The following is a 57671-nucleotide window of genomic DNA, read 5'->3' as shown; positions in this document are numbered from 1 at the left end:
GTAGGTCCCCGAACAGATGTGATGGACGGTTGTCCGAAGGCTGAGGGCATGATGATGATGCTTCGCTCCATGTCGCCCGATGTCCTGATTGTGGACGAGATCGGTCGTCCGGAGGATGCCGAGGCTGTGATGGAAGCCCTGCATGCAGGAGTCTCAGTGATTGCGACTGCGCATGGCCGTGACCTATCGGAGCTGTCGGCCAGACCCGCCCTCAGAACCTTAATTACGGAGCAGATGTTTCAACGTTATGTCCAGCTGCAACGGACGAGCCGGGGCATGACCTTTCGGCTGGCTGATGGCAAAATGCGTGGGTTGCAGCTGACCGGGGCAGGAGGTGAAGCCTTTGGTTAACATGTTTGGTGCGGTAATTATTCTGTTAGCCAGCACCCTCGCCGGATTTTACAAGGCCAGACAGTATGCATTAAGACCGAGACAGTTGCGAGAACTCATTGCAGCCCTCCAGCGACTAATGACGGAGATTAACTATGGGCTCACTCCACTTCCCGATGCCATGGGGAAGATGGGAGCACAGACCAAAGAACCTGTAAAGACGTTGTTTCTTCATGCAGCTACACAGATGGAACCTCCTCATGGACTCACTGCCCGGGAAAGTCTGCAGTCAGGCGTGGATCTGGCGTGGGGAAGATCGGCCATGAAGGCTGACGAGAAGGAAGTGATGCTGCAATTAAGCTTCAGCCTTGGCACAAGTGACCGTCAGGATCAGACCAAACATATATCGTTAGCCATTCAACAACTAATGCATGAGGAATCCCGCGCCCAGGCCGATCAAATGAAATATGAACGAATGAGCCGAAGCCTCGGGATGCTTGTCGGAGCGTTAATCGTCATTCTGATCTTCTGAAATAGCCGGGATAGTGAGGTGCCAAGGTCATGAATCTAGAAGTGAACGCAATCTTTCAAATTGCGGGTATCGGAATCATCATCGCCATGATTCACACGGTACTGAAACAAATGGGAAAGGAAGATATGGCTCACTGGGTGACCGTAATCGGATTTGTCGTTGTATTGTTCATGGTGGTCCGTATGCTGGACAGCCTGCTACAAGAGATCAAATCGATATTTCTTTTTCAATGAAAAACGGTCATGAAGCCGGATGGTGGTGACCTGTGGAAATTATCCAAGTTGTAGGTTTGGCGCTCATCGCAACAGTGCTCATTCTGGTCATTAAGGAACAGAAACCGATGTTTGCCTTTCTGATTGCTGCCGCGACCGGCATTGTCATCTTCATGTTGTTGATTGGCAAAATCGGAGCAGTCATCGAAGTGTTGAAGCGGCTTGCCGAGAATTCAGGCATGGAAAGTATTTATCTGAAAACGGTGCTGAAAATTATTGGCATAGCGTACATCGCTGAATTTGGCGCACAGATTGTCAGGGATGCAGGTCAAGAAAGCATTGCGTCCAAGATCGAATTGGCTGGTAAGGTACTGATCCTTGTACTTGCTATACCGATCATCAGCATTATTATCGAAACCGTCATGAAGCTGATGCCGGTGTAGAAAGGGCGTGCGGACTTCATATGAAATCAATGCATCTTAAGCCGCAGTGGCGCCTTACGGTTGTGCTGATGCTCTGTTTTCTGTTTGGTATCCTGGGACAGGTTACTGCAACCTCGCCTTCCGGTGAGTGGATGGAGCAGCAGGCCGATCACCTTCCCAAGGATCAGGTGGAGAAATACTGGGATCAACTGATGCAACAATACGGTGGTTTCTTCCCGGATGGGAAGACCCCTTCCTTCATGGATATGTTAATCCCCGGCAATGAAGGGTTCAGCCTGAAATCGGTGTTTGTAGCGATAGGAACCTTCATGCTGCATGAAATTTTATATAATGGCAAACTTCTGGTCACGATTGTGATGTTAAGTGTACTCAGCATGATTCTGGAGACACTTCAGACCGCATTTGAGAAAAATAATATTAGCAAAATCGCCTATTCCATCTGTTATATGGTCATCATCATTATTGCGATTAACAGCTTCAGTGTGGCGATTGGATACGCCAAGGATGCCATAACCGGCATGATCAACTTCATGATGGCCATGGTTCCCTTGTTATTCACACTGCTTGCGTCCATGGGTAATGTCATCACCGTCTCGGTGACACATCCACTCATCATTTTCATGATTCATCTGGTGAGTACGTTGATTCACTTGCTGGTATTCCCGTTACTCTTCTTCTCAGCTGTTCTGCATCTCGTCAGTTCATTGTCTGACAAGTACAAGCTGACACAGCTGGCAGACCTCCTGCGCAATATTAGTGTGGCACTGCTGGGTATCCTGCTGACGATGTTTTTGGGTGTAATCTCGGTTCAGGGAGCATCGGGCTCCGTAGCGGATGGAGTTAGCCTGAAGGCCGCCAAATACATCGCAGGCAACTTTGTCCCTGTCGTGGGCAGAACATTTGCGGATGCGACGGATACGGTAATTACAGCTTCTTTACTTGTCAAAAATGCAATTGGACTCACCGGAGTGATCATCATTTTGTTTCTATGTGCCTTTCCGGCACTCAAGATTCTGGCTCTTGCCTTGATATACAACGTAACTGGTGCCATTATGCAACCGCTAGGAGACACCCCGATTGTAGGATGCCTCCAGGCCATCGGCAAGAGCATGATCTACGTATTTGCGGCGCTGGCAGCCGTCGGGCTGATGTTTTTCCTGGCCATTACCATCTTGCTGACCGCGGGCAATCTGACTGTCATGATGCGCTGAATGTATGTTGGCAAGAAAGGGGGTGGAAAGGATGGGGTGGCTGAGCAACTGGCTCCAGGATTTGATTATGATCGTTCTGCTGGCGACTTTTGTGGATATGTTGTTGCCCAATCGATCCATGGAACGTTATGTCAAGCTTGTGCTGAGCCTTCTCATCCTGCTGACCCTTTTATCACCCATAACCAAGCTGCTCAAAAGTGATCCGGTTGGCGAACTGAAACGGGCAATGTCTGCAATGGATGCTCCATCGAATGGGAATGCGACACTCGAACAGATATTAGCTCAGGGCAAACGGCTACAATCCAATGAACAGGAACAATCCTTACAATGGACAGCCAAAGAACTGGCTAATGTCATGAAAGGTCAGATTGAAGAAACAACAGGAGCCAAGGTGCGGTCCGTAGAGGTACAGCTGACCATGAGTAAATTTGAAACGGAGATGGAAGCTGCCTCATCAGTCGAACTGCCTGTGATCCAGCGTGTGTTGGTCGAGATGGCCGGAGAGGGTGTAGAAGGAGAAGTGAAGGCAGGGCAGCAAGAAGTCGCTGCTAACACACAACCCATATTTGGAACAGACACAGAAGTCGAGAAGGATAAATCACATCAAATACAGCAGCCCATCCAGATCGGTCAGATTGAAGTGCCTGATGTTCAGATTGATGTGAGTAGAGGGCAACGTGATGGAAATGAAGCGTCTTCGGAGCCTGTTATACGTGATCAAGCAGATGAGACGAAGCAGCAAGGTGAGACATCCACAAGGTCCGAATATGCGGTGCAGATTATTACATTGTTGACTGAAAAGTGGGATGTTGATGCAAACAACGTTCAAGTGACAGAACCAAAAAGTGCTGAAGTGCTCTGAGAAGGAGGGTGTCCGATGAAACAATGGTTCAAAAAGATGGAAACCTGGATGGGTGGCGGAGAGGGTGGGGCAAGGCGAAGTCAAACCTTCCGCTGGCTGATTATCCTGGGTTTGATCGGGGTGGGAATCATGCTGTTCAATTCCTTCGTCAATGTCAAAAAAATTGATTCCGAAAATATCGGTCGGGAACCACCGGACCCGGCAACATCCATGGCATCCATACAGAGTGATCCGTCGGAACAGAATCCTTTTCAGGCGATCGAAATTGCATTTGAAGACAAAATCAAAGGTGTGCTGGAAAACATTGTTGGTGTGGGAACGGTTGATGTGATGGTTACCGTGGATTCCACAGAAGAATTGGTCGTTCAGCGGAACGTGAAGGATTCTCAGCAACTTACCGAAGAAACCGATGCTAGCGGGGGCAAACGGCATATGACGCAATATACCCGTGATGGCGAGATTATTACTTACGAAATAGCAGGGGATCAGACACCTATAGTGACCAAAAAGCTCAAACCGCAGATCCGTGGGGTGCTTGTGGTTGCGAGGGGTGCAGAGAACAAGGTTGTGAAGGACCTGATAACCGATGCTGTGGAAAAAGGACTGAATGTGGCAGCCTACCGGATTTCGGTTGTACCGCGCAAACAAGACTAATCTGATGTGTTGAATCACAAGATTCAATTCTCATAAGATTGAAGCCAATTTGAGGAGGAAGTTCTAATGAATAACAAACGTCAAACGGTATGGCTCGTTTCCATGCTGAGTCTGATGGTCATTTTGTCCGCGTATTATCTGTTCACTGAGGATTCCGGTCCAGTCAACGCGCCGGTGGCTGACAGTCAGCAAGTGGATGGAATCAAGCAGGGGGAAGCAAAGGAGACGGCAGGCATTCTTGATCCTACAGAAGGTTTGGTTGTAAATGAAGTGGTGAATAGCGGCGAAGTTGAAAGTGATCCAAGTGCGGTTGGCGCTGTGGAGGAACCATCGGCTACGGAAGGTAAAGAAGCTGGAAATACAGAGAAAACACCTGCTGTCGAACCAGGCGAAAATAAGGGTGAGACAGGTAAAGAAACCAACAAAGAGACCGACAAAGGCGCAACAACTACACCGGAGACAGACGGTCAGGCAGGCGGCACTGCAACCAAGACAGATGAGGAAGTCCTCAAGGAAATGGAAGAGCAGAATACGACAGCATCTGCGAGCAGCCAGTTCCAGAACTACCAGTGGCAACGTGAGGAAAGCAACAATCGTAAGTATGAGGAACTGATGACCGTGGCAGGTGATCTGAGCAAAACGCCAGAGGAGAATGCCAAAGCAACCGAGCAACTCCGTACACTGGAAGAAAAAGAAGCTAAAATCACTGGCATTGAGGAGACGCTCTCTCAACAGTACGCTAATGCGATCGTTCAAGAAGATTCCGACAAGTATAAGGTTGTGGTCCTCAGTGACAAACTGGATGTAAAACAGGCGGTATCCATTGTGGATCTGGTCATGAAAGAATTGGCGGTTTCACAGAACAAAATCAGCGTGCAATACGTCACAGAACAGTAATCCAAATCATGGAAATGCAGTCCCGGGAGCTGGTTGCACTCTCGGGCTCTTTCCATTTTTAATGATTATGATATAATACATAAAGCCATATGACCGTCCTAGTGAGACTGGCATGATGCCGAAGGAGTGAATAATGGAAATGTTTAAATTGAGTGAAATCAAAGAACTGATTAAACTGGTAGATGAAAGTTCCGTTCAAGAGTTGGAAATTGAAAATGAAGGATCACGGTTATCAATCCGCAAACCGGGCAAAACGGAGTATGTTCAAGCAACTGCTGTGCAACCGCAAATGATTGCTGCTCCGCAAGTACAGCCGGCAGCAGTGGTAAGTGAAGCTGCACCGCAGGTCGATACTACAAGTCATTTACATAAAATTGTATCTCCGATGGTAGGTACTTTTTACAGAGCTTCCTCGCCGGAAGCGGGTCCTTTTGTGAGCGCTGGTGATAAAGTTGTTGAGAAAACAACGGTATGTATCATCGAAGCTATGAAGCTGATGAACGAGCTTGATGCGGACATCAAGGGAGAAATCGTTGAAGTGCTGGTTGAGAACGGACAGCTGGTCGAGTATGGGCAGCCCCTTTTCCTGGTGAAACCGGAATAACCGTTATAGCTGGTTAACAGCTAACCGCATGAGCTTCGAAGGAGGACAAAACGAAATGAAATTTCAAAAAATACTGATTGCGAACCGTGGAGAGATTGCGGTACGTATTATTCGTGCCTGCCGTGAAATCGGTATCTCAACGGTAGCCGTCTACTCGGAAGCGGACAAGGATTCTCTGCATGTTCGTCTTGCAGATGAGGCTTATTGTATCGGACCGACACTGTCTAAGGACAGTTACCTCAACTTCACAAACCTGATGAGTGTAGCTACGCTGACGGAATGTGATGCAATCCACCCTGGATACGGTTTTTTGGCGGAGAATGCTGATTTTGCGGAAATTTGTGAGTCTTGCAATATTACATTCATCGGGCCTTCACCCGAAGCCATTACCAAAATGGGAGACAAGGCTGTTGCCAAACAGACGATGAAAGATGCAGGAGTACCTGTTATTCCTGGATCAGACGGCCTTGTTGAAAATATGGATGAAGCCATCATGATTGCTAGAGATATCGGATATCCTATTATTATCAAAGCTACTGCTGGTGGCGGAGGTAAGGGAATTCGTATTGCCGAAGATGAAGAAACGCTGATTAAGCAGATTACCGCTGCTCAGCAGGAAGCACAAAAGGCATTTGGCAATGCAGGTGTATATCTGGAGAAATTCCTGACAGGTATGAAACACGTGGAAATTCAGATCATTGCTGATAAACACGGAAATGCAGCACATTTGGGAGAGCGTGATTGTTCGGTTCAGCGTCGTCGCCAGAAATTGGTAGAAGAAGCTCCGTGTCCGATTCTCTCCGAAGATGTGCGCACACTGATGGGTGAAGCTGCGGTACGGGCTGCCCTTGCTGTGGATTACTCGGGAGCGGGTACATTGGAGTTCCTGCTCAGCCCGAATGGCGAGTTCTATTTCATGGAGATGAATACGCGTATTCAGGTAGAGCACCCGGTGACTGAGATGGTTACTGGCGTGGATCTGATCCGTGAGATGATCTCGGTAGCTGAAGGCAACCCACTCTCATTCCGTCAGGAAGACGTGGTTATCAATGGCTGGTCCATTGAATGTCGTATCAATGCAGAAGATCCGGACCGTAACTTTATGCCATCACCAGGCAAAATCGGATTCTACCTTGCACCGGGAGGACCTGGCGTTCGTGTAGATAGTGCTGCTTATCCGGGTTATACCATTTCACCTTTCTATGACTCCATGATCGCAAAATTGATCGTGTGGGGAGCGAATCGTGAAGAGGCGATTGCCAAGATGAAACGTGCGCTTGGGGAATTTGCGATTGAAGGCATATCTACAACTATTCCTTTCCATCAGAAATTGCTGGAGCACCCAACGTTCATTCGCGGTGACTTTGATATCAAATTTCTTGAGGAAAACGAGATTTAAAAGGTATATTGGGCTTGTTTGTCATAATGTAGCCCAAATGATATAGTATGAATAATAAGAGCGCATGTCTCCTGCAAAGGATAAGCCCGCACCTCGCGGATGTTTGCAGGAGTTCCGGTAAAGCCGGACCGGAAGGGTTCTGAAGGTTGATTAACCTGAGTCCAGCGCCCTGACGGATGGCCGCAAACTTATCTCGCGAAAGGTGTGTTGAACAGTTATGAGTACACTACCGACTGAATTTGAACGAACGGATATCGGTGAAATCCAGATCGCACCTGAAGTTATTGAAGTGATTGCTGGATTGGCGACCCTTGAAGTGAAAGGTGTTGCAGGCATGAGTGGCGGATTCGCTGGCGGATTTGCTGAATTGCTTGGTCGCAAAAACCTTTCCAAAGGCGTTAAAGTTGAAGTGGGCCAACGTGAAGCTGCAGTTGATGTTTCCGTAATTATCGAGTACGGATACCGTCTGCCACAAGTAGCTACGGAGATTCAACAGAACGTGAAACGTTCCATCGAGAACATGACAGGATTGAATGTGAATGAAGTGAATGTGCACATTCATGACGTTCAGTTCAAGAGCACCGAGAAAGTGGAAGAGATCGACCTGAACAGTCAGCGCGTAAAATAAAAGAAGACAGATTCCCCCGGCATCATCTGCCGGGGGTTATCCCGTCTTGGACAGGTCTTCATTATAGCGAAAGCTAGATGAGGATCTGATTTTTTGCTAGTGAACAGGTTAAGTAATGTTAGTGAGCAAGGGAGGCTGTGCAGTTCGTGGCTAAAATACTGGATCGGCTTCTGTTGTTTATATACAGCATAAGCGTTGGAGCAATATCGGCAGCCGTCATTCTTCTGATTAGCGGTGTGCTGCCTTACGAATTGAATTACCAGCAGGAACAAAACGTTATTGTTGCGTCGGTTATTGCAGCAGCGATTTTGTTTATCCTGAGTTTGCGATTTTTCTACATCTCGGTTCGGCGTGAGCGTGCATCGTTGCCGTCTGTAGATCAACGTACTGAGTTTGGTGATGTACAGATTTCGATGGAGACGATTGAGAATCTCTGTTTGAAGGCAACTTCCCGTTTCCGGGGAGTACGTGATGTCAAGGCACGCATACGTGTGGTTGAGTCAGGACTGGAGATTATGATCCGTGCAGTAGTGGATGGTGAGACACCTATTCCTGCGCTGACTTCTGATCTGCAAAAGGCGATACATGATCATGTACAAGAGATTACGGGCATCCCGGTTTCTTTTGTCACGGTGTATATCGCTAATGTAACCCAGTCGCCTAACTACAAGAGTCGAGTGGAATGAGGTGAGTTTCACTGATGCTGTGGAAAGAGATTTGGGATAGTCACAGAGGCCGAATTACCGGAATTATCGGCGGCATCTTTTTTGGATTTCTTTATGTATGGATCGGTTTTTGGGATATGTTGTTCTTTGCACTCTTGGTGTTCATCGGTTATACGTTAGGCAGACGAAGCGATTCGAAGCTGGGTTCGTCTATTCCCTGGAGGGAGTGGGGGCAATGGCTGGGCGATCGCTGGCGTCCGTTTAAGTGACCTACCTGAACCCTGCAATATGTTTCTTCCGAAAATAGAACTGTAGTTTAGGTTGCCCGTTTTTTGGAGGATACGTATTGCAGGTTTTTTTGTGAAAAGGGATAACAATAACAATACCGTGGAAGTCATCGATCAATCCAATACAGGATTTGATGAGATGGTTGCATGGATTATAAAATAAGCATGATGACGCTCCAGACGGAGCGCTGCAGGAGGCAGGACATGAAAAGACGTTTGGCAAGGGAAATTGCAGTACAAAGTCTGTATCAGATGGAAATGAATGAGGTAGGTGCAGCAGAAGCTGTGAACATGTTAATCAATGAAGCTGCTGAAGATAATGAAACCGAAGTAGTTATTCGCGATGCAGATGTAATGCGTACTTATGTTACTGAGATTGTACAAGGAGCCTGGAACAATAAGGAAGCCATTGACGGGCTGCTTGTGGATTATTTGAAAGGTTGGCAGATCAGCCGTCTATCACGTGTAGATCGCCAGATTCTACGACTGTCAACGTATGAAATGGTGTTTCGTGATGACATTCCGGCAAAGGTATCGGTCAATGAAGCGATTGAACTGTCCAAATATTTTGGTACAGAAGAATCCGGCAAGTTCGTCAATGGTGTACTTGGACGCATGATTCAGGAAGTTGACGCGATTAAAGCAAAATTATCTTAAGTTATGATTAATTATAGTGTGTGTTCAAAAAGACCGGTTTTCAGTATCCTTCGTAATCAAAAGCGGGCTTTTTGAACAACCTCTAAATTTATATTCACATAAGGGAGAGAGAGTACAATGACAGCATCTATTATTAACGGTAAAGAAGTATCCCAAGAGATCCGCGCAAGCATGACAACAGAAGTAAAACAGCTTAGCGAACAGGGGGTAGTACCTGGTCTGGCTGTTGTGCTCGTCGGGGAAGATCCGGCATCCCAAGTATATGTGCGTAATAAAGAAAAAGCATGTCACGACCTCGGTTTCTACTCCGAAGTGCATCGCTTGGATGCAGATACGTCCCAAGAAGATCTGCTTGCGCTGGTGGACAAGCTGAACAATCAACAATCCATTAACGGAATTTTGGTTCAACTTCCACTACCGAAACACATCGAAGAGAAAGCGGTCATTGATGCGATTGCCGTGGATAAAGACGTAGACGGATTCCATCCAGTCAATGTTGGTAATCTCGTAATTGGAGACGATAGTCTGCTTCCATGTACCCCAGCGGGTGTAATTGAACTGATCAAACGTACTGGACTGGAAATGTCCGGTAAACATGCAGTGGTTATCGGAAGAAGCAACATCGTTGGCAAACCGGTATCGCTGTTGCTCCAACGTGAGAATGCGACGGTAACCATGTGTCATTCCCGTACAGCCAACATGAAAGAAATTACACGTCAGGCGGACATTTTAGTTGTAGCCATCGGCCGTGCTAATTTTGTGGATGCTGATTTTGTGAAACCAGGTGCTGTTGTTATCGATGTCGGCATGAACCGTTTGGAGAATGGCAAACTGGCAGGAGACGTTGATTTCGAGAGTGTGAAAGAAGTTTCTGGTCCAATTACACCCGTTCCTGGCGGTGTTGGTCCGATGACAATCACAATGCTGATGCAAAATACATTGATCGCTGCCAAGCGCGCTCACGGATTGGCCTAGGGTTTTGTCTGTGGCAGATCAAAAGATCTACTCCATCAAAGACCTGAACCGATACATCCGGATGAAACTGGAATCGGATCAGGTCCTGTCGGACGTCTGGCTGCGCGGGGAGATTTCGAATTTCACACATCACTCCAGCGGCCATATGTATTTTACATTGAAGGACAAGGACAGCCGGATCAAGTCAATTATGTTTGCGTCCCATAACCAGCGATTACCCTTTGTACCGAAGGAGGGTGCAAGGGTTATTGCCCGTGGTAATGTCTCGGTGTATGAACGGGATGGGCAGTATCAATTCTATGCTACCCATATGCAGCCGGACGGAATTGGAAGTCTGTATCTGGCTTACGAACAGCTGAAGAAAAAGCTTGAGGATGAAGGGTTATTTTCACCTTCTCGAAAAAGACAGATCCCTCGTTATCCACAGACCATCGGGGTTGTAACTTCACCGACAGGAGCGGCGGTGCGAGACATTATGATCACACTCCAGCGCAGATACCCTTCTGCCAAAGTTGTTTTATATCCTGTTCTGGTTCAAGGGAAGGGTGCAGCACCTTCCATTGTCAAAGCGATTGGCAACCTGAACCGGATGGGAGAAGCCGATGTACTTATCGTTGGACGCGGAGGCGGTTCACTGGAGGAGTTGTGGGCCTTTAACGAGGAGATTGTGGCAAGAGCAATAATTGCTTCGGATATTCCTGTCATTTCTGCGGTTGGGCACGAAACGGACTTCACTATTGCTGATTTTGCAGCCGATTTGCGTGCGGCTACACCTACAGCAGCTGCTGAATTAGCTGTACCTAATAGAGCTGAGTTGCTTGATCAGATCGGACAACGTCAGCGCCAGTTACAGCACAGCTTACGTCAGCGTGCTGTACATAAACGTGAACGGCTCGCAAGATTACAGCGTTCGCCAGTGCTGGTGCATCCAAGACGTACCTTGATGCAGCACACGGAACGACTGGATATGATGCACCAACGTCTTTTGAGAACAGTCGATACACGTATGAAATGGACAGGAGAGAAGCAGGAGCGTCTGCGGGCAGCACTGCAACGATTCAATCCTCGTGAGCAGGTCAATGTAGCACGCCGTGAGAATGCGGCAGCACGCAGACAACTGGAACTTGCGATCAGGTCTATAGCCAGATCGAAGCAGCAACAGTGGAAATCATCTGTGCGGCATCTGGATGCGCTTAGCCCACTCAAAGTCATGTCACGGGGATACAGCCTTGTCTATGACGAGCAGGAACAGCGATTGATCAAGTCAACGAAAGATGTACAGCCTGGAGATTCAATTAAGATTAAATTAACAGACGGACAGCTGGACTGTCAGGTTTGGGGAATGAAGGAGGACGACAATACCCATGGCGAATGAACCGGAATTGAATTTTGAAGAGGCAATGGCGGCATTGGAAGACATCGTAGGTCAGCTGGAACATGGTGATGTTCCGTTGGAACAGGCCATCGATCTGTTTCAACGCGGGATGAAACTTTCGCAACTTTGCGGTCTTAAGCTGGAACAAGTGGAACGCAAGATCGAGATGATCGTAGAAGAAGATGGAGAGCTTCGCAAGAAGCCTTTCGGAACTGCTGACGATGAGAGCGGTGAAGTCCATGAGTAATCGTCCTTCGTTTCAAGTGTACCTCGAAGAGGTCACAGCTGCGGTGACAGAAGCGTTGAAACACACGCTTCCCGATCACTGGGATGTACCCCAATCGTTGACGGATGCGATGCAGTACTCACTCATGGCCGGAGGCAAACGCCTTCGTCCTCTTCTGGTCGTTGCTGCGGCGGAAGCCTTCGGTGCACAGCGTACAGCTGCAATGCCGGTAGCCTGCGCCGTGGAGATGGTTCATACGTATTCACTGATCCACGACGACCTGCCTGCTATGGATAATGATGATTACCGCAGGGGAAAATTAACGAATCATAAGGTATATGGTGAGGCAACAGCCATATTGGCAGGCGATGCGCTGTTAACCCATGCTTTTTATAGCATTGTTCAAGCTGGACGCCGTAGCGGTGTAGCGGCAGATGCGTTGCTGTCCATCGTAGAGGACATGTCCGAACTTGCTGGAGCAAGAGGTATGGTCGGCGGCCAAGTCGCGGATATGGAAGGCGAGCAAGGCATGACCGATCTTTCACAGCTCCAATATATCCATTTGCACAAAACGGGTGATCTGATTGTTTTCTCACTCATTGCTGGAGCACGAATTGGTGGAGCAACGGAAGGACAATTGGAAGCCTTACGTGTGTTTGGCCGTGATCTGGGGCTGGCATTTCAGATTCAGGATGATATTCTCGACCTGACGGGTGACGAGCAGAAGATGGGCAAGAAAACACAGAGCGATGTGAATCAACAGAAGGTAACATATCCTTATTTTATTGGCATGGAGGCTTCTGTAGATGAAGTGAAATCCCTTACCCAATCTGCAAAAGACGCACTTGAAAGAGCCGAGTTACCTGATGCATCCAGATTGTTGGAAATTGCAGATTACCTGATGAGTCGTGACCATTAGATTCTGACGGAGCGGTCTGTTTCAAAATCTATGTAACCGTGTAATGAATGTAATGTTCTTTTTCCGAGTGGATGGAAAAAGTCTGTCCCGAGTGGATGCGTGAATACATATGGAGAAGAATTTTAAATAACTTGCTGGCGAGAATGCTCGTTATCGGGAGTATAGTGCAGTAAATTATGATTCTTGTTCTTTTATGTTATAATGATTTAATGTCATTTGATTCATAATGTATATATCGATTTACAACAATAACTAAACAATCTAGGAAAGCGGGGAGATTCTCGTGCTGCTTCCACAAATTAAACAACCCAGTGATCTAAAGTCGATGTCTCAGGATGATCTTGCCCTTTTGTCGGCAGAGATCCGGCAGTTTCTGATTGAGAAACTGTCTGTTACAGGTGGGCATCTCGCACCCAACTTAGGCGTGGTTGAGCTCACGGTAGCCCTGCATTACTGTTATAACAGTCCAGCAGACAAAATGATTTTTGATGTAGGGCATCAGGCTTATGTGCATAAAGTCCTGACAGGACGTATGGATCGCTTTGATACATTGCGTCAACATAACGGTCTGTGCGGGTTTGTCAAACGCAACGAAAGTGAACATGATGTATGGGAAGCTGGACACAGCAGTACTTCATTGTCCGCTGCGATGGGGATGGCCCTTGCACGTGATCTGAAAGGTGAGGACAACCAAGTCATCGCGATGATTGGTGATGGAGCGCTTACAGGTGGTATGGCTTTTGAGGCTCTCAATCATATTGGTCATGAGCAGAGAAAACTGATGGTTATTCTGAATGATAATGAAATGTCCATTGCTCCAAACGTTGGGGCCATGCATAAATATTTGAGCAAGATTCGTTCGGATCGTCATTATCTGAAAGCAAAAGATGATGTCGAGGGGATGCTTAAAAAAATTCCAGCTATTGGGGACCGTTTGGCCAAATCGGCAAGCTGGATCAAAGATAGTGTCAAATATATGATGGTACCAGGTGTTCTTTTCGAAGAACTGGGCTTCACGTATTTGGGACCGATTGATGGGCACGATATTCCCAAATTGATCGAAACCTTCAAACAGGCAGATAACGTTGATGGTCCTGTACTCGTTCACGTGCTCACGACCAAAGGCAAAGGTTATCAGCCAGCAGAAGCCGATTCGCACAAGTGGCACGGGATTTCTCCGTACAAAATTGAATCCGGTCAAGTGCTGAAGGCAGTCGGAAAACCGATGTACACGGAAGTGTTTGGTCAAACGTTAATTGATCTTGCGAAGCAGGATAAGCGGGTCGTAGCGGTAACGCCAGCAATGCCTACAGGATCAGGTCTTATTCCGTTCAGTAAGGAATTTCCCGATCGCATGATTGACGTAGGTATTGCAGAACAGCACGCGGCGACCATGTGTGCTGCACTGGCTATGGAAGGTTTGAAGCCGGTCTTTGCCGTGTATTCTACGTTTATGCAACGTGCTTATGATCAGATTGTACATGATATTTGCCGTCATAACGCCAACGTGATGTTTGCTATTGACCGTGCGGGGTTTGTTGGTCCGGATGGGGAAACACATCAAGGGGTATACGATGTGGCATTTATGCGCCATATTCCAAATATCGTTCTGATGATGCCAAAAGACGAAAATGAATTGCGTCATATGATGAAAACGGCGCTTGATTATAATGAAGGTCCAATTGCTTACCGTTATCCACGAAACAATGTGGTCGGTGTACCTTTGGATGATGTACTTGTTCCGATTCCAATCGGATCATGGGAGCAACTGCGTCCATCCGAGGGATATGCTGTCATCGCTTCAGGTTCGATGGTGCAGCTTGCAGAAGAAGCAGCAGAGATGGTGAAGCGGGAAGGTATCACAGCAGGCGTAATCAACGCTCGCTTCCTGAAACCTCTTGACGAGCAAATGTTGCGTGATTTAGCTGTTCGAGGCACCAAATTGATTGTACTTGAAGAAACATCTCAAGCAGGTAGCATGGGTAGTGCAGTTCTGGAGTTTTATGCAGAGCAGGGACTGCATGATGTTCATGTACAATTGATGGGGATTCCGGATCGCTTCATCGAGCATGGCAGTATTAAGGAACAACGTGAGGAAGTGGGTCTTACCGTTGAAAATGTATGTGCTGAACTGCGCAAGATGGCTGTTCAATCATCTTACGGCATACCCAAAACACGTTTTCCTTCGTAAATTTACATGATAGGAGACAGACATGTCACTCCCGAAAGAACGAATTGATGTTCTGCTGGTTGAGCAGGGCTATTATGAAAGTCGTGAGAAGGCAAAAGCTGCAATCATGGCTGGACTGGTATATGCCAATAATGAGCCGATCGAAAAGGCGGGCATGAAAATTCCAAGGGAAGCCGAGCTGAAAGTTAAAGGCTCGGTACATCCCTACGTCGGCAGAGGCGGATTGAAGCTCGAAAAAGCGATCCGTCATTTCGACCTTGATATGAATGGACTTGTCATGCTCGACATTGGTTCATCCACCGGTGGATTTACGGATTGTGCACTTCAGCATGGCGCATCTCACGTCTACGCTATTGATGTGGGCTATAATCAGCTCGACTGGTCTTTGCGTAATGATGAGCGAGTTACTGTTATGGAACGAACTAATTTCCGCTATGTGACTCCTGAAGATCTGACGGGACCCGTGCCGAACTTTGCGAGCATTGATGTGTCGTTCATTTCACTGCGAATCATATTGCCGCCACTTCTGGCTCTTTTGAAACAACCTGCAGATATCGTTGCATTGATTAAACCTCAATTTGAGGCAGGGCGTGAAAAAGTAGGCAAGTCCGGTGTGGTACGTGATACGAAGGTACACAAGGATGTATTGCAGACAATGCTTCATTTCTCCAGTCAACTTGGTTTACATCTGCAGAGTTTAACTTTTTCACCGATAACCGGTGGAGAAGGTAATATAGAATTTCTCGCACATTGGCGTCTGGAAGCACCAGAGGCAACACAACCAGAGATCGATCCAGCTTCACTTGACGCACTTGCGGAGCAAGTTGCAAAGGAAGCAGCTCATACATTTACGGGAAACTCATCATAAGATGGGTTTCTTTTCGCTGGAAAGGTGATTGACGTAAAGGGAAATCATTACTGAACCTCGAATATGTCTTCGAGGTGAGCGATAATGGATGGTCAATATGACACAATCTTTATAGGTGTACTTGCTGTCTGTTTGATCTTGTGGCTGTTCTTTGGCTTGCGTAATTGGGTGAACCGACCGACGCCGGTAAGCTTGTCTGGAATGCAACTGAACGTGAAGATTCAAGATTCCCCGGCCTTGGATTTGCTTGAAGCACAGGGCTACGAAGTTATCGGTGGCAAAATGAAAGTCCCTCTGGCTTTTGAGGCCAATGAATCCGTTTATTACAGCAGATTATTCATTGATTATGTTGCAGAACGTGAGGATCTCAGATACCTCGTGAAAACGTCTCGTCGCAGACAGCCAATCGATATGACCGGCCCTGCGCTAAGGGATCGCTTCCTCAATTATCTGTTGTTATATCCTGGCTGTGAAGGATTGCTGTATGTTGACGTGGAGGATTCCGATATTAAGTTAATCAGGCTCATGGACTATCAGGAAGATGTGTATGACGGGGATGATCTGGACTAATATAAAAGAATGAACATTGCAGGGCAAAGTCTGCGGCGAATTACAAATGCTGCTTTATTGCAATACATCTAACTGGAGGCATATATGAAAGGACAAAGGCACATCAAGATTCGTGAAATCATTAGTCAAAATGAAATTGAGACCCAGGATGATCTGGTTGAAGCACTGCGCAAATCAGGTTTTCAGGTGACTCAAGCGACGGTATCTCGGGATATCAAGGAACTTCTGTTAATCAAGATTCCGATGGATGACGGAAGATACAAGTACTCTTTACCGACAGATCAACGATATAATCCGATTCAAAAGTTGAAGCGTGCACTCGTTGACAACTTCTTGCACATTGATCACACAAACAATCTGGTTGTGATGAAATGTTTGCCCGGAACAGCCAACTCCATTGCAGCTTTGCTTGATAATATTGAGTGGAATGAAGTCATGGGCACGATCTGTGGAGATGACACCATTCTGATTATCTGCCGGACTGAAGGTAACAGTGTGACCGTTATTGAGCGAATCATGGGTTATATTGCTTAAAGTGCGTGTTCAAAAAGATTGGTTTTCAGTACCGAGAAGATGGGATGAAGCTAGAAATGGAGTAGCGGGGCGTAGGGAAACTACGTGAGCAACTGCAATGTTTCCGAAGGAAACATACTTCGTAAGCATCCCACTTATTTCGGCTGAATTCCATATTCGATGCTGATGATGCCACCAGGCATCCTTCGTAATCAAAAGCGGACTTTTTGAACAACCTCTTGAATCAATGGTTCAAAAACATAATATCTGAGTTAGTCATCCGGAGGTGTTTTTGCAGATGTTAGTTACGTTATCGATTCGTAATCTGGCTGTGGTGGAAGAAGTGGACGTTGTATTCCATCCGGGATTCCATGTACTTTCAGGGGAAACGGGTGCAGGTAAGTCGATTATTATAGATGCACTTGGCTTAATTGCTGGTGGACGAAGTTCAGCTGATTTGATCCGGTACGGTTGTGATAAGGCAGAGATGGAAGCCTTGTTCGAGATGGAGCAGAGTCATCCGGTATGGCAGACATTAGAGAAGCTGGGTATCCATTGTGAGCCTGAAGAGCATCTGGTTATTCGACGTGAACTGAACACGCAGGGGAAAAGTACGTCCCGCATTAATGGGCAATTGGTCAATCTGACCATGCTACGGGAAGTAGGCGAGAAGCTGATCAATATTCATGGACAACATGAACATCAGAGTTTGCTACGCGCTGAGAGCCATCTGGGGCTTCTCGATACTTATGGCTCGGAAGTCATCGGACCGATCAAAGCAAAGTACCAGGAGCGCTACAGCAAGTTTATCACGGCGGAAAAAGAACTGCGTGCCCTTCAGGAGTCCAGTCAGCGGGCATATCAACTCTTGGACATGTATCGCTTTCAGCTTGAGGAGATCGCAGCAGCAAGCCTTACACAAGGCGAGGATGAATTACTCGGGGAAGAACGGGTCAAACTATCCCATAGTGAGAAAATGATGGACAGTGTTGCTGGTGCATATGATCTGCTCAGTGGTCAACGCGGACTTGAAGCTGTGAGCATTGCTCTTTCAAGAATTGAAGACATTTCTGGATATGATAGCAAAGGACTGCAACCAATCGTAGAACAGCTACAATCTGCATTTTATCAATTGGAAGATGCGACATTTCAGTTAAGGGATTACCGGGAGAAGATTGAATTTAATCCGGCAAGGCTGGAAGAAGTGGAGCAAAGGCTGAATCTGATTTCTGGCCTCAGACGGAAATACGGGGACAGTGTTGAACTTATTCTGAGTTATTATGATCAGATTAGCCATGAAACCGACCAACTGGAGAACAAGGACGAACGGCTGGAGAAATTGCGAGCTGAACGTGACAAAATGCTTAACCTTGTGATGGAGTCTGCTGAAGAGCTCAGCAAGGTTCGCAAACAATGCGCCGAGGAACTTGCTGCACAGGTGGAAAGCGAACTCAAGGATCTGCAAATGGAGCGGACTACACTGCGTGTTCAAATTACTCCTTTCGAAGATCCAAAGGGGATTGAATGGAATGGACGTCGTATTCGTCTGAATCGTCATGGTGCGGACAATGCGGAATTCCTAATCTCACCAAACCCGGGCGAGCCATTACGACCACTTGGCAAAATTGCTTCAGGTGGTGAGTTGTCGAGAATGATGCTGGCGATGAAGAGTATCTTTGCGCGACATGACCGGATACCTGTGTTGATTTTTGATGAAGTTGATACCGGAGTTAGCGGTAGAGCAGCTCAATCCATTGCGGAAAAACTGTTCCGTTTGTCTTCGACTTGTCAGGTTTTCTCAATAACTCACTTACCACAAGTGGCTTGTATGGCAGATCATCAGTATCTCATTGAGAAACATGTCTACGATGGACGGACAATGACGCAGGTGGAATCGCTGTCAGACGAAGGCAGAGTGAAGGAATTGGCACGTATGCTGGGCGGCGTGGAAATTACAGAAAAAACGCTGCATCACGCACAGGAAATGCTGAATTTGGCGGAAGCCAAAAAAGGGTGAAACGGACGGCTGGCGTAATGATTGACAGTAATAAAAGCCTGGGGGCGAGGTTATCTTATAGGTACGCAATTGGCGACCACCTTTCGTCAAGCGAAAGAAGCAAAGGGAGTGTGACAGCCATTGAATTCCCCCCTCAGGAAGAAATTGCTAGGTCTTTTATTTGCCTTCTTTCTTTGTGTGATTAGCCAGGCCATTCAGCCTGTGCAAAGTTATGCTTCACTGCCGGATGAATTGCAGGTGTTTGCTGGCAGGCAAGCGGATGTCCGGCTCGCTGTACCTGCTGCTTCAAGCGCCGTTGTAGATCGTCCTGATATCGTTGGTTTGGATGATCAGGCAGCGATGCATGTTACCAGGCAACAACCTTTGCATCTTCACCCTCAACAGACGGGACATGCCAAATTAACGTTGAAGTTGTGGGGTAAAATTCCGGTCAAAACAGTCCATGTGAATGTGATACCGGATTTGCGTGTTGTACCCGGGGGACAAACGATTGGCGTCAAGGTTAAATCGGCAGGCATTCTGGTGGTTGGACATCATCTGGTCCGTTCCGGTCAGGATGAGCGTGTATCGCCCGGAGAAACAGCGGGCATTAAGCTCGGAGATCTGATTACGCATATGGATGGAAAACGTCTGGATGGCGTAGCAGGTGTCTCTGAAGCCGTTGAACTTGCAGGGAAAAGTAAAAAAGGTATTGATGTTGTGTTAAAACGTGGTAAGGAAACGGTGAAGACACGATTAACTCCGGCGTATGACTCCGAGGATCAAGCGTGGAGGCTTGGATTGTACATTCGTGATTCTGCAGCCGGTGTTGGCACACTTACCTTCTATGCTCCCGATCAGGGCGTATATGGCGCACTGGGCCATGTCATTACAGATATGAACACACAGACATCTATTGTTGTGGGTAGTGGTCAGATTGTTCAGTCCAATGTAACGTCAATTTCGAAGAGCGAGACCGGTGATCCGGGTGAAAAACGTGCTCATTTCCTCAAGGAAAGCAAAATTTTGGGCAATATTGAACGTAATACGGCTTTTGGTATCTTTGGTAAAATGTCTGGAAATCCTGAGCACAGTTTGTATTCGAAAGGCATTCCCGTCGCTTTTTCTCATGAAGTAAAGGAAGGACCGGCCGAAATACTTACCGTGGTTGACGGTCAACAAGTTGAACGCTTCTCCATTGACATTGTTCATGTGGCAGATCAAACTGAACCAGCAACAAAAGGTCTGGTACTTCGAATTACGGACCCGAAACTGCTGGATAAGACCGGAGGTATCGTTCAAGGGATGAGTGGCAGCCCCATTGTACAAAATGGTAAATTGATCGGTGCAGTTACTCATGTATTCGTGAATGATCCAAAATCGGGTTACGGTTGCTTCATTGAATGGATGTTACAAGATGCTGGCGTTATGATGAAAAAGGAAAACGATAAGAACCTCAAGGCTGGCTAAACAGCCCTGAGGTTCTTTTTTGTCGAAAGCAAACATAATATATCGGATAATGAAATAAATTATTTATTATATAGGATCAAGAAAAAAAAATAAAGAAAAATAATTTTCGACAGGAGGAATTTAACTGGCTGTGTCGAAAATTAAACGTGTAAGGAAATGTACGAAACGATGTTTAATTTAAAGGAGGATACCGTTTTGCAAAAAATTGAGGTATTGCTGGCCGATGATAATCGTGAATTTACGAATTTGCTTGCCGAATATATATCTGAGCAGGAAGATATGGAAGTAACCGGTATTGCATACAATGGAGAAGAAGTACTGCAATTGCTGGAGCAAACTCGGGATGTGCCGGATGTATTGATTCTGGATATTATCATGCCTCACCTGGACGGACTGGGTGTGCTTGAGCGCTTGCGCGACCTGAACCTGTCTCCACAGCCTAAAGTCATTATGCTTACGGCATTCGGACAAGAGAATATCACACAGCGTGCCGTGCAACTCGGAGCTTCTTATTATATTCTTAAGCCGTTTGACATGGAAGTGCTTGCGAATCGTGTGCGTCAACTGGTGGGAACACAGACGGCGATGTCCACAAGCAGCGGATCATCCATGTTCATGAAATCATCCAATGTTGTGCCAATGGGCAAACACAAAAATCTGGATGCAAATATTACGTCCATCATACATGAAATCGGCGTTCCTGCGCATATTAAAGGATATCAGTATTTGCGCGAAGCGATTACGATGGTGTATAACAATATCGAAATTTTGGGAGCCATCACAAAAACACTGTATCCGGCGATTGCCGAAAAATTCAAAACCACGCCGTCCCGCGTCGAACGTGCCATCCGTCATGCCATTGAAGTGGCATGGACTCGCGGTAACATCGACAGCATCAGCCACTTGTTTGGTTATACGATCAACATCAGCAAGTCTAAACCGACGAACTCCGAGTTCATCGCGATGGTTGCTGACAAGCTGAGAATTGAGCATAAGGTAAGCTGAAAGGGTCAGGAGTAGTGAGCTGGCAAGTATAGTTTGGATTCAAATTTGATTCTAGCCAAATGGATTTTTGGCGGCCTATATCTGAATTCGTTCATTTCATGCCGATAAACTTCTGTAATATATGCCAACGAATACCGTCATTTATTGGATTAAAGATATCCAGTAAATGACGGTATTTTTGCATAACGAAATAACACAGAACATGATGATGAAATTTAGTGTTGCATGATTGCTTCAAAATTTTGAGATCAAGCATTAAAATAAGCTCACTATAGCAAAGTTTAGAAAAGGAAATATTTCATAAACTTTTACTCTCAGTTAACGCTTTTTCAAGTAGAAAGTGGTACGATGTGACCATTGACAAAGACCTACATATATATTTGAAAAGTTCGGATATGATGCTACGAACAGAGGAGTAGAATAGTATGTTTACGCAAATAGGCCAGATTGCTGAACCAATTCCTGTAGTACAATCTGATACAAAATGTGATATCGTCTATCATCTTTTCAAGTCCAATCCTAGTCTGGAAGGTATAGCTGTTATGGGGGAGAAGGATGTGTCATTAATGATGCGGCCCCGATTCTTTCAGCAGATTGGCACCCAGTATGGCTATAATCTGTATATGGGACGTCCTGTAGAACTGGTGATGAATACGCAGGCACTGGTCGTGGATTATTCGGAACAGATTACAGATGTCAGTGTTCTAGCCATGGATCGAGATGAAGGGGATATATATGATCTTGTGTTGGTCACGTCAGGAGAAAGTTTCTTTGGAGCTGTGAGTATTCGGCGTTTGCTACTCGCTGTTGCTGATGTACGGGCTGAAATGGCGATTTTTATGAACCCGCTGACTGGTCTTCCTGGTAATCATATCATAGATGAAAGGCTGTCTCAGGCTCTTCAGATGGACCAATTTAGCGTACTGTACGTTGATCTCGATCAATTCAAATCCTACAATGATAGCTACGGCTTCAAAATGGGGGATCAGCTTATTCAGGCGACAGCTAACTTGCTTCGCAAGCTATTTGTTCCCCCTGAAGCTTTTCTTGGACATATCGGTGGTGATGATTTTATTACGATCCTGAATCACCATGATTACAAATATATTAGTGAGGAAGTCATCTCAGGTTTTGAGGAAATGAAAAAGACATTTTACAACGAACATGATTGGCATCATCAATATGTTTTGGGGGAAGGACGTTCCGGGCTAAATCGGCTCATTCCTCTCGTGTCGGTATCCATCGCCGTTGTAACCAATAGCAAGCGAAAATATGAAAACATAGATCAGATAATTGATGAGGCCACACGCATCAAAAAAGGTTGTAAAGCGATTGCTGGAAGTATCATCTGTGCAAATGATACTGCCGGTACTTCGTGCTAGACATAAAATTACGAGAACGTAGAGGACAGAGAGAACCTGAAGATGTGGGTCTAAAAGCTTTCTGTAAGAAAGCTTCTTCGGAAGCTGAGGCTTCGCCTCTATACCCATAACGTTAAAATACAGAAAAACCGCTACTTATCAGGAGTTAGTCACCTGTAATAGCGGTTCTATCATTGGATGCGAGTCAAAGGTTGTGTAGCAAACGAGCCACTTTAATCTTTAAGCTCATTATGTATACATAAAATTATGTTTGATCAATGCGTACTCAGATTCGAATATCGACAGATGGATATGAAGCAGCAGGAGATGTAGAAGCCGTAGTTTGCGGACCATTTCCTGATTCCTGATCTGTGGTTCCGTCATCTGAAGGGTGCTCCTTATTTCCCGTTTTCTTTCCTTCATTTACTTCCTGATCTTCTTCTCCAGATGTTGCAGAGATAGGTGGTTGTACTCCTTTTATAGGTGCGGGCTGATGGATCTCTTCTACCAGTTCCCCAATCTTCTGATTGACCTTATTTAACTGGGAGTTGATGTCCTGGACGGTCTCTCGCTTTGCTTGAAAGACGGTGCGTTCTGAATTTTCCAACATCATTGATTTGCCTAGATCGAGATCATTTGCGGGAGGATTGATCTCGAGAACAAGTCGGTCAAAGCGGGTTTCTCCTTCGGTGGTCTGAATGTAGCCCTGCATGCGATCACGCAAACCGACCAGCTTACCCAATTGATCATAAGTCTGACTATGCTTGATCAGATGATCGAGTGAAGGGGCTTGTGCCTCGTCGGTTGGTTTGGGTTGTTGCTGTTGAGCCTTTTCGGGCTGTCTTAATTTGTTCTTTTCTTGCAATTCTTCAGCTTTAATTTGGGCAATCTGGCTGTCGATCTGGGAAATGGAGCTTGTTAAGGATTTTATTCGCTGAGCTTTGGTTTTGGTATCCAACTCGTCATTGGTTTTTACACCTTGCATTTCTTCATTGAGCCGGATTTTCTGCTGCATGAGTCCCTGAATTTCTTTATCCCGATTGGAGACTTGATTCCCGGGAGTGAAACTGCTTTTGGTTGCAGATGAGATTGAATTCATATCCTCTGTTCTCCTTCTACGCTTTATCATGGTTCTATTTACATATATCGGATGTTAAGAGAAGGATTTGAATAGCTCTTGTTTCCTCGCAATGTATTCATTTTGCGTCGGTTGTATTGCGTACTTCATCATAATAATTGATAATGGTTATCAATAAGCGAGTGGAAGTTCAGACACAATCTATGTAGACGGAGATGGGTTAGCAAAATGTGGAATGATTATTATATCCTCTGGAACTATGCTGCGGTGAGTATAACAGATATCCGTTACATGGAATTAGAGGCATATGAAGAGATGAAATACAAATTTCCGACAAGTACCTTTGTACTCACCATTCAGGGTGATGCTGGAGTGACGATTGACAATCAAACATATGAAGTGAGTCGCTTTTATATTTTCCATGGGGGAAAAGGGAGTAAGTTGGTGATTCAAGCAGGCGAATCCGGATTGCGCCTATATTACTTGATGTACAAAGCAAACCTGCCTAGTGGAGGGAGAAATGATCTGGGAAGGTTAATGGAGCGTATCAATCCGTTCCAAATGAACTATGGCTTTACCCCCGATATGCCAACCATTCTATATGAGCAATGGAAAAAGATGCACTTTTTGTGGGATCAAAAGAACCCTATTCAGCACTTTCAGGCCAAGAGTTTGTTCTATGCATTTGTGGAGCAGATCTCATCACAGATTCCTCGTGTATCCAATCGCTATCCAAGTATGTTGGATCAGGTCAGCAAAGTCATTGAAATTGTAGAGTCTTCGTACACCCAGCCACTTACACTTCATGTTTTGGCAGAAATGATTGGCACCAGCCCAAGAAGTTTGTCACGCAAGTTCAAGCAGTCGACTGGAACCAGTCCCATCGATTATCTGATTCAGTTTCGTTTGTTCAAAGCCAAAGAGATGTTGCTGCAAACGGACGCCACATTGGATGAGATCGCTGTAGGAATCGGTTATCCGGATGGATATTATTTGGGGCGTATGTTCAAGAAAAATACAGGTCTTTCTCCTTTGCAATTTAAAGAAAAGACCTCAGCACCCCTATATTGGCCTGATCTGACATCAGGTGTGGCGCGAAATGACATTTTCAGAGGTGGAAGTGGAAGGTATGTTTATACTGATGGTGATAATCATTATCAATATAAACACGGAGGGTCATTAAATATGAACAGACAGACAAGAACGGGAATGCTGCTTAGCATTTTACTAAGTCTTACGTTACTGCTAAGTGCCTGCTCAACAGGTGTTGCCAGTAATTCAAGCGGGGATGCATCCAGAAGCAATAGTACGTCAAGTTCCACGAAGACAGTAACAGCGGAGAATCAAAGCAAATCATCGGAACCCCGCACAGTCTCAACGGTTAAGGGAGACATTACAATCCCTGCTGAACCTAAACGGATTGTGGTTGACTTGTATCTGGGAAGTCTGATTGCCCTGGGGATCAAGCCTGTGGGTACACCCGAGATGAACCTGAAGAATCCTTATTTTATCAAATCACTTGAGGGTGTGCAGAATATTGGTGAATATGAAACCATTTCTCTCGAAAAGGTGTTGGAACTTGAACCGGATCTCATTGTGACAGGTAATCCTGATTTATTTGATTCCTTTAGCAAAATTGCACCTACCTTGGTTGTACCTTATGGTGAATTGAAAAATACCCACGAAGAAATTACCTATTTCGGTGAAGTGTTAAATAAAGAAAAAGAATCTGAGGCATGGTTAGCCGATTATGATGCAAGAATTGCAGATGCCAAGAAACGTGTTAGTGAGGCAATTGATCCGCAGGCCGAGGTGTCGGTCATGCAGTTCTATGATAAAGCACCGTTGGCCTTTGGTGATAATTTTGGTCGGGGAGGTCAGGCAGTCTACAGCGCGCTTGGTTTGAATCCTCCTGCAGATAAAAAAGAGATCTTAATGAAGGATCAACTGGTTGAAGTTTCATCGGAAGCGATTCCTGAATTTGCCGGAGACTATATCATTCTAACAGCAGATAATCTGACCCTGGAAGAGTTGAAATCGAAACCGGTCTGGAGTTCACTGGATGCGGTTAAAAATGATCGTGTGTTTATCTGGAGCCCGGATCGTTCATGGTACTTTGACCCGATTGCAACATTGGATCAAACAGAGGAATTGGCCGCGTGGTTTAAGGAGATCTCTGAACCAAATTAAGTCTAACAAGTGATTGATGAGATGAAATCCAATTCCATTCTAAATTTCAGTTGATAATGAAAATTATTATCATTTATAATAAAGGTACTTTAGTGAACCTCTGCTAGGCATATGTTATCGGATGTGTGGCAGAATGATGACCTTCTAAGGCTTTTGTTCCGGATGAGGTTGGGATTGGAGAGTATTCGATGCAATTAGACGAACAGATGAAATGCTGGAATCATGCCGCTGTTAAGGTTCTGGATATACGCCGAATCGTTATGGAGGCAGGGGCACAACTGAGTTCTTACACACTTCCGGCAAACGGTTTTATATATACGATTCGAGGATCAGCTGTGCTTCAGTTGGATGGACAAACATACAAGGCAGAGCGGTTCTACATGCTTCATGGGGCCAAAGGATCTTCACTGGATATCCAAACCAACGAAGATTTCGAATATATTCTGCTCTATTACAGAGCATTCCTTGCCTTTCCTGGTTATCGTAAAAAGTGGTTATTGGCACAGCCGGAAGTTGCACCGTTCTCTTTGCAATATGGATTTGCACCGAGTAATCCGCTGGGGTTGTTACGTTACCTTGATGAGCTTGAAGGTGCATGGAGTCAATCTGGCAGTCTGGATCTGCTTCATACAAAAAGTTTATTTTACCAGTTCATTCATGAAATGATGGTTCAATTGGCAGAGCAGGAGATCAAAACAGAGCTTGCTGACCCGGTGAAACAAACACTTCGTTATATACAGAATCATTATAGGGAACAGGTCACGCTTGATTTCCTGGCTGAACAATTCAACTACAGTTCCCGACATTTATCCATGCAATTCAAACGACAGACGGGTTACAGTCCCATTGATTATTTAATTCAGACTCGAATCGCCAAGGCTCGAAATCTGCTTGTACGATCTGATGCAACGCTGAGTGAAATTGCAGCAGAAGTGGGTTATTCGGATGTGTATTATTTTAGTCGTATCTTCAAAAAACATGTGGGGATCTCTCCGATTCAGTATCAAAGAAAGATAAGAGAAGAAGCGAGAGCAGAGGATCGTCCATTGGTAATCTCTGAATCGTCCATTGGCCGAAGATGGAAGTCGGGATATATTGATTATGAGAATCATTATCAATATATAGACGGAGGGTCTACACCAATGAAAAGAAGAAAAACAAGTTCCAGTATGATTATGGTTGCATTATTAAGCATAACGATGCTCCTCGCAGCCTGCTCTTCAGGTACAGCAACAACACCAGCAGCTGGCGAAGGAACGGGTGCCAGTTCCAATAACAGCAGTACGGCAGTATCATCAGACACAGGAAGCCAGACGAACAAAGACAATGAAACACGCACGGTCTCAACGGTTAAGGGCGACGTAGTTGTTCCAGCGAATCCGAAACGGGTTGTTGTACTATATCTCCAGGGAGACGTCGTTGCGCTTGGAATTAAGCCAATTGCTACATCTGAAGTATTCAACGGGGCTGCCTACAAGAGTGAGCTTGAAGGTGTAAATTCACTAGGTACCTGGTTCGAACCGAATCCTGAAGCTGTCATTGATCTTGATCCGGATCTGATCATTGTTCCTTCAGAAGAGACGTATACGTTGTTAAAAGATATCGCACCTACGGTATATATTCCATACGAGAAAATGACAACAGAAGAAAGACTCCAGAGTATAGCGAGTATTTTTGGCAAAGAACAGGAAGCTGAGACATTAATCAATAATCTCAATAGCAAAGTCGAAGAGAGTAAGCAAACACTAGCAGACGCAGGCATATTAGACAAAACGGTTTCCATTGTGGAGGGCGGTTTGAAAGGTATGGTCGTTGTAGAGAGCAAGCAATATGGCCGAGGATCTCAGGCATTATATGAATACTTGGGGATGAAAGCACCTGAAGTGGTACAAAAGAAAATTGATGTAGTTTCGGAAGCGGGAGGCTCCAATTTATCCATGGAAGTACTGCCTGAGTATATCGGGGACTACGTGTTTCGTTCGGTGTATGAAGGGGCAGATAACCTTACGGATGATCCAATATGGAGTAGCATCCCGGCTGTTAAAGAAGGTCGCCTAATTGAGATTGATTTTGATTTCTTCTACTATTCGGATATCTATTCAATTAATAAACAACTTGATTTTGTTGTTGAAAAGTTGTTGGCGGCTCCAAGAGCGCAATAGTAAAGCGCGGATTTGTTCGTAAAATTTTTGTACAAGAAATGTTTGTTTTTTAGCCATTGTATTTTGATAAGATTACCATTACACTAGGATTTAAGTGATAATGAGAATCGATATCAAATACTCGATGTTCTGGATCGAATTAACGGAGGTATTTTTAATATGAATCAGCAGTTGGAACTTTATGATGTAACCATTATCGGCGGTGGCCCTGCGGGCATGTACTCTGCCTTTTATAGCGGCATGCGAGATATGAAGACCAAGTTGATTGAGGCACGTGACAGATTGGGAGGTCGCATGCTCTTTTATCCGGAGAAAATGATCTGGGATGTCGGGGGTGTGACGCCAATTCTATGTGAAGATCTGATCAAACAATTGGAAGAACAGGCAAGAACTTTTGAGCCAACCCTCGTATTTGAACAACAGATCGAAGGATTCGAGCGTCAACCTGATGGCACAATTCTGTTAACTTCTGCAACAGGTGAGCAACACTGGACACGTACCGTCATTATGGCAATCGGATATGGTATATATAAAATGGCCAAACTGGAGCTTGAAGGTGCAGACCGTTACGAGGTTAGCAATCTCCACTATACCGTGCAAGAACTGGAGCCATTCCGTGGTAAACGTGTGTTGATCTCGGGTGGAGGCGACTCTGCTGTGGACTGGGCGAATGAACTGGAAGCCCTGGCAGAGCAAGTTACGGTTGTGCATCGTCGTGACCGCTTTGGCGGGTTGGAGCGTAATGTACTGCGTATGAGAGAATCCTCTGTAGATGTCCGTACACCATATGCGGTAGAGACACTGCATAGTATGAGTGGTGATGTGATTGAACAGGTGACCATCTCACACGTGGATACAGGTGAAACTGAACTGCTTGAAGTCGATGCTGTCATTGTAAACCATGGCATGAAGAGTGACTTTGGTCCAATCCGGGATTGGGGACTTGATCTTGGCGAATGGCATGTCACTACAACGGAGAGATTACAAACCAATGTTCCCGGCGTATTTGGCGCAGGTGATTTTGTAGATTATGGTAGCAAATTGTACCTGATTGCAGGTACTTTCACTGATGCAGCCCTAGCGGTAAACAGTGCGAAGCTTTACATGGACCCTGAAGCGGAGAAAGTGGCTTATGTTTCTTCCCATAACAGTCGCTTTAAGGAGAAAAATAAAGCACTTGGTGTTGTAGAAGAATAAAGGTCTGCATTTGCATACGTTAAGATGACTTCGGGTTAATTTAATCCCGAAGTCATCTTTTTTGCATAAAATGGTTAATAAGAAGGCATAATTTCACCAGACACAACGGCTAACGAATTGAATATACACTATCAAATGTCTATAATAAGCCTGAGAAACTGTAGAATAACATCAAGAAATAATAACTAGATCAGAGTGGAGTGCAGCGTATGAAAAAGGGATCACAGCCACAACGAGGTTTCGCCTTCATCCAGCGGTGGTTCAAACGATCTGATAAAAAAAAGATCAAATGGTCTGAAATGTATCTCGCACTGGCTGGCACGCTTCATCGCTTGTTGGTTGAAGGGCGGCGTGAACGTTCTGCAGCCAAACGGCTGCATCAGGACTTGCCAATTAACGTGTTGGGCGAGATGAAGCTAGAGCCAGGGGATATTGTGTACACGCCAAGCTCGGAATCGACGTATTACGCCGGGCATATGGGCATTATCGGTCTCGACGGCAAGGTGTATCATGTGCACCCTTATGGGCCTGTATTTGCTGATTCATTAGAGTGGTATCTGACGCGATTTTATGAAGGAGATCGTTTCATTGTATTCCGTTCCAGATTGAATGAGGCAGGAATGAAAGCAGCCGGGTGGGTACACGACCATTACAAGCAGGTAAAATTCTACCGTTTGCAGACCAATCTGCGCAGTATTGAGCGCAATTACTGCTCCAAGTTTATATATCAGGCCTATCAGTTCACATCGGGACTGGATCTGTGGAGCCGCAAATTTACCCGAATGAATCAGGGTTATATCTATCCATTTCGAATTGAGCGTTCATCAGAGCTGGACGTTCTGGGAACTTTTTATAAATAAGGCTGGAACCGACTAAAATACTGTTCTTCCGAAAAAAAGGAGAGCAGGTTCTGTCGGTTTTTTTTATATGTGTAGAGATTAAAAACAGGAAAAACGCTCAAAACGTCGAATAGATTATGAGATAGGCACGCACAACTTGGAATCGTATACATAAAAAAAGACGAGATGATTTTTAGCCCAGAGTAAAAAAATGACTACGAAGTAGACGAACAAGAAAGAGTGAAGCGAGATGAAATGGCCGGGTTTCTTACAACGATTCCGACCGAACAAAAACGTGGTTAAGCTATCGGACTATATCCCAAAAAAGGAAAGGAGGCACTACTGTTCCATATGCAAGAAAAACGTTAAATCGGTCGTGCATTATGCCGCGCCACAGGGAAATGTTTCAGGTGTATGCAGTTCTTGTAAGTCTTTAGCGGATGAACGTGGAATGTTTCCCATTTAATAAGAAGAGATGCGCTCAGGAAATAAGAATTTTTTGATTTATGCGCGTTTTTGTAGTACATTAGCAAATGTATTCGAAGGAGGATTCTAATGTACTCAGGTAGACAAGACGATACTTTATACATCATGACCTACACCTTAAACAGCGGTATCAAGGGTACGGTTCCACTGTCTAATAAGCAGATTATTGAGTGGCTGGATTGCTACAGAAATGAGAAGCGCTTCGTGACCGAAATCGGCAAGGAGTTTTTTGGATTGAATGCAGGATTGGTAGCAGACTTCAAGGTTCAAAATCATTTATCGGATTATCAGCAGACCATTATGCCTACACAGCAGCAGGATAACCTGGAACGCTTGTCCAGTGCTTATAAATCAACCGAGTTATTAATGAAGATTGATTGTAAATGTGGCACGGCTTATGTGACGGAATCCCCATACAAGCGCACAAAATGGTACTGTACAAAGTGTAAAGAAATTGTATTTTTGGATGCCAAAAAAGGAATGGTGGAAACGTCGCGTGGTGACGCTTACTACATGACCAACAAATATTTTGTTTCCCGGGACTAGCGGGAAGTGACTCTGGAAGCATCGCTGCGAAGCGGTGCTTTTTTGTACGAATGTTTGCTCTATAACAAAAAAAGCCCCAAGGGGCCTTTTTGGAAGATATCTAAGATCGATCTTTTAGGAATTATGATGAGCATTCAACTTTGTGAGGAGGAATGAAGCAGCAACGACAGCGTGGCTCGTAAGCTTCTGAATCGCCAATCATGACAACCGGACCCAAGGTAACAGGCTCCCCATTGACGATACGTTGCGTAAAGGCTGCATCTGGGCTGCCACATACCGCACAGAAAGCCGAGAGTTTCTCAATGTCATCTGCCATGGCAAGCAAACCACCGACATATCCGAATTCCTTACCACGGTAATCCATATTAAGTCCGTCCACAATGACATGTTTGCCACAATACGCTAACTCCGAGACAAGTTCCATAATGGCACTGCTGAAAAATTGTACTTCATCAAATGCAACAACATCAGCATCTATGGTTTGGTTCAAGATCATTTCTACGGATTCCGGGGTTAATTGCCGGGGAATGGAATGGGCAGGGAGTCGATAACCAATTCGGCTTACGATCTCGTCCTGGGCAAACCGATTATCCTCGGCTGGTTTGTAGGCCACAACCTTTTTACGGCCAAATTGTATTAATTTCTGACAACGGCGAATGAGTTCACCGGATTTTTCACTGAACATGGGTCCAGTAATTACGGTAATACGTCCTGTTTGCACGGTGCTGCTACTCCTCTCACATACGGGATTCAACAAAAAAAGCGACCTTTACAGAGTACCACAAAATCTTTGGAAAGAGCCAGAACTAATCTGCGCAGCTTTGTGTTACTATATGGAATGTTAAGGTATTGGTTACGGCAGCTAGTTAACAGGAGTTGTGAAAAGAGGTGTTTTAGTATGAGTGAAGCATTATCATCACTTCAAGAGCGATATGAAAGCCTGAAAGAACAGGGATCTCTAGATGAAGCGGCGCAGGCGTTATTTGCAGAACTGCTCGCAGAAGCGGAGAGACTGCAGGCAAGTAACCTTACCTTGCGTAGAACGATCTTGAAGTCTTCTTCCAAAGAATCACGTATGTCTACCAAACTGCGGGATGCCTTATACGAATGACCCGGAGATTACTCCGGGTCCTCTTCTGTCTTTAATTTGCGAGGGAATAGAATACCTGCTGTAATTCTGGCAATCATGGCAAAGGTGAGACCAATGCCTGCAAACATGTAGATTACGGTAAAGGCTTTGCTGAATCCGGTGGTTGGCACAAATTCAGGATGTCCCACCGTAGTCAGGGTAACCGCACAGAAGTATAACGCATCGATCCAGTGCAGACCTTCAACACGAGTGTAAAATAAAGTGCCTGATAGCAACGTTGCTGCCGTTAATGCGAACAGAGCCAGAAACTTAGGGTCTTTGAACGCATGGAAAATGCCTTTGAGCAATCGTTGTAACGTGATTAGAAATGATACCATGATGATCCATCCTGTCTATGTAAAGTAGGCGGTGTGTTGTATAAACACACAAAAAGCCCGGACTCATGGAGTCCTTCCGGGCGTCTCTGCTTTTTCGGGTACACTTTTGGACCGGAAACGGGGACCTACATAATTACGCTTGCGGTCACGGAACAAGATCCAGCCTCCCAGAAAACTCATACCTGCGGCAAAAAGGACAAGTCCACCGCCAAAGGAAAGCCACTGGAATCCTGGTGAAATCAGTTCGTTCCCGTGCTCGGCATAATATAGGAACAGGGCATCTTTCATCATCAGAAAACCCTTCATAGCCATTAACCCGGGGATGACCAGAACAACAATTGCCAAAAATCGCGCAAAGACCAATCTTGTATTCATGAGCATTATACCCTTTCTGCCAAAGTCGACATTAAATAAAGGTTACGCTTACAGATCATACCTGATTCCATCATAGCTTGGAATGCATAGGCTGTCCATGTGTGATTGGTTCAAACTTTGAGTTGACCGCTCAAGGAGAGTACAATGGCATATAGAGGGTATAAGCTAAACCATGATTTAAGCCATCATAAATTATATTGAAATTTGATTCATAGAGGAGAGCATGAGAGATGCCAATTACATGTGATGTTGCAATTCTTGGAGGAGGAACCGGTGGATATGTAGCCGCGATCCGGGCTGCACAGCTGGGAAAACAGGTTGTTATCATTGAGAAGGACAAGCTTGGCGGTACCTGTCTGCATCGTGGCTGTATTCCGAGTAAGGCTTTGCTGAAAAGTGCGGAAGTATACGCCGAAATCCAGGAGAGCGAGACGTATGGTATCGAGACAGCTGGAGCTACACTTGTATTTCCCAAAGTACAGGCGCGCAAGGATGCAATTGTCGAACAGCTCCACCAGGGCGTTCAGTATTTGATGAAAAAAAATAAAATCCAGGTTGTACACGCGAAAGGTCGCGTCATCGGACCATCCATCTTCTCACCGCAGAGCGGAGCAGTCGCTGTAGAGTTCGAAGATGGCGAGATGGATACGGTTGTACCAACCAATCTCATCATTGCCACTGGTTCGCGTCCTCGTGTGCTGCCGGGCCTGGAACCGGACGGCAAATTCATAATGAGCAGCGACGAAGCACTGCGTATGGATGAACTTCCTACATCACTCGTCATTGTCGGTGGGGGTGTGATTGGACTGGAGTGGGCATCCATGCTGAATGACTTTGGCGTAGACATCACAGTAGTAGAAGCAGCTGCTCACGTGTTGCCTGCCGAGGATGAGGATGTTGCCAGAGAAATGCAGCGATTGCTCGGCCAACGAGGTGTTCGTTTCCTGACAGGTGCCACTGTTCTAACGGAAACATATAACACGGATCAAGAGGGCATCCAGATTGATGTGCAGCTTGGTGACGATAAGCAGGAAACGCTGAGAGCGGAGAAAATGCTCGTGTCGGTTGGACGTCAAGCTAATGTCGAAAATATCGGACTCGAAAATACAGATATCAAATTGGAGCGTGGATTCATCGCTGTGAACAAACAGTTACAGACCGGTGAAGGTCACATCTACGCCATTGGTGACTGCATCGGCGGTTTGCAGCTTGCACATGCCGCAAGTCATGAAGGCATTCTCGCTGTCGATCATCTGGCAGGCGAAACGGTACATGCCGTAGAATCCCATCGCATCCCGCGGTGTGTGTATACACGTCCGGAAGCAGCAAGCATCGGATTCACCGAGCGAGAAGCCAAAGAACGTGGCTATGAACTTAAAACAGGCAAGTTCCCATTTTCGGCCATTGGCAAATCGCTCATTCACGGAAGTCGGGATGGATTCGTGAAGGTGATCGCAGATGCCAAGACGAATGATATATTGGGGGTACATATGATTGGCACCCATGTGACGGAATTAATCGCTGAGGCTTCTCTGGCTCAGATGCTGGATGCCACACCTTGGGAAGTTGGACAAACCATTCATCCGCACCCTTCTCTGTCAGAAATTATGGGTGAAGCCATGTTGGCGGTCGATGGAAAGGCCATTGGAATGTAAGCCAAACAAGCTTATGAGAAAGGTCCTTTCCTTTTTTGGGTAAAAGGGATTATAATAAGGTTAAGCCAAGTCTTAGTACCAGGTTATAAGATCGGGTAGTAAGAGTGGCACAGGTTCTGATTAAAAGGAGGTACCTCATATGAGTTCACAAGGTACTGCAGACGCGGTCCACCGGCATCAACAGCTGGGACTTAGCGATGGTGAAGTATTGGATATGTACAAATACATGCTGCTCGCGCGCAAGTTTGACGAGCGTTGCTTGCTCTTGCAACGGGCTGGCAAAATTAACTTTCACGTATCCGGTGTAGGACAGGAAGCTGCGCAAGTAGGCGCTGCTTTTGGTCTGGATCGGGATCACGATTATTATTTACCTTATTACCGCGATTACGGCTTTGTACTGGCGGTAGGCATGACTCCGCGTGAGTTGATGCTGTCTGCTTTTGCAAAAGCGGAAGATCCGAATAGTGGCGGTCGGCAAATGCCCGGTCACTTCGGTCACAAAAAGCTGAGGATTGTGACGGGTTCCAGCCCGGTTACAACACAGGTTCCGCACGCTGTTGGATTTGCACTGGCTGCCAAAATGAAGAAGCAAGAATTTGTTTCTTTTGTTACGTTTGGCGAAGGATCAAGCAATCAGGGTGACTTCCACGAGGGAGCCAACTTTGCAGGTGTGCATAAATTGCCTGTCATTATTATGTGTGAGAACAATCAATATGCAATTTCGGTACCGATTCACAAACAGTTAAGCGGCAAAATATCCGATCGAGCACAAGGATACGGGTTCCCCGGACTGCGTGTAGATGGTAACGATGCATTAGAAGTATATGCTGCAGTGAAGGAAGCGCGTCGCCGTGCCATAGCCGGGGAAGGCCCGACATTGATTGAAGCGATGATGTATCGGTTGTCACCTCACTCCACCTCCGATAATGATCTGGCTTACCGGACCAAAGAGGAAGTTGAGGAGAACTGGAAGAAAGATGGCGTTCCTCGCATGAAGAACTACTTGATCGATTGTGGCATCTGGGACGAAGCCCGGGATGCGGATCTGGCTTCCCAGCTTGCGCTGGAAATGAAAGAAGCAACTGAATATGCAGACAACGCGCCATATCCTAAACCTGAGGACACTCTGACGCACGTTTATGCGGACAGCGAAGAAGGGGGACGGTAAGTATGGCAGTGATGGAATATATTGATGCAATCCGTCTCGCAATGAAAGAAGAGATGGAACGGGATGAGAATGTTTTTATCCTTGGTGAAGACGTAGGTCTCAAAGGTGGTGTGTTTACCACAACTAAAGGGCTGCAAGATCAGTTTGGTGAAATGCGAGTGATGGACACACCTTTGTCTGAATCTGCTATTGCAGGTGTTGCCATTGGTGCAGCGATGTATGGCATGAAGCCGATTGCCGAGATGCAATATTCGGACTTCATGTTGCCGGCAACCAACCAGATCATTAGTGAAGCGGCGAAGATCCGCTATCGTTCCAACAATGACTGGAGTTGTCCGATTGTTATCCGTGCGCCGATTGGTGGCGGGATCTTCGGTGGGTTATATCACTCCCAATGTCCGGAATCGATTTTCTTTGGTACACCTGGTCTGAAAATTATAGCTCCCTACTCGGCATACGATGCTAAGGGACTGCTCAAGGCCGCTATTCGCGACCCGGACCCGGTACTCTTTTTTGAAAATAAAAAATGCTACAAACTTATCAAGGAAGATGTGCCTGAAGATGATTACATCGTTCCGATTGGTAAAGCCAACGTACTTCGTGAGGGTGCGGATATTACGGTGATCGGTTACAGTCAGCCGCTGCATTTTGTCATGCAGGCTGCTGAGGAGCTGGAGCGTGAAGAAGGCATTACAGCACACGTTCTGGATCTGCGCACATTGCAACCGTTGGATCGTGAAGCGATTATTGCTTCCGCTCGTCTGACAGGCAAAGTGTTGATCGTACACGAAGATAACAAAACGGGTGGCGTAGGCGCCGAAGTTGCAGCTATTATTAGTGAGGAATGTCTATTTGAACTGGATGCACCGATTCAGCGTCTCTGCGGACCTGATGTGCCGGCCATGCCAATTAGCCCAACATTGGAGAAATTCTACATGCTGAGCAAAGACAAAGCCAAAGCAGCAATGCGTACACTTGCCGAGTTTTAATTTCGTTTTTTGGATCGTTTAAAAGTAAAGTTTGGAGTGATAATCAAATGGCTGAACGTATGAAATGGATCGAGGTCATTATGCCGCAATTGGCGGAATCGCTGGTCTCGGCTACCATAGGCAAATGGTTGAAAAAACCGGGCGACCGTGTGGAACAGTACGAGCCGATCTGTGAAGTAATCACGGATAAAGTCAATGCCGAGATTCCATCCACTGTAGATGGAATTATGGGTGATCTTTTGGTGGAAGAGGGCACAACGATTGCTGTTGGTGAAGCAATCTGCCGCATGCAGGTCGCAGCTTCTGACGAAGAAGCGGCTGAGCAAGTAACACAAGTATCGCAGCAACAGGAGCAAGTGCAGCAACATGCGAGCCACACTCCTCTTGCCGCGTCAAATACAGCAGGACATGATCCTAACCATCCGATGCGTAATCGATATTCCCCGGCAGTGCAATCCTTGGCAGCAGAGCATGGCTTGAACTTGCAAAGCATCCAAGGCAGCGGTGCCGGTGGTCGTATTACCCGTAAAGATGTGCTGACATTTGTTGCACAGGGAGGTAACGCGGCTGGATCGTCTGCACCAGCAACATCTCCTGCAGCACAGCATACACCTTCTGGTGTGCCGTCTGCTTCACCATTCAGCGGAGTGAATCGTGGAAATGGTGAAATGGGTTTAACCGCTGGAGAAGCGATCTCAGCGTCCGATGCAGGTGTTCCTGTGAGACTTTCAGGCATTCATCTAACCGAAAGCCCGAAAATTCCACAGATCGAAGTGGAAGGTGGCGGCCAGGGAAGATCGGAGTATTTCATCGATGTTACGCCTGTGCGTAATGCCATTGCCCGGAATATGCGTCAAAGCGTATCGGAAATCCCGCATGCATGGACGATGATTGAAGTAGACGTAACGAATCTCGTGATGCTTCGCAATAAACTCAAGGATGAGTTCAAGCGTAAGGAAGGCATCAATCTGACATATCTGTCCTTCATGATGAAGGGAGTCGTTAACGCGATTAAAGACTACCCAATCATGAACTCGGTATGGGCAGTGGACAAAATTATCGTCAAACGGGACATCAACTTGTCCATGGCGGTAGGAACCGAAGATTCCGTACTGACACCGGTAATCAAACATGCCGATCAGCGAAATATCGCAGGTCTGGCCCGTGAAGTGGATGAGCTGGCTCGCAAAACACGTGAGGGTACGTTGAAGCTGGACCATATGCAGGGTGGTACGTTCACAGTGAACAACACAGGTTCATTCGGATCAATCCTGTCCCAGCCGATCATTAACTATCCGCAAGCAGCGATTCTTACATTTGAGTCGATTGTCAAGAAACCAGTGGTTATTAATGATATGATTGCTGTTCGCTCGATGGCTAACCTGTGTCTGTCGCTGGATCACCGAATCCTGGATGGCGTAATCAGCGGACGTTTCTTGCAACGTGTCAAAGAAAACCTTGAAGGATATACCATGGAGACCAAGGTGTATTAAGTAAATAGTTGTCGGGAAAGTGTATGTGCCGGAGGCCGTGCACTTTTCCTGCTGTCTACGGACAGGTGCTCAATTGTACACTGAACCTGAAGCAGAAGGGTGTGGGGAATCATGAGCAAGCCGCTGGATGTTGCATACATACCAATGCTTGATTATGAAGAGGCTTGGAACCGCCAGAAAGCGATTGTGCAGCGATTGGACGAGGGCGAGGGAGCGGAGCAGATGCTGCTCTTACAGCATCCGCCAACGTATACGATCGGTTCACAAAATCATCCGGAGCATCTGCTTCTCAGTCCGGAAGAGTTGCGAGAGCAAGGGATCTCTTTGTTTCAAATTGACCGCGGCGGTGATATTACTTATCATGGCCCGGGCCAGTTGGTAGGTTACCCGTTATTGATTCTTGGTCGGGATGAGGACCTGGATCTACACGGATATTTACGGAAACTTGAGCAGGTGCTTATGGATTATCTCGTAGACCAGGGTATCGAAGCTGGGCGTAAAGAGGGTTACACGGGTGTATGGATTGGCGATATGAAGATTGCTGCAATCGGAATCAAGTTTAATCGTTGCAAACACCGCCGTGGTTTCGTGACAAGTCACGGATTTGCTTTTAACATCACCTCAGGCATTCAACATGCTGGTTTTCAGGGGATTGTTCCTTGTGGGATTGAACAGTATGGCGTTACCTCACTGGAGGATATAACGGGCAAGTCTTATACAGTGGAGCAAGTAGCACGAGAGATTGTTCCGTACTTTAATCGCATTTTTCCATATCAAATCAATTGGATTAGCGAAAAAGAAGCCCTTCAACGTCTGTAAACAGGTCGTCGAAAGGCTTTAGGTTGCTATCCAAACAGCAACGGTTCGAGAGCTATGAAAAGGGTGGACCCGATCATGGCGATCAGCATGAGATAGATGATGATTTTGAACCATTTCTTTTTTTGCATGGATGAGAGAACTCCTTTCACCATAAAGTGTATGTTCAAAAAGACTGGTTTTCAGTACCAAGAAGATGGGATGAAGCTAGAAATGGAGTAGCGGAGCGTAGGGAAAACTATGTGAGCAACCACAATGTTTCCAAAGGAAACATACTTCGTAAGCCTCCCGCTTATTTCGGCTGAATTCCATATTCGATGCTGATGATGCCGCCAGGCATCCTTCATAATCAAAAGCAGACTTTTTGAACAACCTCATAAAATAAACAAGCCATAGTAATTGTATTGTACCGTATCTACGAGAGGGAGGAAAGTCCTATGATTAAACAACAACGTGTTATCGATCAGTTCATGGAACTGGTGCAGATTGATAGTGAAACGAAAAATGAACAGAACATCTCCAAGGTGTTAAAAGAACAGTTTACAGATCTCGGGCTTCATGTCTATGAGGATGATACCATGGAGGAAACCGGACATGGCGCCGGAAACCTCGTCATTACTTGGGAAGCTGAAGGAACTGAAGGGGTTGCACCGATCTTTTTCACATGTCATATGGACACCGTGACGCCGGGACAGGGAATCAAGCCTGAACTGGGTGAAGATGGCTGGATCCGCAGTGATGGAACAACGATCCTGGGAGCAGATGACAAAGCAGGGATTGCGGCATTGTTTGAAGCGATTCGTGTGATCCAGGAAAACAAGATTCCACATGGTAAAATTCAATTTGTCATTACGGTCGGCGAAGAGTCTGGCCTGGTGGGCGCACGTGCAATGAATCCGAAGGATATCGATGCCGAGTTCGGTTATGCCCTGGATTCTAATGGAGCTGTAGGCACGATCTGTGTTGCTGCACCAGCCAGAGCTGAAATTCAAATGAGCATCTATGGTAAGTCCGCACATGCGGGCGTGAACCCGGAAGACGGGATCAGCGCCATTCAGGTTGCCGCAAAAGCTATTGCTGCGATGACACTGGGCAGAATTGATGATGAGACGACAGCGAACATCGGTAAATTCCAAGGTGGATCAGCACTCAACGTGGTATGTGACTTTGTACAGCTTGAAGCGGAAGCTCGCAGTATTGTGCAGGAGAAAGTTGAATTGCAGGTTGCACAGATGCGTGACGCGTTGGAAACGACATGTCGCAAATACGGTGCAACAGCTGAATTCAGAAGTGAGATCCTTTACCCTGCATTTGGCTTCCATGATGAACACGAAGTTGTACAACTTGCACAGCGTGCCATCCGCAGTATTGGGCTGGAGACAAGTACGTTTGCTTCCGGTGGCGGCAGTGATGCCAATATCTTTAACGGATTCGACCTTCCGACAGTGAATCTGGCGGTAGGGTATGAAGATATTCATACAACCAAAGAACGTATTCGTGCCGAAGACATTGTGAAGTTATCCCAGGTAGTCGTAGCTATTATTCAGGAAACGGCAGCTGACAAGAAATAATATAGAGCACATGTTACCTCACATGTTGTTAGACAAAAGTCCGAACCCGGTTTGTACGGATTCGGACTTTTTGTGAATTCATGTTATATTTCAAGTGAGAAGACTCGTTAATTTAGGATCAATTTGAAATCAATGACTCATTCATTTGCGTCCAGCGAGGAGATCGATTAACTTGGCATCCGGGCCCCACTCGCGCAACCATTGTTTGAGTATGAGCTGTACTTGCCGGGCTTGTCCTACCACGTGTACGGATTGAGGCGTCAAATAACTTTTCATTGAAAGTCCCCCTGATTCGTTTATATTTGCTGTGAGAGTTCTATACGCTCACCATATGCCCAAAATCAGAGATATATACATTAACCGAATATAAAATCCAACGATATGGAGTTGAAGAACTAATGAAACCAAACCAATCTGCCCAATCCATCCACGCGGCGCAACCTGCCAATCCAAAACTAGATGAAGTGACCGTATCCACTAAGCCAATCTTCGAAGGCAAAGTGATTTCACTTCAAGTCGATACCGTTAAACTGCCGAACGGCCAGACGGCTACACGTGAGATAATCCGGCACCCTGGAGCGGTAGCTGTACTCGCTCTGAATGGGGATCGCATGCTTGTTGTGGATCAGTATCGTCAGGCAATGGGACGCACCGAAGTGGAGATTCCTGCGGGAAAACTGGACCCGGGAGAAGAGCCAGAAGTGGCAGCAGCACGTGAATTGCGAGAAGAGACGGGATATGTGGCGAAGTCGCTACGTCATTTGCGTTCGTTTTACACGTCACCGGGGTTCGCAGATGAGATCATTCATCTTTACATCGCTGAAGAGTTGGAAGCAGGGGACATGGCGCTGGACGAAGATGAATTCCTTGAAGTTGCCGAAATAACTCTGGAGGAAGCTTATGCGCTTATGGACGAGAACCGGATTAGCGATGCCAAAACGATGATGGCCGTGTACGCGTGGGACCTTTACAGAACGACAGGACGGTTCTAAGGATGCAAGATCAACTGGAAACGTCCACGATGTGGGAGCCCTGTTATACAGACCTGCATATCCACATCGGACGAACCTCACGTGGGGAAGCCGTGAAAATCAGCGGCAGTCGTGATCTGACATTTGAGAATATTGCCCGGGAAGCATCGGATCGCAAAGGAATTCATTTGCTTGGTGTTATTGATTGTCATTCTCCGGTTGTACAGATGGATATCGAGCAATTGCTGGAGAGTGGCACCATGTCCGAGATTGAGGGCGGCGGTATTGCCTACCAGGACACCACCATTCTGCTGGGTACAGAGATTGAGTTGCGCGAGCCTGGAATGCGTGAGTTCCATATGCTGGCGTACTTCCGTGATTTGAAAACGATGAAGTCCTTCACGGACTGGATGAAACGTTATATGAAAAATGTGAACCTCAGTTCTCAGCGTGTCTACGTGCCCGCTCTAGAGATGCAGGCCGAGATTAAGGCACGTGGTGGGCTTATTGTGCCTGCACATGTGTTTACACCGCATAAAGGCATCTATGGCAGTACGGCGCCCCGTATGAGCGATGTACTGGATACCCGTCTCGTGGATGCGGTAGAGCTGGGTTTAAGCTCTGATTCATCCATGGCTAGTCATATTCGGGAATTGGATCATGTACCGTTTCTGACCAATTCGGATGCTCATTCACTCGGTAAGATTGGACGGGAGTATAACGAACTGCAAGTTGCTGCCCCTTCTTTTGATGAATTCCGTATGGCACTTCAAGGAGAAGCCGGCAGGAAAATTGCGGCCAATTATGGACTGAATCCAAGGCTGGGAAAATATCATCGTACCTACTGTGCAGCATGTGGCAGTATTATGGACGAGCAAGCGATGTCAGCAGAGCGTTGTCCGTACTGTGGCAGTCTGAAGTTGGTGCAGGGGGTGCTGGATCGCATCCTGGCGATCTCTGATCGGGAGAGTCCTCATGTTCCTGCAAACAGACCGGCGTATCATTATCAGGTGCCACTGGAGTTCATCCCCGGACTTGGCAAAGCCAAACTGCGCCAACTACTGGACCATTTTGGTACGGAAATGAACGTACTTCATTGCACCAGTGAGGAAGAACTTGCTGCGGTTGTTGGGCCTGTGCTGGCAGGCCTGATTGTGGCTGCACGAAACGGACAACTGGAGCTGTCCTCCGGAGGTGGCGGTACGTACGGAAAGGTTGCTGTTCAGGAAAAAGCTTCGGAGTGACCCGTGTAAATACTCCTAGGTTCAACTGATAAAGCTTCACTTCACGTAGAGCCAATCTGGACAAGAAGTCATACAGGTGCATTCCGGTTCATAAGAATGACTATGAGGATGTAAATGAGAATCCTTGCAGCATGATACCGGAAAGGGGACTCGTACCTGTATGCGCTCTTCCTACTTTACATTTAAAGGTCAGACTTCGTTATATGTATTCGTGGCCGTCTTGTTTCTGGTCGGCGTCATTTTTGGCGCGCTCATGGTGAACGCATTGTCTCTTGAGCAACGTCAGGATCTGGAGGGTTATCTCGGCAATTTCTTCATGACCGTGCAGCACAGCGCACAAGTGACTGAGACCGGGACATATTGGGACATTGCCATGCTTCATCTGAAATGGGTAGGTCTGATCTTTATTCTGGGTTTATCCGTCGTCGGACTGCCCGGTATACTGGTTCTGGATTTTTTGAAAGGTGTGCTCATTGGATTCACAGTGGGGTACCTTGTTGGACAGTATTCCTGGAAAGGGCTGCTGTTTGCACTGGTGTCCGTGGCACCGCATAATCTATTTGTTATTCCGATCCTCCTGATCTGCAGTGTAGCGGCGATGACGTTTTCGTTATACATCATTCGCAATCGTGTTTTGATGCAGCGAACACCGGGTCGACAAAGGCCGTTTGCTTCATATATAGTGTTAACTTTGGTTATGGCTGCATTGCTGCTCGGCGTGGCGTCTTTTGAAACATGGGTTACACCTGCAATGATGCGTTGGGTCACGCCAATGTTACTACCGGCCTAACGTGCACCGTATAGTGTAAAATGTTGACTTTAATTACGCACTCCCCCTATAATGAAAAGAGTGGGTTAAGTTGCAGTGTGCAGTGATTTCCTAGGGGGAGGGAGAAAATGGAAGCACGGATTGATAAAATTAAGCAGCAACTACAGTCCCAAGGATATAAATTAACGCCCCAGCGGGAAGCCACCTTAAGAGTACTTCTTGAGAATGAAGAAGATCATCTGAGTGCAGAAGATGTATTCATGCTCGTTAAAGAAAAGGCTCCCGAAATCGGTCTGGCAACCGTGTACCGTACCCTCGAACTGCTGAGTGAGCTGCATGTTGTAGAGAAAATCAACTTCGGCGACGGTGTAGCGCGTTATGATCTGCGCGGAGATACATCCAAGCATCACCATCATCACTTAATCTGTGTTCAATGCGGAAGTATGGATGAAATACGTGAAGACTGGCTTGGACCGCTTGAAGAGCGTTTGGAGCGGGAATTCAACTTTTCGGTAGTAGATCACCGACTGGACTTTCATGGAATTTGTTATCGTTGCAAAGCTAAAAATGAACAGAAACCCAAAGATGAAGAATAACATAGCATATCTTCAAGCTCTCACCGGCGGTTTTGACGGGAGAGCTTTTTTGGCACCGGACATGATCTGGAGTTTCGCCCAAATGGCATAAACCTGTGTTTATGGACATACCCTGATTCAAGGACAATACCGGATTCGAATCAGGAGGGGACGCGCCCATGATTATATCAGTGCGGAGAGGGCTCCGTTTTATTCGATTTATTATATTTTTTGCCGCATTAGTTTATCTGTTCTATCATGTTCTGGACCTGTTTAATGGCTGGATCTCACCTGTGGATCAGTATCAGATGCCAACTGGCAATGCAATCAAAGTATTTCAGGAAACGGATTGGCCGGGTAATGGAGAAGGACGTCCTACGATGGCAGAGCGTCTCCGTTTGTTCTATTGGTACGGGGAGTAGCTTCGAACAGCCAGGGATGCAAATACGGGAGCAGTCTGCCAGAGCGGCAGATCTGTCAGTTGAGGAGCGTTGTACATGAAACAGACGATACATGCCTATGCCTTATACTTGGAAGATGATAAAGGGATGTCGAGCAGCACGCTTGAATCGTATCTCCGAGACGTGGACAAGTTCATTGAATTTGCTGATAAGGAATATGGCATACGCGAAGCCGATCAGGTCAGACGCACACATGTCGTCCTGTTTGCAGGTCAGCTCAAACAGGCAGGACGTGCCAATGCAACCATTGCCCGCAGCATCGTATCTCTGCGCTCCTACTTTCATTTTTTGATGCGGCGGGGTGATATTATACAGGACCCTACGTTTGATGTGGAAGCTCCCAAGGCGGACAAGACGCCACCACAGGTGTTAAGTATCCAGGAGATCGAACAACTGCTGACAGCGCCTGATATTCGTTCACCGCAGGGTGTGAGAGATCGAGCGATGCTTGAACTGTTATACGCTACAGGCATTAGGGTCTCGGAACTGATTGCCCTTGACATTCGGGATGTACAGCCAGGCATGCGCTTTATACGATGCGGTGGGGCGGGCAAGGAACGTATCCTTCCCATCGGTGCACCAGCTGCAGATTGGGCAAGTGTATATGTGGAGGAATTCCGCAACAAGTTGCTCAAAACCGATTCGGACGAGCAGGCACTATTCGTGAATGTATCTGGTAGACGTTTAACCCGGCAGGGCTTCTGGAAGCTGCTCAAAAAAGCGGCGGTGGATGCAGGAATCTCGGAAGAAATTACGCCGCATACCCTTCGTCATTCGTTTGCAGCACACCTGATTGCCAATGGGGCGGATACACGTGCGGTTCAAGACATGCTGGGTCACGTGGAGCAGCCTGGACAACAATATGGCAATCATGGTCGCAAAACCATGAAAGAGATCTATGAAACCCATCATCCGAGGGCAAGATAGATTTTGACGCATGACATTCACAAATAAATGCGGAACATTGGGCCGATTTAGGATAAAATAAATTGAATACATCCAAACGCCGTTATACATAAGACGGATCGTTTCAACTCAAGGAGGAACATACATCGCATGACAGCATTAAACCAACAAATGATTTCGGAAGCAGCATCTTATATTCAAAGCAAAAGCTCCATCAAGCCGGAAGTCGGTTTGATTTTGGGTTCAGGTCTTGGCGTACTGGCAGAACTGATTGAAGATGGCGTAAGTATCGCTTATCAGGATATTCCGCATTTTCCAGTGTCCACAGTAGAAGGACATGAAGGTGAACTATTGGTCGGAACCATTAAAGGTCGTCCAGTCGTGATGATGAAAGGCCGTTTCCATATGTACGAAGGATATGGTCCGGAATTGACTGCTTTCCCGGTACGTGTTATGAAAGAACTGGGTGTAAGTAGCCTTCTTGTAACCAATGCTGCAGGCGGCGTGAATACGTCGTATGAAGCTGGAGACTTGATGCTGATCTCGGATCACTTGAATCTCACTGGCAAAAATCCACTGATCGGACCAAATGACGCTGCACTCGGCGTGCGTTTCCCGGATCTGTCCGAAGCATATAGTCGCCGTTTGCGCGCACTGGCGAAGGATACGGCTGCATCACAAGGTTTTAACTTACGTGAAGGGGTATACGCAGGTATGCTCGGTCCGAACTACGAGACACCGGCAGAGATCAAAATGCTGCGTACATTGGGCTCAGACGCAGTGGGCATGTCCACTGTATCTGAAGTAATTGTGGCACGCCATGCAGGCCTGGAAGTGCTCGGTATTTCCTGTATCAGCAACATGGCTGCCGGAATTCTGGACCAGCCGCTGTCACATGATGAGGTTATGGAGACGACGGAACGTGTGCGTGAGTCGTTCCTGGCGCTGGTAGTGGCAGTTATTCCACAAATGTAAGCAAGATTTGAGTAGATAAGGTTACCTCTTTGGATGAGAAATCATCGGGGGGTAACCTTTTTTTGTTGTGTTGAACGTACGGTTACTCATTCGTTGAGTGCAGTGCGTTTTTTTGGCTATGACCACATTTTCAATAAAAGTTCGGGAAATCATGCTTTACATGGAATAATTTACTGGAAACGGGCCGACAATGATTAGCAGTACATGCATGGAACATGCAGTAAGCAAGTCATTTGAGGAGGTAACCTTGTGAAGAAAAGAATAATGGCATCGTTCATGACCCTTTGTATCCTGCTGTCCCTTATGGCATCAACAGCATTGGCTGAAGAAACACCGAAGGCAGCGGGAGGAACTGATCTGGCCCCGTCGGCGCGCTCTGCGATCTTAATGGATGCAGACACGGGAACGGTCATTTATGAGAAAAACAGTCATGATCAGCTGCCTCCCGCGAGCATTACAAAGATTATGACCATGTTGCTTACGATCGAAGCGATCGACTCAGGCAAGCTGAAGCTGACGGACAAAGTAAGAACGAGCGAATATGCAGCTTCCATGGGCGGTTCGCAGATCTTTCTGGAGCCTGGGGAAGAAATGACGGTCGACGATATGTTAAAAGGGATCGCGATGGCTTCGGGCAATGATGCCTCGGTAGCTATGGCTGAGAAGATCGCTGGCTCGGAAGAAGCCTTTGTACAGCTGATGAATGAGCGTGCGAAGGAGCTTGGCATGAAGGATACTCATTTTGCCAACTGTAACGGCCTCCCGGTCGATAATCATTATTCTTCCGCCCATGACATTGCCGTCATGAGCCGTGAACTGCTGAAGCATTCCGGGATTACGAAGTACACCGGTGCATATCAGGATTACCTTCGCAAAGATACGGAAAAGCCATTCTGGCTGGTGAACACAAACAAGCTGGTTCGTTTTTATGAAGGGGCAGACGGTTTGAAAACAGGTTACACATCCGAAGCGAAATTCTGCTTGTCCGCAACAGCGTCCAAGGATGGACTGCGTGTCGTTTCCGTGGTACTCGGTGAACCAAATACCAAAACGCGGAACAGCGAAGTATCTTCGATGTTTGACTATGCGTTTAGTCAATATACGATGAAGGCTCTCTACAAGGCAGGGGATCTGCTGGGTAGTCTGAAGATCGAAAAAGGTGAAGTTGCCGAATTGCCTCTGAATGCCACGCAAAATTATAGTGTGCTGATGCGCAAAGGAGCCAAATCCAATGACATCCGGCATGAATTGTTGGTTGCCAAAGAATTGAAAGCTCCGATCAAGGCTGGACAAAGTATAGGTAAACTGGTGGTTTACCAAGGCAACGACGTCATTAAGGAGTTCGACATTCAGGCTCCGCAGGATGTGAATAAGGCTGGCTGGTGGAAGCTGTTCAAGCGGACAACGTCCAAACTTTTTGACTAAACGGCGATTTCCGCGAGGTGCACGCATCCTTCAAACATATTTTGTAGTTAAATAGGGGTTTTCTTCTAGTTTTGTCGGGGGGCAGGAAAAGCCTTCGGAAGCGTAGAAATCCTTGTTCTAAGACAGGGAGGAGAGTGAGCAAACGTGAACTTGCATGTGGAAATGGAACACCATCGCGGGATTCTGATTGTACGATTATCCGGGGAGCTGGATCACCATACAGCTGACATGGTACGGATGCAAATGGATGAAGCCATCCAGCGGAGACAAAGCGAGCATCTCGTACTCAGCCTGAAAGATCTGCAATTTATGGACAGTTCGGGTCTAGGTGTCATTTTGGGAAGATACAAGCTCATTAAGAATAAAGGTGGCAAGATGGTGGTCTGTGACGTCAATTCGCCAGTGTACCGTTTGCTGGAAATGTCGGGTCTGTTCAAGATTATGCCGATATACGAAAATGAGGGAACTGCTCTCTCAGGTCTGGAGGTCGTCTCATGAATGAAGGAACAGGGACAAATTTCATGAATCTGCAATTCGCGGCCAAGTCAGAGAATGAGTCGTTTGCACGGGTAACCGTTGCTGCGTTTATCTCCCAGCTTGATCCAACGATGGACGAGCTCAGTGACCTGAAGACGGTCATTTCGGAAGCCGTGACCAACAGCATCATCCACGGATACAACAACAACTCCGAGGGTGTGGTGTCCATTCAGGCGGAGATTCGGGAAGACATGATTACCATTATTGTGGAAGACCGCGGTGAAGGAATCGAAGATCTTGAACTGGCCAAGCAGCCGCTATATACGTCCAAACCCGAACTTGAGCGGTCGGGCATGGGCTTCACCATTATGGAAAACTTTATGGATGAATTCGAAGTCAGCAGTGAGCCCGGCAGAGGCACCTCCATCAAGATGAAAAAAAGGATTGAATCCAAGAAAGCATTGTATAATTAGGGGTTGGTGTTCTTATGGATGCTGAAGTGAAACCATCTTCACAGACCTATTTGGACGATGCCGAGGTCAAACGGCTGATTGCGCTCAGTCAGTCGGGTGACCATGTCTCACGGGATACGCTGGTGAACTGCAACATCAGACTCGTCTGGTCCGTCGTACAGCGTTTTATGAACAGGGGATATGATCCGGAAGATCTGTTCCAGATTGGTTGTATCGGTCTGCTCAAGTCAGTGGACAAATTCGATCTCAGTTATGACGTGAAGTTCTCAACCTACGCGGTACCGATGATCATCGGAGAAATCCAGCGATTCCTGCGGGATGACGGTACCCTTAAGGTCAGTCGTTCACTGAAAGAGATGGCGAATAAAGTCCGCAAAAAAAGGGACGAACTGTCCAAACATCTGGATCGTTTACCAACGATTAAGGAAGTTGCCGCAGAGCTGGGGGTAACCCCGGAGGAAGTCGTATTTGCCCAGGAAGCGAACAAACCACCGACCTCCATCCATGAGACGGTATTTGAGAATGACGGTGATCCCATTACGTTAATGGATCAGATTGCCGACGAGTCTCAGGAACGTTGGTTTGACAAGCTGGCCCTGAACGAAGCCATCGGTGGTCTCAGCGAGCGGGAGCGATTAATCGTTTATCTTCGGTATTACCGGGATCAGACCCAGTCCGAGGTTGCCAGCAGGTTGGGTATATCTCAGGTGCAGGTATCACGTCTGGAGAAAAAAATACTGCAATCCATCCGCGACCAGATCGCGCAGTGATTCTGGGATTGCAACAACAATATTGGCGCATATACACCAATATACGACAACTAACAACCTTCTATCGCGCAATATGGCGAGGGAGGTTATTTGTTGTTAATACGGGGAGATCTCAAACGATTGGACTGCATGACCAGCATCATGCCAAGAATACATGCCATACCAATCCATTGATAGAAGCCAAAAGGTTCATGGAGCCATATGACGGTTGTTCCAACAGCAGCAAGGGGCTCTGCGCTCCCGAGCAGGCTAGTTTCCTTGGGTGTAAGACTTTTGAGACTCGCAATGTAAAACCAAAAAGCAATCATGGTTCCAAAAAGGATCGTAAATATCAAATAACCGTAGGTTTCAAACGTGATGTTAGCAAAATTCATTTTCCAGGGTGGGTGAATAAAACTCATTCCCAAACCACCGATGATCATAGCCCAGCCGACCACAACAAGTGAATCGAACTTTTTAATCAGTTGCACGGCATACATCGTATAAAATGCAGCTGAAACCCCAGATAACAGCCCCCATATCACTGCAAGCGAGGAGACAGATAACTGCGTAAGCGAGCCATTCGTCAGCAGGAGAAAACACCCACTGAGAGCCAGAACGGCGCATGCAAGGTCATTGCGTGTGAGGACAGACTGCTTACGGAGTGCGATGTAAATCATGATCATGACAGGGGACAGGTACTGTAGGAGTGTAGCCACCGCTGAATTGCCGTGTTTAATGGATGCCATGTACGTATACTGAACGGCAAGCATGCCCACCAATCCAAAAATGATCATCTGCCCAGCGGTTTTTTTATTTCTCCATACATCAAAAATCTGAAATCGTCCATGTGTAAACGATTGAATAACCAGTAAAAGTAACCCGGCAATCAACAATCGTACAGTGACATACCAATTGACCTCAATTCCATCCAGTTGAAACAGTTTTTGAGATACCGTACCCCCAATGCCCCAGCAGATGGCTCCCGTCAGAACGAGTACGATGCCTGAAATTTTGGGTTTTGCAGAAGTTGTCATTCTTGTTCGCCTCACCTTAAATATAAGAATAGTGTTATATTAAGGAGAAACGCGATACATTTATATCAATATTACACTTAAAAATATAACTATATTGAGATGAGGGCCATGCAGAAGATCGAATTTATCATTGATCAACATTTGAAAGAAATGACGCAACACCGTACCGATACATTATCTATAGCTTGTTATGAGACAACCATTGTTCAAAATGTTCACAGACATATTCCTCTCCACTGGCATGATGAATTGCAGTTTGTTGCCGTTCTTCAGGGTACGGCGTTGTTTCATATCAACGATCAAAAGATGATTTTGTCCAAAGGTGACGGGATTTTTATCAACAGTGGAATAATGCATATGGCCGAAGATCACGGGATGAGCGAGAACTGCATTTATTTATGTCTGAATTTGTCCCCACACGTTATCATGCCTGCGGATTTGTATATAAAGTACGTAACAGCAACTAATTTGCCTTTTCTGTATATCGAAAGAGCTAACGCTTGGGGAGAACAGATCCTGGATGTTATTTCACGGATTAGAAAAGAGTTAGTGCACCAAGTTCCTTTTTACGAAGTGAATGTTGCTTCTGCGGTGCTTAATATGTGGAAACTGCTGATTATGAACGGATATTCTCTTGAACATGATACATCAGAGATGAGCAGAAACAACCGAATGAAAGACATGTTGCAATGGATTAATCTCAATTATGCCGATCCAATTAAGCTTGAAGATATTGCAAAGGCTGGACAGTTAAGTCGATCGGAGACATGCCGTTATTTCAAGCAAATCCTGAAAACCACACCCATGCAATATGTGATAGAGTACCGCATCCAAAGAAGCATTGAACTATTGCAATCCTCCAAGCGTAGCATCACCGAAATTGCCTATGAGGTCGGTTTTAACAGCACGAGTTATTACATTAACCAATTCCGGAAAACAATGAATTCAACCCCTTTACGATTTAGAAGGGAATTGAACAAAAGAGACAAAGAAAATAATTCTTGAATTATTGTTCATGATCCGTGAACCTATCTACCAATACCGAAGAGTCGCCCATACGGCGACTTTTTTTGATATGTAAAATAATGCTTCACACTCAGTTGCGCTTCAAATCCCCAAATTTCTAAAATTAATATCCAGAAGCTACCTTCACAAGTCATGGAATTTTGAGCAAAATAACCCCAAAAAGCTCATCTTTCAATTCCCTTCCTGCCACCTCCCCAGCATATTTATTTCAAACGTTTGGAAACGGGAGGACGAGGGGTAGCGGAGGGATGGAATCGGTCGAAAGGAGCGAAGCGTGAGGGTTCATCTAAGGATACATAAGCAACGCAGGCGGCAGATTAGACCTGAAGAAGCGAAGCGTGCGCCTTTGTCTCCAAATTTCTACACAACTGTAGTCTAGACGGTCCCAGAAGACAACTCCAAAGTCATAGAATTTGAGCAAAATAACCCCAAAAAGCTCATCTTTCAATTCCCTTCCTGCCACCTCCCCAGCATATTTATTTCAAACGTTTGGAAACGGGAGGACGATGGGCAGCGGAGGGATGGAATCGGTCAAAAGGAGCGAAGCGTTCGCCTTTAGCACCGGATTTCCTCCTTGAAAAGGAGAGTTCAAGAAATCCGGGGATAACAGCGACCAATGACCGATCCATCCCGCAGCGTCAACTAAACATTCCACCTTTTTTCCAACCAGTTTGTAATAAATTTGCACATTCTTCAAATACTAACCTAAATTACGCAGTAAAGGAGTGCTATGGATGTCCCAGACACCCACTCCAATGGTCTATATTCGTCTGCGCAGCCGTATTCGCATCCAGAGGGGCAGAGCAGTCAAGCTTGGAGATATTGCACATGTACTGACCTCTTCTGAAGACCAGGAGGGCAGGCTACTGGAGCTTGAACTGCTGCGCCCTGGACCGGAGGATGGCAATCTGATCCTCATTGATATATTGCAGATTATTCCCCGAATTCGGAACATCTTGCCGGAGGTAAGTGTGGAACTGATTGGATCAGGCCATACGTTGGTTGAAGTCATTGCAGGAAATGGTCAACCTTCCAAGTCTCTGTTCATATTGGTTTGGCTGCTGCTGTTCTTCGGATCAGCCTTAACCATTATGAATTTTCATGCCGATGTGAACATGCAGGAAGTACAGATTCGTATTGTGGAGATGCTTACTGGGCATCGGGACGAACATCCCTATCTGTTCCAAGTGGCGTATTCCATTGGCATTGGATTTGGAATGGCAGTATTTTTTAATCATTTGTTCAAGAAAAAGTGGAATGAGGAGCCTACTCCGCTGGAAGTGGAGATGTTCCTATACCAGCAAAATGTAGATAAATATGTGGTGATTGAAGAAAGCGAACGGATGCACGAGCAGGAACGCAGGGAGATGAATGCGGATGAGCGTTCTTAATGGAGCAATCAGCATTGTATTGGGTATTGCAGGGGGGATTGCCGTAGGGAGCGGCGTAATTGCGCTCATTCTGGTGCTCGATATGATTCCAAGGTTGGCTCAACTTACGCAATCGTATGACAAAACTCACTGGTACGAAGGGGCGCTAATTGGTGGTTCACTGCTCGGGACGGTGGCGGACTTCTGGCATTGGAAAATGCATGGGGTGCTGCTGCTCAGCCCGATCGTTGGTTTGTTCTGTGGCGTGTTCATCGGTCTGCTCGCCGCAGCGCTCACTGAGGTACTCAATGTACTGCCCGTGCTAGCCAAACGATTGGGCATGAAACCTTATTTGTTTGGATTACTGCTCGCCATGATTTTGGGCAAAATGACAGGTTCCCTGTTTGATTTTTTCATATATCAGCGGTAACTCGTGGCCATAGGAGGATGGAAGATGGATGAACGAACGGAGCACACAGGCCAGGAAAATAGTGAAGGTATAACGGAAGAGATGTTACACAAGTCTGCTTATGAGATTCAGAAGGAAGAAGAGGAGAAAGCGTACAATAAGAAAAAACAAAATGAGATGTCCGACAGCATTGAGGAATCCGTACAATATTGGCAGGAAAACGATGATATCTCCCCACGCATGAGTGAGAATAGATATACACTGCAACAGGTACTGGGGCTTGGAGAATCGTTCGACGTGAATATGAGGGAAATGGTCCTAGGTGGTAAGCACGTTGGATTGCTGATGATCACCGGCTTCGCCAAGGATGAGATTTTGCTTGAAGTCTTGAAAAGATTAACCTATCTCACGCCGGATGACGTCTCAGGACATGCACTCAAATCCTATTTTGAATGTTACATTCCCCACATTCAGGTGGAAAAAGTCGAGAAGATGAGTGCTGTCATCAACAAGGTCCTTACCGGTATGAGCGCAATGTTCGTTGAAGGAGATCGCTCGGTCTTAATTATGGATACCCGGAGTTACCCGGTTCGTTCACCAGAAGAACCTTCATTGGAAAGGGTGGTCCGCGGTTCCAGAGACGGCTTTACCGAAACGCTCTTGACCAACGTGACCTTAGTGCGTCGCAGAATACGCGACCCTGGACTGAAATTTGAGATCATGCAGGTGGGGCGGAGAACACAAACCGATGTCTGCGTGGTGTACATTGACGATATTGTGGATAAAGTGCAGGTGGATTCAGTCCGGGAAAAAATTCAACGAGTGGATATCGATGGTATTCCCGCCGCCGATAAACAGCTGGAAGAAGCGATTATCAACAAGGGATGGAATCCGTTCCCACTCGTTCGTTATTCGGAACGACCAGATGTTACAGCTTCTCATTTGCTGGAAGGACGAGTCGTCATTTTCGTAGACACTTCCCCCAGTGTGATGATTCTACCAACGACCTTTTTCGACCTATGTGAGCATGCGGAGGAGAACAGACAGACGGCCTTGATGGGAACATATTTACGATGGGTGCGTTTTGCAGGGATTCTCATCTCGTTGTTTTTATTACCGCTGTGGTTGCTCATGGTTATTGATCCTTCGATTAAACCGATGGGACTGGACTTCATTGGTCCACAGGAAAATGTAAAGCTACCGCTAATTCTACAGTTTCTCCTGATCGAACTTGGCGTCGATTTATTACGGATGGCAGCGGTTCATACGCCTACACCTCTGGCATCGGCCATGGGCTTAATCGCGGCCATTCTAGTCGGGGATATCGCGGTGAAAACAGGATACTTTGTTAATGAGGTTGTGCTCTATATGGCCATCGCAGCCATCGGAATGTTTGCCACGCCGAGTTACGAGCTGGGGCTCGCCAACAGGCTAGTCAGGTTGTTTCTGCTCATTGCAGTAGCGATATTTAAGGTTCCGGGGTTGGTCGTGGGCTGTACATTACTCATATTGGCACTCACCGTTCACCGGTCGTACAATTCTTCGTATCTCTGGCCTTTTATACCGTTTAATGCAAAGGCCTTGGGCAACTTTTTATTCCGGCTTCCGCTGCTGGAAAATAAAAAACGTCCATCATTCAATAAAACCCGTGACAACACCAAAATGTCCGATGATCCGGACGGGGAATTGCAAAAAAGTAAAAAACACAAATGATCTTCCGAAAAATCCATTCATCTCGCTGCCTAATTTGATATACTGGTGTAAAATCATTGGAATATCAATTGTTCCAGTATATAAAAAGTGAGGAATGCAGATTATGTATTTACATGGTACAAGTAAAATAAATGCGCAAGGACATCTGGAGATTGGCGGAGTTGATGCAACAGATCTGAAAGAACAATTTGGAACACCCCTGTACGTTGTGGACGAGCAATTGGTTCGCGAGCGTTGCAGAGAGTACATGGAAGCATTCCGTGCTTCCGGATTGGGCTTCCAGGTTGCTTACGCAAGTAAAGCATTCTGTGTAATGGCGATGTGTGCCCTTGCAGCTGAAGAAGGACTTTCCCTGGATGTTGTATCTGACGGTGAACTGTTTACTGCACTGCAAGCAGGATTCCCGGCTGAGCGCATTCACTTCCACGGTAACAACAAAACGCTGGAAGAGATCGAAATGGCTCTTGATGCAGAGATTGGATGTTTTGTTGTTGATAACTTCAATGAATTGCATCTGTTGCAGGCTGTAGCAGCGGACAAAAATCGTAAAGTAAACATTTTGCTTCGTGTGACGCCTGGTGTTGAGGCACATACGCATGAATATATTTCCACAGGTCAAACGGATTCCAAATTTGGATTTGATATCGGTAATGGTACAGCATTTGAAGCGATTGACTTGGCTTCCAAGCAGTCTAACCTGGTATTGCTCGGTGTGCATTCCCACATCGGTTCCCAGATCTTCGAAGTTGAAGGCTTCCAGATGGCTGTTCAACGTGTTGCTGAATTTGCAGCAAGCGTATATGAGCGTCTTAACGTTGCATTCAAAGTGGTTAACCTTGGTGGTGGATTCGGAATCCGTTATATCGATGGAGATACGCCACTTGAAGTTGCGCAATACGTAAAGGCTATTACAGATGCCGTTAAAAATCATTTTGCTCAAATCGGCTATGCCGTACCTGAGATCTGGGTTGAGCCAGGCCGCAGCATCGTGGGTGAAGCGGGAACAACGCTGTATACCGTTGGAACTAGCAAAGACATTCCAGGCGTGCGTAAATACGTTGCCGTTGATGGTGGTATGACCGATAACCCACGTCCTGCTTTGTATGAATCCAAGTATGAAGCTGTGCTTGCCAATCGTGCGAATGAGGCTGCTCAGGAAACAGTATCTGTTGCGGGTAAATGTTGCGAGAGTGGCGATATGTTGATCTGGGATCTGGACCTGCCAAAAGTGGAAAGTGGCGACCTACTCGCTGTAGCTTGCACAGGTGCGTATAACTACTCCATGGCGAGCAACTACAACCGGATTCGTCGTCCAGCCGTTGTCTTTGTCAAAGACGGTCAAGGGGATGTCGTGGTACGCCGTGAGACGTATCAAGATATCATCCAGAATGACCTGGTACCTGCGCGCATTGGAAAACAGCCAGTTACTCGCTAATTCGTCAAAAGATAATGCGTTTCTGCATTATTCAAGATATAGGGATTTTGCAGTTGAAGCAGATGAAAAAGGAACTTCCTTTTTCGTCTGCTTTTTGCGTATTGGAGCTAAATCATGAAAAAAGTTGCCGTTTTTTTTGCGATCCAGACATTTTCGGTGTACACTAAGAAAAGTGCTGTAATGCTTGGCCCAGGGTCATGCGTTCTGGCACCATTAACGATGGTCAATACGAAAGGAGTCATTTACATATGGCGAAACAAGCGAAAATTAAATTGGCAAACGGCGGAGAAGTTCTGATCGATCTGTTCGATCAAGAAGCTCCAAACACAGTAGCAAACTTTGAGAAACTGGCTAACTCCGGTTTCTACAATGGTCTTACTTTCCACCGCGTTATCCCGGGCTTTGTAGCTCAAGGCGGATGCCCTAACGGTTCCGGTGCAGGTGGCCCAGGTTACACAATCAACTGTGAAATTAACCCGAACAAACATGAGCGCGGAACACTTGCTATGGCACATGCTGGCCGTAACACAGGTGGAAGCCAGTTCTACATCTGCTACCAACCGCAACCACATTTGGATGGACAACATACTGTATTTGGTAAAGTAACTAAAGGTATGGAGTTCGTGGACGCTTTAGAAGGTAAAGACAAAATGGAAACTGTTGAAGTTGTAGAAGCTTAATACCTTCACCTTAACTGGGTCCAACATGAAGTGCTTCTTTTATAGAAGCACTTTTTTTATTTTTTTTACATACTTGAAATCGATAATTAGAAAG

Annotated in this window: 62 protein-coding genes (1 of these 62 running past the window's edge); 55 read left to right on the top strand and 7 right to left on the bottom strand. The window is 46.3% G+C overall.

Going from position 1 to position 57671, the window contains the following annotated elements; all coding sequences use genetic code 11:
• The 26 genes from spoIIIAA to MHI48_RS19900 form a co-directional block, all read left to right on the top strand.
• Positions 1-351, top strand: partial view of a stage III sporulation protein AA gene (gene spoIIIAA / locus MHI48_RS20025; RefSeq protein ID WP_036614390.1) — the 3' end only. It extends 654 nt beyond the left edge of the window; only the last 351 of its 1005 coding nucleotides appear in the window; its start codon lies off the left edge, out of view; it ends in the stop codon at positions 349-351.
• Positions 344-862 carry a stage III sporulation protein SpoIIIAB gene (spoIIIAB, locus tag MHI48_RS20020; protein WP_036614389.1) on the top strand — a complete coding sequence of 173 codons (519 nt, stop codon included), beginning with the start codon at positions 344-346 and terminating at the stop codon, positions 860-862. Before spoIIIAA ends, spoIIIAB begins: the two co-directional genes overlap by 8 nt.
• Before the next feature lie 29 nt (positions 863-891).
• Positions 892-1095, top strand: coding sequence for a stage III sporulation protein AC (gene spoIIIAC / locus MHI48_RS20015; RefSeq protein WP_017687585.1), 204 nt, complete (start codon positions 892-894; stop codon positions 1093-1095).
• Positions 1096-1127: 32 nt separating this feature from the next.
• Positions 1128-1517: a stage III sporulation protein AD gene (gene spoIIIAD, locus MHI48_RS20010; protein ID WP_017687586.1), complete on the top strand. Its 390-nt coding sequence runs from the start codon at positions 1128-1130 to the stop codon at positions 1515-1517.
• A 68-nt stretch (positions 1518-1585) separates the two neighbouring features.
• Positions 1586-2728 (top strand): stage III sporulation protein AE, encoded by a 1143-nt coding sequence (spoIIIAE, locus tag MHI48_RS20005; protein ID WP_370511423.1) that lies wholly within the window; start codon positions 1586-1588, stop codon positions 2726-2728.
• 31 nt (positions 2729-2759) lie between these two features.
• Positions 2760-3590 (top strand): stage III sporulation protein AF, encoded by an 831-nt coding sequence (spoIIIAF, locus tag MHI48_RS20000; protein ID WP_076251022.1) that lies wholly within the window; start codon positions 2760-2762, stop codon positions 3588-3590.
• A 15-nt stretch (positions 3591-3605) separates the two neighbouring features.
• A complete protein-coding gene (spoIIIAG, locus tag MHI48_RS19995) occupies positions 3606-4244 on the top strand; it encodes a stage III sporulation protein AG (protein WP_036614381.1) in 639 nt (212 codons plus the stop codon).
• A gap of 66 nt (positions 4245-4310) precedes the next feature.
• Complete coding sequence (locus tag MHI48_RS19990) at positions 4311-5141, top strand: SpoIIIAH-like family protein (RefSeq protein ID WP_076251024.1); 831 nt, start codon at positions 4311-4313, stop codon at positions 5139-5141.
• Between the two features lie 139 nt (positions 5142-5280).
• A complete protein-coding gene (gene accB, locus MHI48_RS19985; RefSeq protein ID WP_076251231.1) occupies positions 5281-5745 on the top strand; it encodes an acetyl-CoA carboxylase biotin carboxyl carrier protein in 465 nt (154 codons plus the stop codon).
• A 55-nt stretch (positions 5746-5800) separates the two neighbouring features.
• Positions 5801-7144 (top strand): acetyl-CoA carboxylase biotin carboxylase subunit, encoded by a 1344-nt coding sequence (gene accC, locus MHI48_RS19980; RefSeq protein ID WP_036614375.1) that lies wholly within the window; start codon positions 5801-5803, stop codon positions 7142-7144.
• 217 nt (positions 7145-7361) lie between these two features.
• Entirely contained in the window at positions 7362-7772 is a 411-nt protein-coding gene (locus MHI48_RS19975; protein ID WP_017687593.1) for an Asp23/Gls24 family envelope stress response protein, read from the top strand.
• Positions 7773-7918: 146 nt separating this feature from the next.
• A complete protein-coding gene (gene amaP / locus MHI48_RS19970) occupies positions 7919-8458 on the top strand; it encodes an alkaline shock response membrane anchor protein AmaP (protein WP_017687594.1) in 540 nt (179 codons plus the stop codon).
• A 14-nt stretch (positions 8459-8472) separates the two neighbouring features.
• On the top strand, positions 8473-8706 hold the full coding sequence (locus MHI48_RS19965) for a DUF2273 domain-containing protein (RefSeq protein ID WP_017687595.1): 234 nt from the start codon (positions 8473-8475) through the stop codon (positions 8704-8706).
• Between the two features lie 222 nt (positions 8707-8928).
• On the top strand, positions 8929-9381 hold the full coding sequence (gene nusB / locus MHI48_RS19960) for a transcription antitermination factor NusB (RefSeq protein WP_017687596.1): 453 nt from the start codon (positions 8929-8931) through the stop codon (positions 9379-9381).
• 117 nt (positions 9382-9498) lie between these two features.
• The gene (gene folD / locus MHI48_RS19955; protein ID WP_017687597.1) at positions 9499-10356 is read left to right on the top strand and encodes a bifunctional methylenetetrahydrofolate dehydrogenase/methenyltetrahydrofolate cyclohydrolase FolD; all 858 of its coding nucleotides are present in this window, start codon (positions 9499-9501) and stop codon (positions 10354-10356) included.
• A 10-nt stretch (positions 10357-10366) separates the two neighbouring features.
• Positions 10367-11731 (top strand): exodeoxyribonuclease VII large subunit, encoded by a 1365-nt coding sequence (xseA, locus tag MHI48_RS19950; RefSeq protein WP_076318962.1) that lies wholly within the window; start codon positions 10367-10369, stop codon positions 11729-11731.
• Positions 11721-11978 carry an exodeoxyribonuclease VII small subunit gene (gene xseB / locus MHI48_RS19945; RefSeq protein ID WP_017687599.1) on the top strand — a complete coding sequence of 86 codons (258 nt, stop codon included), beginning with the start codon at positions 11721-11723 and terminating at the stop codon, positions 11976-11978. Before xseA ends, xseB begins: the two co-directional genes overlap by 11 nt.
• The gene (locus MHI48_RS19940; protein ID WP_083669823.1) at positions 11953-12876 is read left to right on the top strand and encodes a polyprenyl synthetase family protein; all 924 of its coding nucleotides are present in this window, start codon (positions 11953-11955) and stop codon (positions 12874-12876) included. Before xseB ends, MHI48_RS19940 begins: the two co-directional genes overlap by 26 nt.
• 283 nt (positions 12877-13159) lie before the next feature.
• Positions 13160-15067, top strand: coding sequence for a 1-deoxy-D-xylulose-5-phosphate synthase (dxs, locus tag MHI48_RS19935; protein ID WP_036614362.1), 1908 nt, complete (start codon positions 13160-13162; stop codon positions 15065-15067).
• A 22-nt stretch (positions 15068-15089) separates the two neighbouring features.
• Entirely contained in the window at positions 15090-15935 is an 846-nt protein-coding gene (locus MHI48_RS19930) for a TlyA family RNA methyltransferase (protein ID WP_036614359.1), read from the top strand.
• 84 nt (positions 15936-16019) lie between these two features.
• Positions 16020-16505, top strand: a complete 486-nt coding sequence (locus MHI48_RS19925; protein WP_036614357.1) for a hypothetical protein — start codon at positions 16020-16022, stop codon at positions 16503-16505.
• Between the two features lie 84 nt (positions 16506-16589).
• The gene (gene ahrC, locus MHI48_RS19920; RefSeq protein WP_017687604.1) at positions 16590-17039 is read left to right on the top strand and encodes a transcriptional regulator AhrC/ArgR; all 450 of its coding nucleotides are present in this window, start codon (positions 16590-16592) and stop codon (positions 17037-17039) included.
• 277 nt (positions 17040-17316) lie between these two features.
• On the top strand, positions 17317-19035 hold the full coding sequence (gene recN, locus MHI48_RS19915; protein ID WP_076318963.1) for a DNA repair protein RecN: 1719 nt from the start codon (positions 17317-17319) through the stop codon (positions 19033-19035).
• A 120-nt stretch (positions 19036-19155) separates the two neighbouring features.
• Complete coding sequence (spoIVB, locus tag MHI48_RS19910) at positions 19156-20484, top strand: SpoIVB peptidase (protein WP_036614352.1); 1329 nt, start codon at positions 19156-19158, stop codon at positions 20482-20484.
• A 195-nt stretch (positions 20485-20679) separates the two neighbouring features.
• Positions 20680-21489 carry a sporulation transcription factor Spo0A gene (gene spo0A / locus MHI48_RS19905; protein ID WP_036614349.1) on the top strand — a complete coding sequence of 270 codons (810 nt, stop codon included), beginning with the start codon at positions 20680-20682 and terminating at the stop codon, positions 21487-21489.
• A 425-nt stretch (positions 21490-21914) separates the two neighbouring features.
• Positions 21915-22871, top strand: coding sequence for a GGDEF domain-containing protein (locus MHI48_RS19900; RefSeq protein ID WP_405141561.1), 957 nt, complete (start codon positions 21915-21917; stop codon positions 22869-22871).
• 265 nt (positions 22872-23136) lie between these two features.
• Here the strand turns inward: MHI48_RS19900 and MHI48_RS19895 are convergent, their stop codons facing one another.
• On the bottom strand, positions 23137-23949 hold the full coding sequence (locus tag MHI48_RS19895; RefSeq protein WP_405141559.1) for a hypothetical protein: 813 nt from the start codon (positions 23947-23949) through the stop codon (positions 23137-23139).
• 270 nt (positions 23950-24219) lie between these two features.
• Between MHI48_RS19895 and MHI48_RS19890 the strand changes: the two genes are divergently transcribed.
• The 5 genes from MHI48_RS19890 (at position 24220) to MHI48_RS19870 (ending at position 31348) form a co-directional block, all read left to right on the top strand.
• The gene (locus MHI48_RS19890) at positions 24220-26118 is read left to right on the top strand and encodes an ABC transporter substrate-binding protein (protein WP_405141557.1); all 1899 of its coding nucleotides are present in this window, start codon (positions 24220-24222) and stop codon (positions 26116-26118) included.
• 188 nt (positions 26119-26306) lie between these two features.
• A complete protein-coding gene (locus tag MHI48_RS19885) occupies positions 26307-28280 on the top strand; it encodes an AraC family transcriptional regulator (RefSeq protein ID WP_405141555.1) in 1974 nt (657 codons plus the stop codon).
• Between the two features lie 159 nt (positions 28281-28439).
• Positions 28440-29477: an NAD(P)/FAD-dependent oxidoreductase gene (locus MHI48_RS19880; RefSeq protein ID WP_315371718.1), complete on the top strand. Its 1038-nt coding sequence runs from the start codon at positions 28440-28442 to the stop codon at positions 29475-29477.
• A 209-nt stretch (positions 29478-29686) separates the two neighbouring features.
• Positions 29687-30337 carry a hypothetical protein gene (locus MHI48_RS19875; RefSeq protein ID WP_405141553.1) on the top strand — a complete coding sequence of 217 codons (651 nt, stop codon included), beginning with the start codon at positions 29687-29689 and terminating at the stop codon, positions 30335-30337.
• A gap of 534 nt (positions 30338-30871) precedes the next feature.
• Positions 30872-31348, top strand: a complete 477-nt coding sequence (locus MHI48_RS19870) for a hypothetical protein (protein WP_017687614.1) — start codon at positions 30872-30874, stop codon at positions 31346-31348.
• Positions 31349-31469: 121 nt separating this feature from the next.
• On the opposite strand, the gene MHI48_RS19865 is transcribed toward MHI48_RS19870, so the two are convergent.
• On the bottom strand, positions 31470-32069 hold the full coding sequence (locus MHI48_RS19865; protein ID WP_017687615.1) for a thymidine kinase: 600 nt from the start codon (positions 32067-32069) through the stop codon (positions 31470-31472).
• A 177-nt stretch (positions 32070-32246) separates the two neighbouring features.
• Here MHI48_RS19865 and MHI48_RS19860 point away from each other — a divergent pair, with 177 nt between their 5' ends.
• A complete protein-coding gene (locus tag MHI48_RS19860) occupies positions 32247-32459 on the top strand; it encodes a hypothetical protein (RefSeq protein WP_340984743.1) in 213 nt (70 codons plus the stop codon).
• An 8-nt stretch (positions 32460-32467) separates the two neighbouring features.
• Here the strand turns inward: MHI48_RS19860 and MHI48_RS19855 are convergent, their stop codons facing one another.
• Both MHI48_RS19855 and MHI48_RS19850 read right to left on the bottom strand, forming a co-directional pair.
• Positions 32468-32815: a potassium channel family protein gene (locus MHI48_RS19855; RefSeq protein ID WP_036607883.1), complete on the bottom strand. Its 348-nt coding sequence runs from the start codon at positions 32813-32815 to the stop codon at positions 32468-32470.
• 63 nt (positions 32816-32878) lie between these two features.
• Positions 32879-33196: a DUF2627 domain-containing protein gene (locus MHI48_RS19850; protein ID WP_017687618.1), complete on the bottom strand. Its 318-nt coding sequence runs from the start codon at positions 33194-33196 to the stop codon at positions 32879-32881.
• 224 nt (positions 33197-33420) lie between these two features.
• On the opposite strand from MHI48_RS19850, the gene lpdA reads away from it, so the two are divergent.
• From lpdA to lipB, 5 genes are all read left to right on the top strand, one after another.
• Positions 33421-34845: a dihydrolipoyl dehydrogenase gene (gene lpdA / locus MHI48_RS19845; RefSeq protein WP_405141550.1), complete on the top strand. Its 1425-nt coding sequence runs from the start codon at positions 33421-33423 to the stop codon at positions 34843-34845.
• A gap of 139 nt (positions 34846-34984) precedes the next feature.
• On the top strand, positions 34985-36013 hold the full coding sequence (locus MHI48_RS19840) for a thiamine pyrophosphate-dependent dehydrogenase E1 component subunit alpha (RefSeq protein WP_017687620.1): 1029 nt from the start codon (positions 34985-34987) through the stop codon (positions 36011-36013).
• Between the two features lie 2 nt (positions 36014-36015).
• Positions 36016-37002: an alpha-ketoacid dehydrogenase subunit beta gene (locus MHI48_RS19835; RefSeq protein WP_017687621.1), complete on the top strand. Its 987-nt coding sequence runs from the start codon at positions 36016-36018 to the stop codon at positions 37000-37002.
• 47 nt (positions 37003-37049) lie between these two features.
• The gene (locus MHI48_RS19830; protein ID WP_405141548.1) at positions 37050-38495 is read left to right on the top strand and encodes a dihydrolipoamide acetyltransferase family protein; all 1446 of its coding nucleotides are present in this window, start codon (positions 37050-37052) and stop codon (positions 38493-38495) included.
• A 111-nt stretch (positions 38496-38606) separates the two neighbouring features.
• Positions 38607-39314 carry a lipoyl(octanoyl) transferase LipB gene (lipB, locus tag MHI48_RS19825; protein ID WP_405141546.1) on the top strand — a complete coding sequence of 236 codons (708 nt, stop codon included), beginning with the start codon at positions 38607-38609 and terminating at the stop codon, positions 39312-39314.
• Between the two features lie 26 nt (positions 39315-39340).
• Here lipB and prli42 read toward each other — a convergent pair whose 3' ends face one another.
• A complete protein-coding gene (gene prli42 / locus MHI48_RS19820) occupies positions 39341-39442 on the bottom strand; it encodes a stressosome-associated protein Prli42 (RefSeq protein ID WP_017687624.1) in 102 nt (33 codons plus the stop codon).
• Between the two features lie 306 nt (positions 39443-39748).
• Here prli42 and MHI48_RS19815 point away from each other — a divergent pair, with 306 nt between their 5' ends.
• Complete coding sequence (locus tag MHI48_RS19815; RefSeq protein ID WP_405141544.1) at positions 39749-40882, top strand: M20/M25/M40 family metallo-hydrolase; 1134 nt, start codon at positions 39749-39751, stop codon at positions 40880-40882.
• A gap of 141 nt (positions 40883-41023) precedes the next feature.
• On the opposite strand, the gene MHI48_RS19810 is transcribed toward MHI48_RS19815, so the two are convergent.
• On the bottom strand, positions 41024-41158 hold the full coding sequence (locus MHI48_RS19810) for a Z-ring formation inhibitor MciZ (protein WP_405141542.1): 135 nt from the start codon (positions 41156-41158) through the stop codon (positions 41024-41026).
• Positions 41159-41280: 122 nt separating this feature from the next.
• Here MHI48_RS19810 and MHI48_RS19805 point away from each other — a divergent pair, with 122 nt between their 5' ends.
• The 11 genes from MHI48_RS19805 to sigF all read left to right on the top strand — a co-directional run bounded on the left by MHI48_RS19805 (position 41281) and on the right by sigF (position 49928).
• A complete protein-coding gene (locus MHI48_RS19805) occupies positions 41281-41874 on the top strand; it encodes an NUDIX domain-containing protein (protein WP_051447058.1) in 594 nt (197 codons plus the stop codon).
• Between the two features lie 2 nt (positions 41875-41876).
• Entirely contained in the window at positions 41877-43097 is a 1221-nt protein-coding gene (locus MHI48_RS19800; RefSeq protein ID WP_405141540.1) for an endonuclease Q family protein, read from the top strand.
• 160 nt (positions 43098-43257) lie between these two features.
• Positions 43258-43887: a stage II sporulation protein M gene (gene spoIIM, locus MHI48_RS19795; protein ID WP_405141538.1), complete on the top strand. Its 630-nt coding sequence runs from the start codon at positions 43258-43260 to the stop codon at positions 43885-43887.
• 107 nt (positions 43888-43994) lie between these two features.
• Positions 43995-44462, top strand: coding sequence for a Fur family transcriptional regulator (locus MHI48_RS19790; protein WP_036607866.1), 468 nt, complete (start codon positions 43995-43997; stop codon positions 44460-44462).
• Positions 44463-44620: 158 nt separating this feature from the next.
• Positions 44621-44863: a DUF4227 family protein gene (locus MHI48_RS19785; RefSeq protein ID WP_017687632.1), complete on the top strand. Its 243-nt coding sequence runs from the start codon at positions 44621-44623 to the stop codon at positions 44861-44863.
• Positions 44864-44938: 75 nt separating this feature from the next.
• Positions 44939-45829: a tyrosine recombinase gene (locus tag MHI48_RS19780; protein ID WP_405141536.1), complete on the top strand. Its 891-nt coding sequence runs from the start codon at positions 44939-44941 to the stop codon at positions 45827-45829.
• A 129-nt stretch (positions 45830-45958) separates the two neighbouring features.
• Positions 45959-46783 (top strand): purine-nucleoside phosphorylase, encoded by an 825-nt coding sequence (locus MHI48_RS19775; protein ID WP_405141534.1) that lies wholly within the window; start codon positions 45959-45961, stop codon positions 46781-46783.
• A gap of 303 nt (positions 46784-47086) precedes the next feature.
• Complete coding sequence (locus MHI48_RS19770) at positions 47087-48208, top strand: D-alanyl-D-alanine carboxypeptidase family protein (RefSeq protein WP_405144692.1); 1122 nt, start codon at positions 47087-47089, stop codon at positions 48206-48208.
• Positions 48209-48352: 144 nt separating this feature from the next.
• Positions 48353-48706, top strand: coding sequence for an anti-sigma F factor antagonist (spoIIAA, locus tag MHI48_RS19765; RefSeq protein WP_017687636.1), 354 nt, complete (start codon positions 48353-48355; stop codon positions 48704-48706).
• Positions 48703-49158: an anti-sigma F factor gene (spoIIAB, locus tag MHI48_RS19760; RefSeq protein WP_036672324.1), complete on the top strand. Its 456-nt coding sequence runs from the start codon at positions 48703-48705 to the stop codon at positions 49156-49158. Before spoIIAA ends, spoIIAB begins: the two co-directional genes overlap by 4 nt.
• A gap of 14 nt (positions 49159-49172) precedes the next feature.
• Entirely contained in the window at positions 49173-49928 is a 756-nt protein-coding gene (gene sigF / locus MHI48_RS19755) for an RNA polymerase sporulation sigma factor SigF (RefSeq protein WP_036607856.1), read from the top strand.
• A gap of 86 nt (positions 49929-50014) precedes the next feature.
• Here the strand turns inward: sigF and MHI48_RS19750 are convergent, their stop codons facing one another.
• A complete protein-coding gene (locus tag MHI48_RS19750; protein WP_405141532.1) occupies positions 50015-50944 on the bottom strand; it encodes a DMT family transporter in 930 nt (309 codons plus the stop codon).
• A 108-nt stretch (positions 50945-51052) separates the two neighbouring features.
• Between MHI48_RS19750 and MHI48_RS19745 the strand changes: the two genes are divergently transcribed.
• The 6 genes from MHI48_RS19745 to MHI48_RS19720 all read left to right on the top strand — a co-directional run bounded on the left by MHI48_RS19745 (position 51053) and on the right by MHI48_RS19720 (position 57577).
• Positions 51053-51949: a helix-turn-helix domain-containing protein gene (locus MHI48_RS19745; RefSeq protein WP_405141530.1), complete on the top strand. Its 897-nt coding sequence runs from the start codon at positions 51053-51055 to the stop codon at positions 51947-51949.
• Between the two features lie 755 nt (positions 51950-52704).
• Complete coding sequence (locus MHI48_RS19740) at positions 52705-53361, top strand: stage V sporulation protein AA (protein WP_076328261.1); 657 nt, start codon at positions 52705-52707, stop codon at positions 53359-53361.
• Complete coding sequence (locus MHI48_RS19735) at positions 53342-53770, top strand: stage V sporulation protein AB (RefSeq protein WP_026080996.1); 429 nt, start codon at positions 53342-53344, stop codon at positions 53768-53770. The genes MHI48_RS19740 and MHI48_RS19735 overlap by 20 nt, the downstream gene beginning before the upstream one ends.
• 24 nt (positions 53771-53794) lie before the next feature.
• Entirely contained in the window at positions 53795-55462 is a 1668-nt protein-coding gene (locus MHI48_RS19730; RefSeq protein WP_405141527.1) for a spore germination protein, read from the top strand.
• 103 nt (positions 55463-55565) lie between these two features.
• Positions 55566-56897: a diaminopimelate decarboxylase gene (gene lysA / locus MHI48_RS19725; RefSeq protein WP_017687645.1), complete on the top strand. Its 1332-nt coding sequence runs from the start codon at positions 55566-55568 to the stop codon at positions 56895-56897.
• Positions 56898-57145: 248 nt separating this feature from the next.
• Positions 57146-57577 (top strand): peptidylprolyl isomerase, encoded by a 432-nt coding sequence (locus MHI48_RS19720; protein WP_017687646.1) that lies wholly within the window; start codon positions 57146-57148, stop codon positions 57575-57577.
• Positions 57578-57671 lie beyond the last annotated feature (94 nt).

The sequence above is a fragment of the Paenibacillus sp. FSL H7-0942 genome (assembly GCF_045040715.1).
GTDB classification, from domain to species: Bacteria; Bacillota; Bacilli; order Paenibacillales; family Paenibacillaceae; genus Paenibacillus; species Paenibacillus amylolyticus.
The sequence above is the reverse complement of the archived record's forward strand: the minus strand, read 5'-3'. Positions and strand labels throughout refer to the sequence as shown.

Excerpts from the sequence above, each read along its gene's own strand:
- MHI48_RS19810 (WP_405141542.1), bottom strand. The coding sequence starts at position 41,158 with ATGAAAAGTTATTTGACGCCTCAATCCGTACACGTGGTAGGACAAGCC.
- lipB (WP_405141546.1), top strand. The coding sequence starts at position 38,607 with ATGAGCAAGCCGCTGGATGTTGCATACATACCAATGCTTGATTATGAA.
- MHI48_RS19740 (WP_076328261.1), top strand. The coding sequence starts at position 52,705 with ATGTCCCAGACACCCACTCCAATGGTCTATATTCGTCTGCGCAGCCGT.
- recN (WP_076318963.1), top strand. The coding sequence starts at position 17,317 with ATGTTAGTTACGTTATCGATTCGTAATCTGGCTGTGGTGGAAGAAGTG.
- spoIIIAE (WP_370511423.1), top strand. The coding sequence starts at position 1,586 with ATGCTCTGTTTTCTGTTTGGTATCCTGGGACAGGTTACTGCAACCTCG.
- MHI48_RS19720 (WP_017687646.1), top strand. The coding sequence starts at position 57,146 with ATGGCGAAACAAGCGAAAATTAAATTGGCAAACGGCGGAGAAGTTCTG.
- lpdA (WP_405141550.1), top strand. The coding sequence starts at position 33,421 with ATGCCAATTACATGTGATGTTGCAATTCTTGGAGGAGGAACCGGTGGA.
- accC (WP_036614375.1), top strand. The coding sequence starts at position 5,801 with ATGAAATTTCAAAAAATACTGATTGCGAACCGTGGAGAGATTGCGGTA.
- MHI48_RS19735 (WP_026080996.1), top strand. The coding sequence starts at position 53,342 with ATGCGGATGAGCGTTCTTAATGGAGCAATCAGCATTGTATTGGGTATT.
- MHI48_RS19815 (WP_405141544.1), top strand. The coding sequence starts at position 39,749 with ATGATTAAACAACAACGTGTTATCGATCAGTTCATGGAACTGGTGCAG.
- MHI48_RS19850 (WP_017687618.1), bottom strand. The coding sequence starts at position 33,196 with ATGCTCATGAATACAAGATTGGTCTTTGCGCGATTTTTGGCAATTGTT.
- MHI48_RS19900 (WP_405141561.1), top strand. The coding sequence starts at position 21,915 with ATGTTTACGCAAATAGGCCAGATTGCTGAACCAATTCCTGTAGTACAA.
- MHI48_RS19770 (WP_405144692.1), top strand. The coding sequence starts at position 47,087 with ATGGCATCAACAGCATTGGCTGAAGAAACACCGAAGGCAGCGGGAGGA.
- sigF (WP_036607856.1), top strand. The coding sequence starts at position 49,173 with ATGGATGCTGAAGTGAAACCATCTTCACAGACCTATTTGGACGATGCC.
- ahrC (WP_017687604.1), top strand. The coding sequence starts at position 16,590 with ATGAAAGGACAAAGGCACATCAAGATTCGTGAAATCATTAGTCAAAAT.
- spoIIIAG (WP_036614381.1), top strand. The coding sequence starts at position 3,606 with ATGAAACAATGGTTCAAAAAGATGGAAACCTGGATGGGTGGCGGAGAG.
- MHI48_RS19835 (WP_017687621.1), top strand. The coding sequence starts at position 36,016 with ATGGCAGTGATGGAATATATTGATGCAATCCGTCTCGCAATGAAAGAA.
- MHI48_RS19800 (WP_405141540.1), top strand. The coding sequence starts at position 41,877 with ATGCAAGATCAACTGGAAACGTCCACGATGTGGGAGCCCTGTTATACA.
- MHI48_RS19830 (WP_405141548.1), top strand. The coding sequence starts at position 37,050 with ATGGCTGAACGTATGAAATGGATCGAGGTCATTATGCCGCAATTGGCG.
- nusB (WP_017687596.1), top strand. The coding sequence starts at position 8,929 with ATGAAAAGACGTTTGGCAAGGGAAATTGCAGTACAAAGTCTGTATCAG.
- MHI48_RS19780 (WP_405141536.1), top strand. The coding sequence starts at position 44,939 with ATGAAACAGACGATACATGCCTATGCCTTATACTTGGAAGATGATAAA.
- MHI48_RS19840 (WP_017687620.1), top strand. The coding sequence starts at position 34,985 with ATGAGTTCACAAGGTACTGCAGACGCGGTCCACCGGCATCAACAGCTG.
- accB (WP_076251231.1), top strand. The coding sequence starts at position 5,281 with ATGTTTAAATTGAGTGAAATCAAAGAACTGATTAAACTGGTAGATGAA.
- MHI48_RS19880 (WP_315371718.1), top strand. The coding sequence starts at position 28,440 with ATGAATCAGCAGTTGGAACTTTATGATGTAACCATTATCGGCGGTGGC.
- MHI48_RS19860 (WP_340984743.1), top strand. The coding sequence starts at position 32,247 with ATGAGTGAAGCATTATCATCACTTCAAGAGCGATATGAAAGCCTGAAA.
- lysA (WP_017687645.1), top strand. The coding sequence starts at position 55,566 with ATGTATTTACATGGTACAAGTAAAATAAATGCGCAAGGACATCTGGAG.
- MHI48_RS19870 (WP_017687614.1), top strand. The coding sequence starts at position 30,872 with ATGTACTCAGGTAGACAAGACGATACTTTATACATCATGACCTACACC.
- MHI48_RS19785 (WP_017687632.1), top strand. The coding sequence starts at position 44,621 with ATGATTATATCAGTGCGGAGAGGGCTCCGTTTTATTCGATTTATTATA.
- MHI48_RS19895 (WP_405141559.1), bottom strand. The coding sequence starts at position 23,949 with ATGAATTCAATCTCATCTGCAACCAAAAGCAGTTTCACTCCCGGGAAT.
- MHI48_RS19750 (WP_405141532.1), bottom strand. The coding sequence starts at position 50,944 with ATGACAACTTCTGCAAAACCCAAAATTTCAGGCATCGTACTCGTTCTG.
- MHI48_RS19885 (WP_405141555.1), top strand. The coding sequence starts at position 26,307 with ATGCAATTAGACGAACAGATGAAATGCTGGAATCATGCCGCTGTTAAG.
- MHI48_RS19930 (WP_036614359.1), top strand. The coding sequence starts at position 15,090 with ATGTCACTCCCGAAAGAACGAATTGATGTTCTGCTGGTTGAGCAGGGC.
- folD (WP_017687597.1), top strand. The coding sequence starts at position 9,499 with ATGACAGCATCTATTATTAACGGTAAAGAAGTATCCCAAGAGATCCGC.
- MHI48_RS19775 (WP_405141534.1), top strand. The coding sequence starts at position 45,959 with ATGACAGCATTAAACCAACAAATGATTTCGGAAGCAGCATCTTATATT.
- MHI48_RS19875 (WP_405141553.1), top strand. The coding sequence starts at position 29,687 with ATGAAAAAGGGATCACAGCCACAACGAGGTTTCGCCTTCATCCAGCGG.
- MHI48_RS19965 (WP_017687595.1), top strand. The coding sequence starts at position 8,473 with ATGCTGTGGAAAGAGATTTGGGATAGTCACAGAGGCCGAATTACCGGA.
- prli42 (WP_017687624.1), bottom strand. The coding sequence starts at position 39,442 with ATGCAAAAAAAGAAATGGTTCAAAATCATCATCTATCTCATGCTGATC.
- MHI48_RS19975 (WP_017687593.1), top strand. The coding sequence starts at position 7,362 with ATGAGTACACTACCGACTGAATTTGAACGAACGGATATCGGTGAAATC.
- MHI48_RS19890 (WP_405141557.1), top strand. The coding sequence starts at position 24,220 with ATGGAATTAGAGGCATATGAAGAGATGAAATACAAATTTCCGACAAGT.
- spoIIAB (WP_036672324.1), top strand. The coding sequence starts at position 48,703 with ATGAATGAAGGAACAGGGACAAATTTCATGAATCTGCAATTCGCGGCC.
- MHI48_RS19745 (WP_405141530.1), top strand. The coding sequence starts at position 51,053 with ATGCAGAAGATCGAATTTATCATTGATCAACATTTGAAAGAAATGACG.
- spoIIIAC (WP_017687585.1), top strand. The coding sequence starts at position 892 with ATGAATCTAGAAGTGAACGCAATCTTTCAAATTGCGGGTATCGGAATC.
- MHI48_RS19805 (WP_051447058.1), top strand. The coding sequence starts at position 41,281 with ATGAAACCAAACCAATCTGCCCAATCCATCCACGCGGCGCAACCTGCC.
- MHI48_RS19925 (WP_036614357.1), top strand. The coding sequence starts at position 16,020 with ATGGATGGTCAATATGACACAATCTTTATAGGTGTACTTGCTGTCTGT.
- spoIIIAF (WP_076251022.1), top strand. The coding sequence starts at position 2,760 with ATGGGGTGGCTGAGCAACTGGCTCCAGGATTTGATTATGATCGTTCTG.
- MHI48_RS19730 (WP_405141527.1), top strand. The coding sequence starts at position 53,795 with ATGGATGAACGAACGGAGCACACAGGCCAGGAAAATAGTGAAGGTATA.
- MHI48_RS19990 (WP_076251024.1), top strand. The coding sequence starts at position 4,311 with ATGAATAACAAACGTCAAACGGTATGGCTCGTTTCCATGCTGAGTCTG.
- MHI48_RS19855 (WP_036607883.1), bottom strand. The coding sequence starts at position 32,815 with ATGGTATCATTTCTAATCACGTTACAACGATTGCTCAAAGGCATTTTC.
- spoIIM (WP_405141538.1), top strand. The coding sequence starts at position 43,258 with ATGCGCTCTTCCTACTTTACATTTAAAGGTCAGACTTCGTTATATGTA.
- xseB (WP_017687599.1), top strand. The coding sequence starts at position 11,721 with ATGGCGAATGAACCGGAATTGAATTTTGAAGAGGCAATGGCGGCATTG.
- MHI48_RS19940 (WP_083669823.1), top strand. The coding sequence starts at position 11,953 with ATGAGAGCGGTGAAGTCCATGAGTAATCGTCCTTCGTTTCAAGTGTAC.
- MHI48_RS19790 (WP_036607866.1), top strand. The coding sequence starts at position 43,995 with ATGGAAGCACGGATTGATAAAATTAAGCAGCAACTACAGTCCCAAGGA.